Annotated in this window: 60 protein-coding genes and 1 rRNA gene (1 of these 61 running past the window's edge); 5 read left to right on the top strand and 56 right to left on the bottom strand. The window is 40.6% G+C overall.

Annotated elements, in window-relative coordinates:
• The 5 genes from folP to cysK form a co-directional block, all read right to left on the bottom strand.
• A protein-coding gene (folP, locus tag AC1TPB_RS21775) for a dihydropteroate synthase (RefSeq protein ID WP_482078423.1) crosses the window boundary here: on the bottom strand, positions 1–582 show its 5' portion. 279 nt of this gene lie to the left of the window's left edge; the window shows 582 of its 861 coding nt (coding positions 1–582); the start codon lies at positions 580–582; the stop codon falls past the left edge of the window.
• A 13-nt stretch (positions 583–595) separates the two neighbouring features.
• On the bottom strand, positions 596–1,480 hold the full coding sequence (gene pabC / locus AC1TPB_RS21770; RefSeq protein ID WP_482078422.1) for an aminodeoxychorismate lyase: 885 nt from the start codon (positions 1,478–1,480) through the stop codon (positions 596–598).
• Between the two features lie 28 nt (positions 1,481–1,508).
• Complete coding sequence (pabA, locus tag AC1TPB_RS21765; protein WP_482078421.1) at positions 1,509–2,084, bottom strand: aminodeoxychorismate/anthranilate synthase component II; 576 nt, start codon at positions 2,082–2,084, stop codon at positions 1,509–1,511.
• A gap of 415 nt (positions 2,085–2,499) precedes the next feature.
• Positions 2,500–4,068, bottom strand: coding sequence for an anthranilate synthase component I family protein (locus AC1TPB_RS21760; protein ID WP_482078420.1), 1,569 nt, complete (start codon positions 4,066–4,068; stop codon positions 2,500–2,502).
• 192 nt (positions 4,069–4,260) lie between these two features.
• The gene (gene cysK / locus AC1TPB_RS21755) at positions 4,261–5,199 is read right to left on the bottom strand and encodes a cysteine synthase A (protein ID WP_482064628.1); all 939 of its coding nucleotides are present in this window, start codon (positions 5,197–5,199) and stop codon (positions 4,261–4,263) included.
• Between the two features lie 155 nt (positions 5,200–5,354).
• Here cysK and AC1TPB_RS21750 point away from each other — a divergent pair, with 155 nt between their 5' ends.
• Positions 5,355–5,498: a hypothetical protein gene (locus tag AC1TPB_RS21750; protein WP_482078419.1), complete on the top strand. Its 144-nt coding sequence runs from the start codon at positions 5,355–5,357 to the stop codon at positions 5,496–5,498.
• Between the two features lie 40 nt (positions 5,499–5,538).
• Here the strand turns inward: AC1TPB_RS21750 and AC1TPB_RS21745 are convergent, their stop codons facing one another.
• The 11 genes from AC1TPB_RS21745 to AC1TPB_RS21695 all read right to left on the bottom strand — a co-directional run bounded on the left by AC1TPB_RS21745 (position 5,539) and on the right by AC1TPB_RS21695 (position 18,020).
• Positions 5,539–6,489 carry a peptidylprolyl isomerase gene (locus tag AC1TPB_RS21745; RefSeq protein WP_482078418.1) on the bottom strand — a complete coding sequence of 317 codons (951 nt, stop codon included), beginning with the start codon at positions 6,487–6,489 and terminating at the stop codon, positions 5,539–5,541.
• A 16-nt stretch (positions 6,490–6,505) separates the two neighbouring features.
• Positions 6,506–7,396, bottom strand: coding sequence for an Hsp33 family molecular chaperone HslO (gene hslO / locus AC1TPB_RS21740; RefSeq protein WP_482078417.1), 891 nt, complete (start codon positions 7,394–7,396; stop codon positions 6,506–6,508).
• Positions 7,397–7,398: 2 nt separating this feature from the next.
• Positions 7,399–8,169, bottom strand: a complete 771-nt coding sequence (locus AC1TPB_RS21735; protein ID WP_482078416.1) for a type III pantothenate kinase — start codon at positions 8,167–8,169, stop codon at positions 7,399–7,401.
• On the bottom strand, positions 8,166–9,050 hold the full coding sequence (nadC, locus tag AC1TPB_RS21730; RefSeq protein ID WP_482064624.1) for a carboxylating nicotinate-nucleotide diphosphorylase: 885 nt from the start codon (positions 9,048–9,050) through the stop codon (positions 8,166–8,168). The genes AC1TPB_RS21735 and nadC overlap by 4 nt, the downstream gene beginning before the upstream one ends.
• The gene (gene nadB / locus AC1TPB_RS21725; RefSeq protein WP_482078431.1) at positions 9,043–10,656 is read right to left on the bottom strand and encodes an L-aspartate oxidase; all 1,614 of its coding nucleotides are present in this window, start codon (positions 10,654–10,656) and stop codon (positions 9,043–9,045) included. Before nadB ends, nadC begins: the two co-directional genes overlap by 8 nt.
• Positions 10,657–10,892: 236 nt before the next feature.
• Positions 10,893–11,831: a quinolinate synthase NadA gene (nadA, locus tag AC1TPB_RS21720; RefSeq protein ID WP_482078415.1), complete on the bottom strand. Its 939-nt coding sequence runs from the start codon at positions 11,829–11,831 to the stop codon at positions 10,893–10,895.
• 323 nt (positions 11,832–12,154) lie between these two features.
• Positions 12,155–14,164: an ATP-dependent zinc metalloprotease FtsH gene (ftsH, locus tag AC1TPB_RS21715; protein WP_482078414.1), complete on the bottom strand. Its 2,010-nt coding sequence runs from the start codon at positions 14,162–14,164 to the stop codon at positions 12,155–12,157.
• A gap of 93 nt (positions 14,165–14,257) precedes the next feature.
• Entirely contained in the window at positions 14,258–14,794 is a 537-nt protein-coding gene (gene hpt, locus AC1TPB_RS21710; protein ID WP_482064620.1) for a hypoxanthine phosphoribosyltransferase, read from the bottom strand.
• A gap of 68 nt (positions 14,795–14,862) precedes the next feature.
• Positions 14,863–16,290, bottom strand: a complete 1,428-nt coding sequence (tilS, locus tag AC1TPB_RS21705; RefSeq protein ID WP_482078413.1) for a tRNA lysidine(34) synthetase TilS — start codon at positions 16,288–16,290, stop codon at positions 14,863–14,865.
• A 79-nt stretch (positions 16,291–16,369) separates the two neighbouring features.
• Complete coding sequence (locus tag AC1TPB_RS21700; RefSeq protein WP_482078412.1) at positions 16,370–17,308, bottom strand: protein kinase domain-containing protein; 939 nt, start codon at positions 17,306–17,308, stop codon at positions 16,370–16,372.
• Entirely contained in the window at positions 17,292–18,020 is a 729-nt protein-coding gene (locus AC1TPB_RS21695) for a vWA domain-containing protein (RefSeq protein WP_482078411.1), read from the bottom strand. The genes AC1TPB_RS21700 and AC1TPB_RS21695 overlap by 17 nt, the downstream gene beginning before the upstream one ends.
• A 445-nt stretch (positions 18,021–18,465) precedes the next feature.
• Between AC1TPB_RS21695 and AC1TPB_RS21690 the strand changes: the two genes are divergently transcribed.
• On the top strand, positions 18,466–18,594 hold the full coding sequence (locus AC1TPB_RS21690; RefSeq protein WP_482078410.1) for a hypothetical protein: 129 nt from the start codon (positions 18,466–18,468) through the stop codon (positions 18,592–18,594).
• A 38-nt stretch (positions 18,595–18,632) separates the two neighbouring features.
• On the opposite strand, the gene spoIIE is transcribed toward AC1TPB_RS21690, so the two are convergent.
• Positions 18,633–21,116: a stage II sporulation protein E gene (gene spoIIE / locus AC1TPB_RS21685; protein ID WP_482078409.1), complete on the bottom strand. Its 2,484-nt coding sequence runs from the start codon at positions 21,114–21,116 to the stop codon at positions 18,633–18,635.
• 176 nt (positions 21,117–21,292) lie between these two features.
• Here spoIIE and AC1TPB_RS21680 point away from each other — a divergent pair, with 176 nt between their 5' ends.
• Positions 21,293–21,457 (top strand): hypothetical protein, encoded by a 165-nt coding sequence (locus tag AC1TPB_RS21680; RefSeq protein WP_482078408.1) that lies wholly within the window; start codon positions 21,293–21,295, stop codon positions 21,455–21,457.
• A gap of 102 nt (positions 21,458–21,559) precedes the next feature.
• On the opposite strand, the gene AC1TPB_RS21675 is transcribed toward AC1TPB_RS21680, so the two are convergent.
• From AC1TPB_RS21675 to AC1TPB_RS21550, 26 genes are all read right to left on the bottom strand, one after another.
• Positions 21,560–22,102 (bottom strand): S1 domain-containing RNA-binding protein, encoded by a 543-nt coding sequence (locus AC1TPB_RS21675; protein WP_482078407.1) that lies wholly within the window; start codon positions 22,100–22,102, stop codon positions 21,560–21,562.
• A gap of 124 nt (positions 22,103–22,226) precedes the next feature.
• Positions 22,227–22,535, bottom strand: a complete 309-nt coding sequence (locus tag AC1TPB_RS21670) for an FtsB family cell division protein (RefSeq protein WP_482078406.1) — start codon at positions 22,533–22,535, stop codon at positions 22,227–22,229.
• 3 nt (positions 22,536–22,538) lie between these two features.
• A complete protein-coding gene (yabQ, locus tag AC1TPB_RS21665; protein ID WP_482078405.1) occupies positions 22,539–23,150 on the bottom strand; it encodes a spore cortex biosynthesis protein YabQ in 612 nt (203 codons plus the stop codon).
• Entirely contained in the window at positions 23,147–23,431 is a 285-nt protein-coding gene (yabP, locus tag AC1TPB_RS21660) for a sporulation protein YabP (RefSeq protein ID WP_482078404.1), read from the bottom strand. The genes yabQ and yabP overlap by 4 nt, the downstream gene beginning before the upstream one ends.
• 126 nt (positions 23,432–23,557) lie before the next feature.
• Positions 23,558–23,839 (bottom strand): RNA-binding S4 domain-containing protein, encoded by a 282-nt coding sequence (locus tag AC1TPB_RS21655; RefSeq protein ID WP_482078403.1) that lies wholly within the window; start codon positions 23,837–23,839, stop codon positions 23,558–23,560.
• Positions 23,840–23,842: 3 nt separating this feature from the next.
• Complete coding sequence (locus AC1TPB_RS21650; protein WP_482064609.1) at positions 23,843–24,115, bottom strand: HU family DNA-binding protein; 273 nt, start codon at positions 24,113–24,115, stop codon at positions 23,843–23,845.
• 181 nt (positions 24,116–24,296) lie between these two features.
• The gene (gene yabN, locus AC1TPB_RS21645; protein ID WP_482078402.1) at positions 24,297–25,799 is read right to left on the bottom strand and encodes a bifunctional methyltransferase/pyrophosphohydrolase YabN; all 1,503 of its coding nucleotides are present in this window, start codon (positions 25,797–25,799) and stop codon (positions 24,297–24,299) included.
• A 34-nt stretch (positions 25,800–25,833) separates the two neighbouring features.
• A complete protein-coding gene (locus AC1TPB_RS21640; protein WP_482078401.1) occupies positions 25,834–27,405 on the bottom strand; it encodes a putative polysaccharide biosynthesis protein in 1,572 nt (523 codons plus the stop codon).
• 166 nt (positions 27,406–27,571) lie between these two features.
• Complete coding sequence (gene spoVT / locus AC1TPB_RS21635; protein WP_482064606.1) at positions 27,572–28,114, bottom strand: stage V sporulation protein T; 543 nt, start codon at positions 28,112–28,114, stop codon at positions 27,572–27,574.
• A 308-nt stretch (positions 28,115–28,422) separates the two neighbouring features.
• A complete protein-coding gene (locus AC1TPB_RS21630; RefSeq protein WP_482078400.1) occupies positions 28,423–29,481 on the bottom strand; it encodes a peptidylprolyl isomerase in 1,059 nt (352 codons plus the stop codon).
• A 74-nt stretch (positions 29,482–29,555) separates the two neighbouring features.
• Complete coding sequence (gene mfd / locus AC1TPB_RS21625) at positions 29,556–33,086, bottom strand: transcription-repair coupling factor (RefSeq protein ID WP_482078399.1); 3,531 nt, start codon at positions 33,084–33,086, stop codon at positions 29,556–29,558.
• 212 nt (positions 33,087–33,298) lie between these two features.
• Positions 33,299–33,529 (bottom strand): anti-sigma-F factor Fin, encoded by a 231-nt coding sequence (gene fin, locus AC1TPB_RS21620; RefSeq protein WP_482064603.1) that lies wholly within the window; start codon positions 33,527–33,529, stop codon positions 33,299–33,301.
• 57 nt (positions 33,530–33,586) lie between these two features.
• Positions 33,587–34,147 (bottom strand): aminoacyl-tRNA hydrolase, encoded by a 561-nt coding sequence (gene pth, locus AC1TPB_RS21615; RefSeq protein ID WP_482064602.1) that lies wholly within the window; start codon positions 34,145–34,147, stop codon positions 33,587–33,589.
• Positions 34,148–34,357: 210 nt separating this feature from the next.
• Complete coding sequence (gene glmU / locus AC1TPB_RS21610; protein ID WP_482078430.1) at positions 34,358–35,749, bottom strand: bifunctional UDP-N-acetylglucosamine diphosphorylase/glucosamine-1-phosphate N-acetyltransferase GlmU; 1,392 nt, start codon at positions 35,747–35,749, stop codon at positions 34,358–34,360.
• Positions 35,750–35,869: 120 nt separating this feature from the next.
• Entirely contained in the window at positions 35,870–36,151 is a 282-nt protein-coding gene (spoVG, locus tag AC1TPB_RS21605) for a septation regulator SpoVG (RefSeq protein ID WP_482064600.1), read from the bottom strand.
• Between the two features lie 255 nt (positions 36,152–36,406).
• Positions 36,407–37,243, bottom strand: coding sequence for a pur operon repressor (purR, locus tag AC1TPB_RS21600; RefSeq protein ID WP_482064599.1), 837 nt, complete (start codon positions 37,241–37,243; stop codon positions 36,407–36,409).
• Between the two features lie 84 nt (positions 37,244–37,327).
• Positions 37,328–38,182: a 4-(cytidine 5'-diphospho)-2-C-methyl-D-erythritol kinase gene (gene ispE / locus AC1TPB_RS21595; protein WP_482078398.1), complete on the bottom strand. Its 855-nt coding sequence runs from the start codon at positions 38,180–38,182 to the stop codon at positions 37,328–37,330.
• Between the two features lie 107 nt (positions 38,183–38,289).
• Positions 38,290–38,469, bottom strand: a complete 180-nt coding sequence (locus AC1TPB_RS21590; protein WP_482064597.1) for a small, acid-soluble spore protein, alpha/beta type — start codon at positions 38,467–38,469, stop codon at positions 38,290–38,292.
• Between the two features lie 216 nt (positions 38,470–38,685).
• The gene (gene veg / locus AC1TPB_RS21585; protein WP_482064596.1) at positions 38,686–38,961 is read right to left on the bottom strand and encodes a biofilm formation stimulator Veg; all 276 of its coding nucleotides are present in this window, start codon (positions 38,959–38,961) and stop codon (positions 38,686–38,688) included.
• A 161-nt stretch (positions 38,962–39,122) separates the two neighbouring features.
• Positions 39,123–39,986 (bottom strand): sporulation peptidase YabG, encoded by an 864-nt coding sequence (gene yabG, locus AC1TPB_RS21580; protein WP_482078397.1) that lies wholly within the window; start codon positions 39,984–39,986, stop codon positions 39,123–39,125.
• A 69-nt stretch (positions 39,987–40,055) separates the two neighbouring features.
• The gene (gene rsmA / locus AC1TPB_RS21575) at positions 40,056–40,937 is read right to left on the bottom strand and encodes a 16S rRNA (adenine(1518)-N(6)/adenine(1519)-N(6))-dimethyltransferase RsmA (RefSeq protein WP_482078396.1); all 882 of its coding nucleotides are present in this window, start codon (positions 40,935–40,937) and stop codon (positions 40,056–40,058) included.
• Positions 40,938–40,942: 5 nt separating this feature from the next.
• Positions 40,943–41,491 carry a ribonuclease M5 gene (gene rnmV, locus AC1TPB_RS21570; protein WP_482078429.1) on the bottom strand — a complete coding sequence of 183 codons (549 nt, stop codon included), beginning with the start codon at positions 41,489–41,491 and terminating at the stop codon, positions 40,943–40,945.
• Positions 41,492–41,548: 57 nt separating this feature from the next.
• The gene (locus AC1TPB_RS21565; RefSeq protein ID WP_482078395.1) at positions 41,549–41,677 is read right to left on the bottom strand and encodes a hypothetical protein; all 129 of its coding nucleotides are present in this window, start codon (positions 41,675–41,677) and stop codon (positions 41,549–41,551) included.
• A gap of 261 nt (positions 41,678–41,938) precedes the next feature.
• A complete protein-coding gene (locus AC1TPB_RS21560) occupies positions 41,939–43,087 on the bottom strand; it encodes a ubiquitin-like domain-containing protein (protein ID WP_482064593.1) in 1,149 nt (382 codons plus the stop codon).
• Between the two features lie 438 nt (positions 43,088–43,525).
• Complete coding sequence (locus tag AC1TPB_RS21555; RefSeq protein WP_482078394.1) at positions 43,526–44,299, bottom strand: TatD family hydrolase; 774 nt, start codon at positions 44,297–44,299, stop codon at positions 43,526–43,528.
• 5 nt (positions 44,300–44,304) lie between these two features.
• Positions 44,305–45,612 carry an HD domain-containing protein gene (locus AC1TPB_RS21550; protein ID WP_482078393.1) on the bottom strand — a complete coding sequence of 436 codons (1,308 nt, stop codon included), beginning with the start codon at positions 45,610–45,612 and terminating at the stop codon, positions 44,305–44,307.
• Positions 45,613–45,875: 263 nt separating this feature from the next.
• Here AC1TPB_RS21550 and AC1TPB_RS21545 point away from each other — a divergent pair, with 263 nt between their 5' ends.
• Positions 45,876–46,130 carry an AbrB/MazE/SpoVT family DNA-binding domain-containing protein gene (locus AC1TPB_RS21545; protein WP_482064590.1) on the top strand — a complete coding sequence of 85 codons (255 nt, stop codon included), beginning with the start codon at positions 45,876–45,878 and terminating at the stop codon, positions 46,128–46,130.
• A gap of 38 nt (positions 46,131–46,168) precedes the next feature.
• Here AC1TPB_RS21545 and AC1TPB_RS21540 read toward each other — a convergent pair whose 3' ends face one another.
• The 11 genes from AC1TPB_RS21540 to AC1TPB_RS21490 all read right to left on the bottom strand — a co-directional run bounded on the left by AC1TPB_RS21540 (position 46,169) and on the right by AC1TPB_RS21490 (position 54,305).
• Complete coding sequence (locus AC1TPB_RS21540) at positions 46,169–46,306, bottom strand: hypothetical protein (RefSeq protein ID WP_482078392.1); 138 nt, start codon at positions 46,304–46,306, stop codon at positions 46,169–46,171.
• 346 nt (positions 46,307–46,652) lie between these two features.
• Positions 46,653–47,540, bottom strand: coding sequence for a 16S rRNA (cytidine(1402)-2'-O)-methyltransferase (gene rsmI / locus AC1TPB_RS21535; RefSeq protein ID WP_482078391.1), 888 nt, complete (start codon positions 47,538–47,540; stop codon positions 46,653–46,655).
• Positions 47,537–48,262 carry a tRNA1(Val) (adenine(37)-N6)-methyltransferase gene (locus tag AC1TPB_RS21530; protein ID WP_482078390.1) on the bottom strand — a complete coding sequence of 242 codons (726 nt, stop codon included), beginning with the start codon at positions 48,260–48,262 and terminating at the stop codon, positions 47,537–47,539. Before AC1TPB_RS21530 ends, rsmI begins: the two co-directional genes overlap by 4 nt.
• A 404-nt stretch (positions 48,263–48,666) precedes the next feature.
• Positions 48,667–49,050, bottom strand: a complete 384-nt coding sequence (locus tag AC1TPB_RS21525; protein WP_482078389.1) for an initiation-control protein YabA — start codon at positions 49,048–49,050, stop codon at positions 48,667–48,669.
• 51 nt (positions 49,051–49,101) lie between these two features.
• Positions 49,102–49,905 (bottom strand): PSP1 domain-containing protein, encoded by an 804-nt coding sequence (locus AC1TPB_RS21520; protein WP_482064586.1) that lies wholly within the window; start codon positions 49,903–49,905, stop codon positions 49,102–49,104.
• Between the two features lie 3 nt (positions 49,906–49,908).
• On the bottom strand, positions 49,909–50,889 hold the full coding sequence (gene holB, locus AC1TPB_RS21515) for a DNA polymerase III subunit delta' (RefSeq protein ID WP_482078428.1): 981 nt from the start codon (positions 50,887–50,889) through the stop codon (positions 49,909–49,911).
• 19 nt (positions 50,890–50,908) lie between these two features.
• Positions 50,909–51,352: a YaaR family protein gene (locus AC1TPB_RS21510; RefSeq protein ID WP_482064585.1), complete on the bottom strand. Its 444-nt coding sequence runs from the start codon at positions 51,350–51,352 to the stop codon at positions 50,909–50,911.
• Positions 51,353–51,368: 16 nt separating this feature from the next.
• On the bottom strand, positions 51,369–51,698 hold the full coding sequence (locus AC1TPB_RS21505) for a cyclic-di-AMP receptor (protein ID WP_482064584.1): 330 nt from the start codon (positions 51,696–51,698) through the stop codon (positions 51,369–51,371).
• A 116-nt stretch (positions 51,699–51,814) separates the two neighbouring features.
• Complete coding sequence (tmk, locus tag AC1TPB_RS21500) at positions 51,815–52,450, bottom strand: dTMP kinase (protein WP_482078388.1); 636 nt, start codon at positions 52,448–52,450, stop codon at positions 51,815–51,817.
• Between the two features lie 86 nt (positions 52,451–52,536).
• A complete protein-coding gene (locus AC1TPB_RS21495; protein WP_482078387.1) occupies positions 52,537–54,030 on the bottom strand; it encodes an aminotransferase class I/II-fold pyridoxal phosphate-dependent enzyme in 1,494 nt (497 codons plus the stop codon).
• An 89-nt stretch (positions 54,031–54,119) separates the two neighbouring features.
• Positions 54,120–54,305 carry a sigma factor G inhibitor Gin gene (locus AC1TPB_RS21490; RefSeq protein ID WP_482078386.1) on the bottom strand — a complete coding sequence of 62 codons (186 nt, stop codon included), beginning with the start codon at positions 54,303–54,305 and terminating at the stop codon, positions 54,120–54,122.
• Positions 54,306–54,507: 202 nt separating this feature from the next.
• Here AC1TPB_RS21490 and AC1TPB_RS21485 point away from each other — a divergent pair, with 202 nt between their 5' ends.
• Positions 54,508–55,047 carry a transposase gene (locus AC1TPB_RS21485; RefSeq protein ID WP_482078385.1) on the top strand — a complete coding sequence of 180 codons (540 nt, stop codon included), beginning with the start codon at positions 54,508–54,510 and terminating at the stop codon, positions 55,045–55,047.
• 125 nt (positions 55,048–55,172) lie between these two features.
• Here AC1TPB_RS21485 and AC1TPB_RS21480 read toward each other — a convergent pair whose 3' ends face one another.
• Together AC1TPB_RS21480 and rrf are read right to left on the bottom strand one after the other, a co-directional pair.
• Positions 55,173–57,374 carry an Ig-like domain-containing protein gene (locus AC1TPB_RS21480; protein ID WP_482078384.1) on the bottom strand — a complete coding sequence of 734 codons (2,202 nt, stop codon included), beginning with the start codon at positions 57,372–57,374 and terminating at the stop codon, positions 55,173–55,175.
• Positions 57,375–57,594: 220 nt separating this feature from the next.
• Positions 57,595–57,671: ribosomal RNA gene (gene rrf / locus AC1TPB_RS21475) — 5S ribosomal RNA — on the bottom strand; the annotation flags it as partial.

The following is a 57,671-nucleotide window of genomic DNA, read 5'->3' as shown; positions in this document are numbered from 1 at the left end:
CCCGATTCCTGGATCTAACCAGATCTGATCATGTGCAACGCCTGCATCAATGGCAATATGTACACTTTCCAGTAAATCGGCAATCACTTCCTCAATGCCATATTCCTCATTGGCATCAGTACGATTGTGATTCAGTATTACAGGGCAACGATATTCCGCTGCCACATAAGCCATATCAGGATCATATTTCAAGCACCAAATATCATTAATAATATGTGCTCCCGCTGCTAATGCTGCCTTTGCTGTTTCTGCCTTATACGTATCAATCGATAGTGGAACTAGCGGATACTTTTGGCGTATCGCCTCAATGACAGGTATCACTCTGGCTATCTCATCGGCTATCGTCACCGGAACAAAACCAGGCCTTGTCGATTCTCCACCAATATCGATCATGTCTACACCATCGGCAACAAGCTGATCTACATGCTGAAGTGCTCGCTCCACAGAAGTATACTTACCACCATCCGAGAAAGAATCTGGCGTTATATTCAATATTCCCATCACTAGCGTCCGCTGTCCTAATTGCAAAGGAACATGTCCACTTAGTAAATAATTTCTTGTCCAAAATACCGGTTGTACCATGATGTCTTCACCTTCAATCTTTTCGTTGTATCGTAGCGCGATAAGCTGCTGCAAGCTGTTGACAGTAATGACCCGCTACTCCTTCGCTGATCTGCTTCATATGACCTGCTGCATCCAGTAAGGAAGTAATCGGGATAAGCTCTTGAATGGAATTGGTCATCCAAATTTCTGTAGCTTCCCATAGCTCTGCAAATGTATACAATCCTTCTTCAACTGTAAATCCTTGCTGCTTTGCCAATTGCATTACGAACTCCCGCGTAATACCTGGCAAAATCCCTGTATCCAGATGGGGCGTGTAGATCTTCTCATCTTTGACGAAAAACAAATTACTAACAATACCTTCTGCAATATAACCTTTATTCGTTAACATCAAACCTTCTGCACCAGCAACCGTCACTTCACCTAACGCTAGCAACTCACGTTTAGCGATAATATTATTCATGTAATGTAGTGATTTGAAGCGATATGGACCCTCTGGCGTATTACGTACCGTCTGCAATAACTGTAATGCTTTCCCCTTATGCCACTGTTCAAACGTCGGATCTCCGATTGGTTTCACCATCACAACAACGGTTGGTTCATTATAATCTTGCGTAGGCAATCCAAGTTCACCTGTACCAGCGCTAACCGTTACTCTTACATAGCCATCTTCTAATGCATTAGCTTCTAATAGCGATTGTACGATACGCTGCAATTGTCCTAAAGTTATTGATAACTTAATACCAAGGTATTGGCTAGCAGTCTCAAGACGCTCCACATGCCGCTCTAGCAGGAAAATTTGCCCACCATAGGTACGAAAAGTCTCAAACAAACCTAGACCGTATAAATAGCCATGGTCATACACTGAGACCATAGCTTCTTTCGCATTCGTCATTTGTCCATTTATATATATTTTCATTATCTAATCTCCATAAGTGACCGAGTAACTATTTCGCTACGCTTAGCTTCAAAAAATTGCTAAGCATACGTAAGCCATGCTCAGTGATGATCGATTCTGGATGGAACTGTAGTCCTTCAATCGGATACTCCTTATGACGTAGCCCCATAATTTCTCCCGCTTCCGTCTCCGCAGTAATCTCAAGACAATCAGGCAATGACTCTCGGCGTACAATCAAGGAATGATATCTTGTTGCCGTAAATGGCGATGGTAGTCCATCGAATAAAGATTTGCCATCATGAAGAATTTGCGAAGTTTTACCGTGCATCAATTGCTCCGCACGAACAACCTCACCGCCAAAAGCTTGACCGATCGATTGATGACCAAGGCATATTCCAATAATCGGGATAATCCCTTTAAAATGCTCAATAACCTCTAAGCTAATCCCCGCTTCATTCGGAGAACAAGGACCAGGAGAGATCATAATGTGATCAGGAGTTAACGCCTCGATGCCAGCCATATCAATCTCGTCATTACGTTTAACAACAATTTCCTGACCGAGCTCACCCAAATATTGCACCAAGTTGTAAGTAAATGAATCATAATTATCAATAACCAGAATCATAGTAATCCCTCCCACAATGTATAATGACAAACTAAAATCTATCAAGCACCAGCGAACTCATGGGCAACGCCCATATTCTCGGAAGAGTTACCATCAAGTGCTCCGCAGCATTGCCAAACTCCATCGAACACATAGGCAAAGCCTATATTCGAGGCAGAATAACTCTCAATTCCTTCGAAGCACTACCCGCAAGCTCTTAAGCTACAGCGCAATACTAGATGCTCTACTTCGTGAGCATTTTTCCGACGTCAGCACCGAGAAGATGACCTTCAGCGAAAACGAGTAGCACAGCGTACGTTTTGTGTACGTGAGCACATTCAATGTTTCTGAAAGAAACATACATCGGAAGCTTATGGTTGGCTTTCGATGGAGGGCATATTCGATGCCGAATCAACTACAGCGCGTTACCGCGTGATCACGACGGAAAGGTTTCGGCGTATTGGATTGCTTTCCAGAGAGCTTTCGCCTTACTCAACGACTCAACATATTCACGCTCAGGATCAGAGTCAATCACAATCCCTGCACCTGCTTGAATATGAACCTCATCTTGCTCAATAACCATGGTCCGAATAATAATATTGAACTCCATATCGCCATTATAATCAATCCAGCCCATTGAGCCTGTATACGGTCCGCGTGTCACTGGCTCAAGCTCTTCGATAATTTCCATTGTTCGGATTTTCGGAGCGCCTGTTATCGTCCCGCCTGGGAATGTTGCTGCAATAACGTCAAAGCAATCTTTGCCGCTTGCCAGCTCACCTTCAATCTGTGATACCAAATGCATAACATGCGAATAGCGTTCGATAACCATAAGTTCTTCTACCTTGACTGTACCATAAGCAGAAACTCTACCTAGATCATTTCTTTCAAGATCAACGAGCATAATATGCTCAGCCTTTTCCTTCTCATTGTTCATTAGCTCTTCGGCGAATAATGCTTCTTCTTCCTCTGTACGACCTCTGCGACGTGTTCCTGCAATCGGGCGCGTTGCTAATTTGCCACCATGTTGCTCCACTAGCAACTCTGGTGATGCAGATACAATTTGAAAATGAGGAGTTGTAATATAACCCATATATGGAGATGGATTGAACAACCTCAACCATTCATATAATTCTGCAGCGGTTGATTGCACCGCTCTACTTTGACGTTGTGACAAATTCACTTGAAACACATCGCCCTGTGCGATATAATCTTGAATTTTCTCTACTGCCTGGATAAATTCTTGCTTAGCAAATGGAGAATAGATTCCTGTAATACTCTCCACATCAATATGTAGACTTTGTTGCTCAATATGAGCAAGCCTCCGTTCACGCTCCGCTTCATCCTGTGCACGCTGCTGCTCGCCTTCAAACCACGTTAGCCAATAATCCGCCATTCCTTCTGCATGCCCTGCAGCTGCTTCATACGTGTGAAGCAGTTCCGCTTCACCCATTTCATCAGAAATAGGTCGATGTACAACACAGTAAACGCACCGTTCCTGATGGTCCAACACCCATACCTCATTCATCCGCATGAACAAGTAATCAGGAACTTCGATATCTCGCTTAGCTAGTCGAGGTAATTTTTCGATGCTACGAATAACGTCGTATCCCCAAAAGCCAACACATCCTCCGCTGAACTTTGGACCAGTTGCAACATATGGACTTTTGTATGGCTTCATCCACTCACGAACAACCTCTAATGGTTTTCCATGAATTTCTTCCCAATTTTGCGCCTGTTCATCAGTATTGTAATAAGAAATCGTACGAGCGATTTCATCTGTTCCATATATTAAACTTTCTGGCGAAATACCTAAGTACGTATAGCGACCTACTTTACCACTTTCTAATACAAATGCATGTGGGGAAGCATCTTGCCATACTCCACCCCAAGATGGTACATAGCTTTGCTGGGACCAATCTAACTCTACACGCTTTATATAAGGTAATATCGTATACTGCTTCTCTTTATGCCATTGTAACCATGTTTCCCCTGAGGTTAGCATGCTAACTTCCTCCGTTCTAACTACTTTCGCCTAGTATACAAAAACCTACTCGAAAAATAAAGCATTTTGGATGATCATTCGCTATTCTACATATGCCGTTGGAGTTGTATTTTCGTAATATACACAAAAAAGTAGAGGACTAGCCAAGCGTCATAACGCAAGGCAGCTCCTCTACTTACTTACTACTTACTATTAATTATCAAAGTTGAAAAGTGGAGTACTTAGGTAACGCTCACCATTACTTGGAATAATTGCTACTACACGTTTGCCAGTGCCAAGCTCTTTGGCAACTTGCAATGCAGCAGAAATTGCAGCACCAGAAGAAATTCCGCATAGAATACCTTCTTCTTTCGCAGCGCGACGAGCATGATCAAATGCATCCTCATTCTCAATTGTAATAATTTGATCGTAAATCTCACGATTCAAGATGTCTGGAATAAAGTTAGCACCAAGACCTTGAATTTTGTGAGGACCTGGACTACCACCAGAAAGGATTGGAGAGCCCGCAGGTTCAACGGCTACAATTTTGATTTTAGGGAATGCACCTTTAAGTGTTTCGCCTGCACCAGAAATTGTACCACCAGTACCGATACCAGCAACGAAGGCATCCAATTTACCGTCAAGAGAATTAATCGCTTCAATAATTTCAGGACCAGTTGTTTCGCGGTGAATTTTCACGTTTGCTTGGTTTTTGAATTGTTGCGGAATAAAGTACGTCGGGTTTTCAGCAGCAAGCTCTTCAGCTTTGCGAACTGCACCATTCATACCCTCAGAGCCAGGCGTTAGTACAAGACTTGCACCATACGCACGAAGTAGGTTACGACGCTCAATGCTCATTGTTTCTGGCATTACAAAAATAGCGTTATAGCCTTTTGCAGCTGCAACAAGTGCTAGACCAATACCAGTATTACCGCTTGTTGGTTCAACGATTGTATCTCCTGGTTTAATACGACCTTCTGCTTCTGCAACTTCAATCATGCTAATTGCAATACGATCCTTTACACTTGCGCCTGGGTTTTGATACTCAAGTTTCACATATATTTCTGCACTACCTTCAGGTACCAAACGATTCAAACGCACCAGTGGTGTATCTCCGATAAGATCAGTTACGCTCTGTACAATTCTTGCCATAACAATGAACCCTCCTTATTCCGACTAGATTAGTTGGCTTTGATTATTATATTATCAATGAAAACCTTATCTTGTCAATAGGTTTTATCAAATAATGGAAACATTTTCAAACTACCTCTTCGAATTAAAATCCGATTTTTGAACTACCGATTCCAATGAGGGTTCGAAAAGAGGGCTTTCAGAACCAAGAAGATGGAACGTTACTTGAGAAAGGCGGAAGCGCAAATGTACGTGTTTGGTACATGCGAACCGTACTTTCCAAGTTCGTTTCATATTCGATGTCGAATAACCTACGTTAGCCTAATCATCGTTATCAAAGTCCGCTTTTTGAACTACCCCTTATTTTTTAATTCCGCTTGCGTACTGATTCATTAACTGCTCTTGTACATCGATCAAAGATCCAACTTTTTGTAGAGCAACTTCTACCTTAGCTTTTTGTTGTCGCTGTTCTTTCGTTAGTCCTTCAGGTATGTTCCTTCCAGCTAAATACAATATCGCATAGCCGTCCGCTGTACGAATCGGACCAACGACATCACCTACTTGCATCTTCGAGGCTTCTTCCAGCACGCTTTGATCATAAAACGGATCATTGTATTCAATTTCACCTAAGTCTCCACCCATTTCAGCAGAGTAAATATCTATAGAGTATTGTGATGCCGTCGCGGCGAAATCAGCCCCTTGCGTAAGCTCATTAAGCACATAATTGGCCTCACTATCGTTTTCAGTAAGAATCCAGCTTAGACGAAACTGCTGTTTTTGTTGAAATTGCTCTGGATGACTTTCGATATAAGCAGTAATTTCTGCTTCGCTAACCTCAATATCAGAGATCGCGATTTTGACTAGTAATTCATGGTCTTGAATACCTTCTATTACTCTTTTCTGTGAAAGCCCTAATTGCTCCTTCATCATCTGAAAATATTGTTCTTTGCTTTCATATCCGCTAGAAGCTTCACTAATCGCTGCTTCTAGCTCACTATGAGTAAGCATAATCCCTTTTTCCTGTGCAGCGAGCTCAATCGTTACATGCAGCAGTAATTGCTGCAGTGCTTGATCTCCGTATAGTTCTATCAACTCATCAATAAGCTGCTGCTTTATTATATTTTTATCTGCTACCACGGCGACAATCTCATCGTCAATTCGATTTCTATCGTCTTCGATCATTGATCCTTCAAGTTCGGCTGATTTGCCCTGCAAGTTAGGCCATAGCTGCCAAATCGCAAAGCTAGCTAGAGCGAACATGCCTACCGCTTGAATAATAACTACAAGCTTCAATACATCATATTTTTTCATATTCTACTATCCTTACTTAAGACCTTGCTTCATCTCTAAGTTCCACTAGCTTCTCTTTGTTGAAATGATACTTTTCATTACAGAAATGACATACAAGCTCTGCCTCTCCAGTATCATCAATCATACTTTGTAGTTCGTCCGCGCCGACACTTAACAACGTTGCACTTACACGCTCCTCCGAGCATTTACATTGGAAATGCAAATCCATAATTTCATGAATGACGAAATCGTCTCCAACTAACGAGCGAATAATACCTTCAGGTGTTTCACCTTGTTCAAGCAAAGTTGTAACGGGGGGCAATGCCGCGATAGCATGCTCTAATCTCGTCAAATCTTCGTCTTTAAGTCCAGGTAGCACTTGGACAATCATCCCACCTGCATGAAGCACTGAATTGTCAGCATCTACTAATACACCTACTGAAACAGCGGAAGGCGTCTGCTCGGATACAGCAAAGTAATAAGTGAAGTCTTCACCAAGCTCCCCTGAAATAATAGGTATACTTCCACTATACGGCTCTTTCATTCCTAAATCTTTGGTTACATAAATAAATCCTGTTGTACCTACAGCACCTGCCACATCCAACTTGCCGCGCTCGTTGCTTGCATGATGTGCTTGTGGATAATCAACGTAGCCTCGAATTTCGCCATAAGTGTTCGCATCAACGACAACATTGCCGATTGGACCGTCGCCCTTTACTTGAATCGTAAGACGTTCCTCGCCCTTCAGCATAGCTCCCATCATCGCAGCAACTGCACTTGTTCTTCCTAACGCTGCTGTTGCCGTTGGATAGGTCTGATGACGCGTCTGCATTTCCTGTACAATATTAGTCAACCGTGTCGCAAATACACGTAGCTTACCACCCCATGCCGTGCCGCGAACGAGAATGTCTTTCAATTGTTCTGTCATAACTATCCCTCCTGATTGCGTTCATAGATTAAACGTAATCCTTCAAGCGTTAGCATAGGATCAACGACTTCAATCGTTTCAGACTCAGCAAAAATCAATTCCGCTAATCCACCCGTTGCAATAACTTTAGGTGTTACATTAAATTCTTTTTTGATACGGTTAACAATACCGTCAACTTGTCCAACATAACCAAAAATAATACCCGCTTGCATAGAGGTTACTGAATTTCGCCCTACAACGCTTTTCGGTTTCGTCAGCTCAATACGTGGTAATTTGGCTGCTTGCTGATACAATGCCTCTGTCGAAATTCCAATTCCTGGAGCAATCGCTCCACCAATATAGCTTGCCTCTTCATCAATATAATCAAACGTCGTTGCTGTTCCGAAATCAACAACGATCAATGGAGCGCCATACTTCTCTATCGCAGCAACAGAGTTAACGATACGGTCAGCACCCACCTCGCGTGGATTTTCATAGCGAATGTTAAGTCCTGTTTTCACACCAGGTCCGACAATAAGTGGTGCCTTCTTCATATACTTAGCACATAGCTGCTCCAGCAATCCCATTAATGGCGGAACAACCGACGATATGGCAACCCCATCAATCTGTTGCAAGCTTATGCCGACATACTGAAACAAGTTATGAATCATAATTCCATACTCATCAACTGTTCCAGAACGGTTCGTACTAATACGCCAATGATGCAATAATTGTTTCCCTTTATATATACCAAGTACGATGTTTGTATTGCCGACATCTATAACTAAAATCACGCGATAGTTCCACCTTTCTTCTCATTCAAGTCTAGACTAATGTCTAAGGCTTGAAAAGAATACGTCAAACCACCAACAGATATGACATCAACACCCGATGCTGCCTTATCATATATCGTATCAAGTGTAATGTTACCAGAAGCCTCAACGATAACATGTGAAGAGCGCTCCTTAATATATACAACTGCTTCTTTCATCGCTGCAGCCGGCATATTGTCGAGCATAATAATATCCGCCCCGCAATGAATAGCTTCTTGAATTTGCTCCATCGATTCGGTCTCCACTTCAATTTTCATCGTATGCGGAATTTGCTGGCGTGCGGATGCAACAGCAGCTGTAATACTACCAGCTCCTTTAATATGATTATCTTTAATCATAACAGCATCATACAATCCAAAGCGATGGTTATAACCCCCACCTATACGTACCGCATATTTCTCAAGCATACGATGACCAGGTGTTGTTTTTCGTGTATCAACAAGTTTTGTCGGTAGTCCTTGCAACGCTTGCACAAAGCTATTCGTTTTCGTTGCGATCCCTGAAAGTCTTTGCATCAAGTTCAAAGCAAGTCGTTCTCCAGTAAGCAAGCTTCTCGTACTACCCTCAACTTCAATAATGACGGTGCCTTTATCAACAGAATCACCATCTTCAACTAACGCGTTAAATATTAATGATGTATCTACTACTTCAAATACAAGTCGAGCAATCGGAATACCTGCAATAATTCCTGGTTCTTTCATATGAATGACGGCTTTAGATATCGAGTTTACAGGTATTGTTGTCTCTGTCGTAATATCTCCACTACCTATATCCTCTGCTAACCAACTACGTATCAATTGCTTCAGTTCATAATCGTATCCGCCGTTTGTCCACTCAAACATTTGTGATCCACTCCTCAAATTGACCAGTTTCACAATTCAATACCGTATGCTTGCTCCAATGTTCATCATCACGATTCGGGAAATCCTCTCGATAATGTCCACCGCGACTTTCTTCTCTGAAAAGCGCTGACTCCGTAACGAGTAACGCACAAGTTAACATATTCGCAAATTCGAACTCTTCACGCTCCGTAAGTTCTGTATTGAAAATAGTAACTTGTCGCATTAATTCATCTAATCCCTTTTGCAGCCCTTCGCGATTACGTTTCAAACCAGCATAACGCACCATAATTTTCTGTAGCTTCAAGCGGCGTTCCACAACAGGCTGGATCGCATGGATATGGCGATCACCAATGAAGCTCGTATTCGGCACCCCTGTAAGTGATGACAATAACGCTATACGGTCGACAATACGTCTACCGAAAACAATAGCTTCGGAAAGAGAATTACTTGCCAATCTATTCGCACCATGTACGCCTGTTGATGAAACTTCGCCACAAGCAAACAAACGAGAAATATTAGTTTCTCCATTCAAGTCAGTTTCGACTCCGCCCATCATATAGTGCATGGCAGGGGCAACAGGAATCCAATCGGTCGTTAAATCTAAACCATAGTCCAAACAATATTTATAGATCGTTGGGAAACGATGCTTGATTTTCTCTTCAGTTTCATGCGTAATATCAATATATACGAAAGTAGATTTACTCTCTTCCATCTCACTTACGATGGCACGAGCAACAACATCTCGCGGAGCAAGCTCTAATTGTTCATGATATTTGTCCATAAAACGTTCGCCTTTAATATTTCGTAAATAGGCTCCCTCACCACGAACAGCTTCTGAAATTAAGAAGCGTGGCGCACCAGGGTAACATAGCGATGTGGGATGGAATTGAATAAACTCCATATCACGTATATTAGCACCTGCACGATATGCCATAGCAACACCATCTGCCGTAGCAACTTCTGGATTCGTTGTATAGCGATAGAGTTGACCCGAACCGCCAGAGCATAGAACTGTAGCTTTGCCTCGTAAAAATAATCGCTCTCCATTGCTTTTCTGGACAATCGCTCCATAGCAAATACCTTTGTCTGTTACGAGATCAATAACGAAATGATTGTCCCATACATCAATATTAGCATTGGCAATTGCCTTCTCAGAAAGAGCACGTACAATTTCAAATCCTGTAGCATCTCCATTGGCATGCAAAATACGACGCTGACTATGAGCTCCCTCTTGTGTAAGGGCATATTCTCCATTTTCCACGTCGAATTGCGTGCCGAGCTTAATTAGATTTTCTACACCTTCTGGACCTTCATGAACGAGCACATCCACAGCACTATGATCACAAAGGCCCGCACCTGCTACTATTGTGTCCTGCAAATGATATTCGGGTGAATCATCTGCTGATATAACCGCTGCAATGCCACCTTGCGCATAACGAGTATTGCTATCCAGCAATGACTTTTTCGTAATCACCACAACAGATTGCCCTTTACTAGAACGAAGCGCCGTAAACAAACCGGCAATTCCTGCTCCGATTACAATCACATCAGTATCCACTACCGGCAAGCTCTGAATATCTATATCCACTAAGTATCTTGGAATCATTGTTGTACCCTCCGAACTTCCTCTACGTGCACGTTCAGCTACTTCCAATCGAGGTTCAAAGAGCGGGCTTTCGAAAGCCGAGAAGAGGGAGCGCTACTTGAGAAAGGAGGACACTCCAGTGTACGTTATTGGTACACGAGTCCCACACTTCCCAAGTTCGCTTCCTATTCGACGTCGAGTAACCTACGAAGCATACCCATCGTTATCAAAGTCCGCTTTTTGAACTTCCTCTACGGTTACTTTACAAGTAACATGCGCTCCAATGATAAACGTGCTTGGTCAGCCACATGAGGCGGAACATAAATTTGAGGCTGCATCGTTTCCAGACATTTCACAAGCTTTTTCAAATTATTAACCTTCATGTTCGGACATACTAAATATTTTGAAGCGAAGTTGAATGTTTTACCCGGACTATCAAGACGTAATTGATAGCCAGTTCCATCTTCTGTACCTACAATAAACTCTTGGCATGGTGATTCTTTACAATATTTCAAAATGGCTGTTGTACTTCCTACAAAGTCTCCAAGCGCTACTACTTCTGGACGACATTCAGGATGTACAACAAATTGTGCATTAGGATATTTCGCTTTCATTTCTTCTACATCTTTGACGGTTAGCATATCATGCGTATTGCAATAGCCTTCCCAAATAATCATTTTTTTGTCTGTATTTTGTTGAACATAATGACCAAGGTTTTTATCTGGCACCCAGATGACTTCGTCACCTTCTACAGAATTGACAACATTCAATGCGTTGGCAGATGTACAACAAATGTCTGTTTCAGCTTTAATCTCAGCTGATGAGTTAATATATGTGACAACGGTCGCATTAGGATGCTGTGCCTTTAGCTTACGAAGACCATCAACATTAACCATATCCGCCATCGGACAACCTGCTCGTTCATCAGGAATAATGACTGTTTTGTTAGGCGCAAGAATTTTTGCACTCTCGCCCATAAAGTGAACACCGCAAAATACAATAACTTCAGCATCAGTTTGAGCAGCTTTTTGAGCTAATAGAAACGAATCCCCACGAAAATCGGCAACCTCTTGAATTTCATCACGTTGATAATAATGTGCTAATATAATTGCATTTCTTTCTTTCTTCAGCTCCATAAGACGTTCACGCAATTGACGATTCTGTTCTTGTTTGCGTTCTAGCGCTAATGTTTCCACTCTAGATCCTCTCCTCTATGCACAATGGTTTTGTTACTATTTACAATAGCAATAACGACTTTGTGAATTCATGCACTTACTCTACAAGTCGCTTCCTATACATTTTACAAAAGTAATTAAAGATAAACGATTCAAGATTTAATTTACATGTGTTAACCCGTCATGTCAATGGAGTAAGCAGCAAATGTTCATCATTCCTTAACATTTAAATAATGTAAGGCTGATTTGCTCGCTTTAAAGCTCAGTAATTTCAATTAAAACAAAAAGACTGTTCTCTTCAACAATCTTACCGTTGAAGAGAACAGTCTTGCTATTTATTATAATTAATCTTTTTTGTTATCATCATCTACCGGATTGTTCGGAATCGGGTCCTGCTCTGTTACAGACTCTTCATCTTCACGTGGTTGAATGCGAACTTTCACATCACCGATCTCATCGATAATTGGTGCTGCTTCCGATTCTACGATCGCTTCAGTTGAAGCACCGCCAGCAAACGGAGCTGGTAAGTGACCTGTTTCAAGCAATGACTTAATTTGCTCGATTTCCAACGTCTCAACATCAAGCAATGTCGTTGCAATAGCATGCATCTCTTTGCTCTTCTCGTTAAGAAGGTCTCTCGTACGGTTATAACATTCGTTAATAATCGCTTGCATTTCTTGGTCAATCTCATATGCGATCGCATCTGAGTAATTTTGTTCGTGACCAATGTCACGTCCTAAAAATACAGAACCTTGCTGCGAGCTACCGAATTGCATTGGTCCTAGTTTATCGCTCATACCATACTCCATAATCATGCTACGAACAATAGCTGTAGCTTGCTTGAAGTCACTGTATGCACCTGTACCAATTTCCCCAATGAAGATTTCCTCGGCAACACGACCTGCTAACAGACCACATACGCGATCTAGTAGCTCGTTCTTCGTTACAAGCATACGATCTTCTTTTGGCAGCATGATTACATATCCGCCAGCACGTCCACGAGGAATGATCGTAACTTTGTGAACTTGATCTGCATGCTCTAGGTAGTAGCCTGCAATCGTGTGTCCAGCTTCATGATAAGCAACAATGCGCTTCTCACGATCACTAATAACACGACTCTTCTTCTCTGTACCTACGATAACACGATCAATCGCATCATCGATATCAACCATATTTATTTCCTTCTTATTACGACGAGCAGCAAGTAATGCTGCTTCATTCAGAAGGTTTTCAAGATCAGCACCACTGAATCCAGTTGTACGTTTCGCAATAGTAGCTAAATTTACTTCACTTGTAAGTGGCTTATTACGCGCATGTACCTTCAACACGTCTTCACGACCTCTAACGTCAGGACGATCTACCGTAATTTGACGGTCAAAACGACCTGGACGAAGTAACGCTGGATCCAAGATATCAGCACGGTTCGTTGCAGCGATAATAATAATACCTTCGTTAGCACCGAAACCATCCATTTCTACTAGCATTTGGTTCAACGTTTGTTCACGCTCATCATGACCACCGCCAAGACCAGCTCCACGTTGACGACCTACTGCATCGATCTCATCGATGAAGATAATACATGGTGCATTTTTCTTCGCATTCTCGAACAAGTCACGAACACGAGAAGCACCAACACCGACGAACATTTCCACGAAGTCAGAACCTGAAATACTAAAGAATGGTACGCCAGCTTCTCCAGCAACTGCTCTTGCCAGCAATGTTTTACCTGTACCTGGAGGTCCTACAAGAAGTACCCCTTTCGGAATACGAGCACCTACCAAGTTGAACTTACGAGGATCTTTCAAGAAATCAACCACTTCGATAAGTTCTTGTTTCTCTTCATCTGCACCTGCAACATCTTGGAACGTAACTTTTTTCTTGTCTTCCGTATAAAGCTTGGCTTTGCTCTTACCAAAGTTCATCACTTTGCCGCCGCCACCTTGAGCTTGATTCATTAAGAAGAAGAACAATACGAAAATTAAGATGAACGGTATTAATGTTACTAAGAAGTTAGACCAGAAACTTGGTGTCTTCATCTTCTCATGTTTTAATGTGAATCCATATTCATTACGAAGTTCTTCAAGTTGTGGAACAGAACTAGTTGCGGCACGAGATGTAAAGCTTTGACTACTAACATCTGCTGGCACCTGTGTATACTTACCTGTTACAAAGTAGGATTGATCTTCAAACCTCAAAACTAATTCTGCCACATTCCCTGATTCGATTGCTGTAATTAGCTGATCGTATCTCAAAGGTTCGGAAGTATCACCTGTTTTACTAATGTAATTATAGATCCCTATCGTAACCAAAAAAATAATTAAATAATAACTTGAATTACGGATGAACCGTTTCATCCCCTACCTCCTCTCAGACGCTTCAATTATTTTAACATAGCATGTCTTTCGATAACAACGTATAGCTGTTATCGAGGACATGCCTGGCCAGTCCTACGAATAGATTTCTGGCTTAAGGATGCCGATAAATGGCAAATTACGATACTTTTCAGCAAAGTCTAAGCCATAACCGACAACGAACTCGTCTGGTAATGTATATCCCTTATAATGGGGCTGAAGATCTACTGTACGTCGAGCAGGTTTGTCAAACAACGTTGCAACAGTAACTGATGCCGCATTGCGATGCTCTAATACATCGATCAAATAGCTTAAAGTAAGACCACTATCGATAATATCTTCTACAATGATCACGTCACGACCTTCAACGGAAACATCAAGGTCTTTAATAATTTTGACAACGCCTGATGAAATTGTAGATTGGCCATAGCTCGAGACGGCCATAAAATCGATTTCTAGTGGGATTTTGATCTCTTTCACAAGATCAGACATGAAAATAAATGCGCCTTTTAAGATACAAATAACGAGCGGATTGCGACCTGTAAAGTCCTTCGTTAATTGTTCACCAAGCTCTTTCACCTTTTGTGAAATTTGTTCCTCACTATATAGCACTTCTTGAATGTCGTTTAACAACTGAAATCCTCCTACACTTAACTATGTTATGTTTCTAAATCAAGTTCATTCCTATTCATCGATCAAGCTTAAAATTGGTTGCCTCTGTTGCATGTGATCACAATATAAGTATTCGTTTGCTCATTGACTAAGCTATAACTTGATCTACGCACACCAGGAAGCCAGATGATTTGATTCGAATGCTGGAGCAAGATTGGATAGGTATCACGTTCAGAAATAGCGATTTTTTCATCCACGAACATATCTTGCACTTTTTTCGTTCCATTTAACCCTATAACATTCATTCGGTCACCAGTTAATCGGGAACGAATGGTAAGTGGAAACGAAATCGTATCATAATCAAATACCGCTTCATATCTAGAAGCTGGATTCGGCAGTTGTGCATCGCCTTCGTAAAGCTTACATGAGATCAACCAATTACCGTATTGTAACATACAAGGTAGCTGTTGTTGTTCAATGATAAGTGGCTTAGCTTTTGTCGACTGGAAAAGCGAATAATTATTACTATGTACAAAGCGCAATATATCGTATTCGCGGACGCATACGATCCCTTCGCCAACATCGATACGATACGTGGATGTCGCAATATTTCCTGCAGCCCATCGTATTCGCTCTATGCCCTCGAACGAAATGCTAGTTGCTTCTTGAGAAAGATAACTTAATATTAGTTTAATCAATCTTCTTTGTAAAGCGACGTGAGCGTCTAATAACACTTTGCAATTAATTATTATACTCTGATCTTGATGTTTCACATCTTCTACAAACATTTGATTGGCTTGTTGCTGCATCCAATCATCTTCAACTCCCGCTACATCAGCAAGTCGTGCTAACGATTGTGTTAGCTTCGGATTAAAGGTTTCTAAGTAAGGAATAACATCTAGTCGAATTTTATTGCGGAAATAATCTCGTTGCTCATTACTACTGTCATTAACATATCGTATTTGCTGCTCGTGACAGTAAACAATCAAGTCATCCTTCCTCATACGAAGTAGAGGACGAATGAGTTCCACGTTTTTTTCAGAACGCTTCATAGCCATACCACTTAGCCCTGAAATACCTGTTCCTCGTAAAACATGCATAAGTACCGTTTCAGCTTGATCATCACCATGGTGAGCAAGTGCAATGTAGTTGGCATTATGACGTTCACATACTTCATAGAGGAACGCATATCTTCGTTGTCGAGAGGCCGCTTGGCTATTGCCTCTGTTTTCCTGCAAATAAAGTGGCATGTCTAGTTCTGTATATTCACATATAAGTGCTAATTGCTTGGCAGCCTGTCTAACTAGCTCATATTCTGCAGCAGACTCCTCGGGTCGAAACCCATGATTAACATGAGCAACGACCAACTGGAGCGAGTCACGTAATGCGATACTATGAAGGATATGTAGCAATGCCATCGAATCTGGCCCACCTGAAACGGCCACAACAATTGTACTATTAGGTTGCCATAATTGTTGACTCTTCGCTACATTCCAAGCTTCTTCAACCAATCCCATAACATGCACCTCCTTCTAACCTATGTTCAAAAATTGCAATATTAAGTAGCAAGAAGGCTCGTTCTGTTATCAAATCTAACTATTTCAGTAATCCACCGAGATCCAATAAAGCTATGGAAGCTACCGTACATAATGAAAGTACCGATATCGTAATGAGCACCTTCAGCCAACGCGGCGTTTTATTAGACTTCACAATAGCTTTCCGTCGATGTGCTAACATTCTCCAAGCTTCTGCAGCCTCTTCACCATCACGAAAATGTCCATGAAATGCCTTAAGTAACCATCCTTCATAAGGCGCAAGCTGAGGAATCGTTTTGACAATTGCCATTAGCTCCTCAATTGACCGGTTTTGCGGTATTAACTCATTCGTAGCTTGGCTTAATTTACGTGGGGCAAACAATTGGACACAAAGGGTAGCAAATGAAAATAAATCGTAAGCTGAGTCAGCACAGCGAGTTCCGCTATTCCAATAGCCACGATCATATATTTCCGTAAACTGTTTCACACTCTTCCCTATTTTGGTTGCACCACCGTAATCAATCAACTCAACATGGCCGTATTCCGCAGCAATAATGTTTTCCACCTTCAAATCGCCAAAAATCCAGCCTGCTTGATGAAGTTGACCAAGACGACGTAGCATATTCAATGCTAGCAATGGAAACCACTCTTGCCCATTTTGCTCAATATAAGAAGGAATATCTAGCCCCTTTACATAGCGCATCGTATAGAAAGAATATTCTTTTCCGTCTGGCATAATGCAATCATCAACGTCTTTCAAGTAATTATCGTTAGCTGACACATCACGCCCGGCTAACGCTTTAAGCGCATTGATTTCAGATTGTAGATCGATCGCATTGGCACCGATTTTCAAAGCATACCAGTTCCAATCTTTAGAGACTAGAAATACTTTACCATTAGCGCCCTCGCCAAGCAATCTTTCTACAAGATATTGTTGACCTTTCCACTTGCCTACAAGAACATTTCCCTTTTTTAAGGGTAATTTAGATAGCGTCGTCACCCATTATCCCATCCATTTCTGTCCGGTCATATGGCGCTTTCGCTCTTTGCTCGGTATAAAATTCTATAACTTTCATAAGCGCGGGACCTGTTGGTGTTGTACCACTCATATGCAACTTCGGAAAAATTGATTGCATCCCTTTAAGATGCTTCGTCCATTGCAAATCAACAACACAATCCTCCTGATGCTTCGCACCTGGGAAGTGAAGCACTGCAATTTCACTTTTACCTTCTCTAGCTTGCAAGCTCAGCATAAGATCATAGATAGCTTCCTCTACAGATGCTAGCTTTGGACGCATGCTTGCACTCGCATCAATGAGTAATGCGACTTGCAACTCTGTTGTCTCTGTAAGCTCATCCATGACGCGCACGACCTCGCTGCGCTTCTCTGGCGCTAATGCCTCTATAGAGTGATTACCGAGTACATGCTGCAGCTCCTTCTGAACAGCCATTTGAATCGTTTGTACAACCGTTTTGCGTGTCATCATCTGGACAGTTTGCGCTAGCTCCTTCGTCTGGACAAGTCTACTTAATCCTCCACCTGCTCTAGCAATCTCATGAATTTCGGCCGAACCATACTCTCCCAATTCACCTTGATCCACTACTCCGATAACATTAACCGAGATTCCTTCGGATTTGGCGTGGGCCGCAGCGACAACAGGACTCATCCCAACATTAGAACAACCGTCTGTAATAAGTAATATTTGCTTCATCACTATACCTCCTCAAACTTTTCGTCCACGCTTCGTTATCTACTCGTGAAAAGCAGATCAGAAGCCTAGTCTTCGTATTTCAGACATAGATAAGACTATATAGCTCTATCTTTGCCGAAATGAGAGGAAGTTAACCCTAGCAAACTACTTATTTCTTGGATCTATTAATTATACTCTAGTTATTCACTAGAGTGCCAATTTTCAGAAATTGGCGATTTCTCATTCAGATAGTAGACAATAAAAAAGTTTTTTGAGAGATTGCTACTTAGCAAGAGCTCACAAAAAACTTTTTTGCTTGCTGTTTGAACTATCCTTACACGTTCGCTTCATAATCGCTTCACATTCGCTGCCATAGTATAGCCATCGTAAGCAAAATCCTAGCAATGTGTTCAGCACGAGTACATGAGCGGTCAATTGTCCGAAGCTTACAATAAAGGTTCAAAAAGTGGACTTTAAGAACCGAGCAGGTGGAGCGTTACTTGAGCAAGGCGGAAGCGCAAATGTACGTAGTTGGTACATGCGAACCGTACTTGCCAAGTTCGCTTCAGATGCGATGTCGAATACGCTACGTTAGCCTAATCATCGTTATCAAAGTCCACTTTTTGAACTTCCCTACGATACGATTTGTGCTCTTTCGATCTTTGCGACCCCCGGCCACTTAAACGTTGCCCATTCTGGGACATAGCGATCCAATCTTGTAACAAGAACCGTCATATCATCAACAATCTCCCCATCATGGAATCTTACGACCGTCTCTAATAAAGAGTCGGCAATTTCCTGTGGATCATTACTCTTCAATTCTCCTATGACGCGCTTCATCCATAAGTCCTTATTAACCGCATATCCCGGTGCATCATAAATACCATCGCTCATCATAATTAATACATCGCCTGGTAATAATGGCATATGAATAAAGTCGACATCAATATCTTGAATAATTCCGACGGGTAAATTATTGGCACATATCGGAATAACTTCCTGCCCTCGCTTAATAAAGCTTGGTGTAGAGCCAATTTTCAAGAACGTTGTGTCTGCTGAATAGAGGTCGATAATCGCAAGGTCAACCGTTGCATATGTTTCATCAGGAGAACGTAGCAACAATATTGTATTAACCGATTTAACAGCTAGCTGCTCATTCATTCCTGATTGTAATAGTTGCTGAAGAATAGATAGCGCAGCACTGCTTTCTTGCCTTGCCCGTTCCCCATTCCCCATTCCATCACTAATCGCTACAGCAAACTTCCCACTATCTAGCTCGACGATACTAAAGCTATCCCCCGATAACAGATCGCCACCTTTTGCTACGCCTGCTACACCAATTTCCACTTCGTATTGTTTTGCCGATGCAAACATTGCTCGCTTCAGCTCACTATGCTGTGACCATGATGATTCACTACGGACCGTAATATTTTCCCCTAATATATCACTAAGTAATGGTGCAATAATTTTTCTGCACTCCTCGAAACCACCATCAAAGCTATGCTGTACCTCGATTTCCACATTACCGAGCTCTAAGCTAATAATGTCGATGCTCTGAATGGATAAACCTAACCCTTCTAGCGCCTCTTTAATTTGCTCCTCCTGTACATGCAGCGTTTGACCTTCTCGTTTAATTTCCAGCGATAGATCCTCCATTACTTGTGAGACTCCTAATAATTGATCGGCAACAAGTCCCTTCAGCTCATGAATTTGTCGTTGCCATTTATAATTGAGATTATACAGTTCATACTGATGCTTCATCGCAGTTAGCACTTCATCTACACGACTGCAATGTGCTTTCCATGCGCGTGGGATATCTTTTTGTAATCCCCCTTGCCTTGCCTCGATACTCGTCATCATCTCATTCATCATTTTTTTTGTTGGAAATAATTTATCACCCCAGCATGATTTTTGCTTATGGCAATTATGGCAGCTCTGCATCGCAACGGCATCGATAAACTGCACCACTTTTTCTTCTTGACTTACTGCTTGTCCACTTACGTAATTCGGATAGAAGCTATTCGATAATTGTTTGAACATATCTGAAAAATGGAATACTCGTGCTGCCGTAGCATTACGAATATGTTTCGCATACTCGTAATGTGATTTATTATTTTCTAGCGAGCCAGGTATATACCGCGATATCGCATTCGTTATTCCTTTAGGTGTTAACAAAAACAGTAAAGTAGCAAATGCTGATTCCCATACCGATGTGAATATTTCACCCTGCCCACCAACGTATACCGTTAAAATAGAAGTACCAAGCAATAGTCCGAATGCAGACCCTAGCTTTCCACCTTCACGTAGTAAGCCCGCTAACAAACCTGCGAATGAAAGCACACCGATTTGTAGCACCGCGCTAAAATTAGCAAGACTGATAATTAAACCTGCGATTACCCCTACCGTCGCACCTAGTGGTGCACCGCCTACAATAGCGAAGATGAGCAGCATATAGCGAGATAGCACATGTTCTACTGAAACCCCTTCCACAACCCAACCTACGGTGCCAGTCATAGCACAAGCGAGTAGGATCATGACACAAATGATTTCTTCATGCTTCAATTTTGCTGATTTACGTGAAAAAGTAATGACTGGGATGGCGTGAATGAACACTAACGTCAAAATAAAGGCAAGGGCAGCTTCGACAATCACCATTGTGAGATTATACCAATCTAAAGAATTTCCAATAGAGGTATGGAATAGCTGTACGAGCAATACCCCTATGAAAACAACAAGCGGCACTTTAGAAATGGCAACTCGTTCATAAGCCTGTAATCCACGAAATAGTAAATATACAACGAGAATTTCTAATGCAATCCATAAAGGTGCTGGTGTAACGGCGAACAAACTGCCTAGTACCGTTATAATACCTGTCATAAGTGCCAAATCTTTACGAATAAAATAGATGACTGCAAAATAAGCTACTGCAAATGACATTAGCGAATCTAGAATGACTGCTCTACCTAACAAAAATGCGAGCCCGATCAGTAAAATATCCCACTTCCTACTAGACACTGCCTCATAACTTTTGTTTATCCACTTCACCTGTAACAATTTCTCACCAACACGAGCTTGCCCTTCGTTCAACGGGGCAAATATTGAATTACCCTTCTTCATACCGTCGCACCACCATCCGAATGTTAATGTGTCCCTCATTATAGATGGTTGTCTCAACAGATTTTGTCACTTGAAGGAAGATGGTCAAAAGTTTTTTCCGACAAAACTAACGACGCTCGCATCACTTGTCGGAAGTCATTCAACCTCAATCATAGCAACAGATGAGCATGCTGCCTATGAACAAGATCGTTGCAGTACATCGGCCTTATTGTGTCGGCAACCTCAAACAATATTTGACGAATCAACTAGAGTTACCGTTTCAGATGAAGAATGTTGACCGAAAGTTTCTGTTCTATACGTTAATACGACAAGCAAATTCGATGCCGATTACGCTTCGTTAGCATAATCATCATTATCAAAGTCCGCTTTTTGAACTTCCTCTAAAGGAAAAACAAAAAAGCAGAGCCATAGTGGCCCTGCTTGTATCAACATAGGAATCGTAACTAGTCTCGTTTTGCTCCGCGACCGCCACGTTTACCTTCAGTATTCTTTTTCAAAGATGAAATGCGCTCTTCACTATCTTTTAAGAACTTAGACATTTTATCCTCGAACGTCACTTTACCAAAGCTTGGCTTACCAAAGCCAGGTTTGCCGCCACCTTGCTTATTGAATGGACGACCGCCTCTTTCAAAGTTTCCGCCGCCGCCACCACTGCCGCCGCTGCTACTACCACCGCGATTAAATCTCTCTCCGCTTTGTCCTCCAGATGAATGTCGTTCTCGAGAAGGTGGAGCTTGCTCTCCTGCTGGACGATCAACAGCTTGTTTGATTGAAAGACCGATCTTACCATCTTTGTCCACATTAATAACTTTAACTGTAACGACATCTTCGATCTTCAAATGATCTTTAACATCCTTGACATAGTTATCAGCGATTTCGGAAATATGAACTAGCCCAGTGACTCCTCCGGATAAATCAACAAATGCTCCGAAATTAGTAATACCCGTCACTTTTCCTTCTAATTTGGCGCCCACTTCAATTGCCATAAAATAAAATGTTCCTCTCTTAAAGTAATATAAAGTCAATCTTACGTACGATCAACAGTTACGCATAAAATTGCTCATATCGTGATTATAACCGAATCGACGAATTAAGGTCAACAGACAGGCATCATGGTTGCTCACTAAATATTTGCTGTTCGCCTTCTTTTACCATTCCTTGCTCCTTTGTTGCAAGTTGAGCCATATACTCTGGATCATTGAGCAGCTTGACTTGTGTTGTTAGAGAATCAAGCTCTTGCGAGATTAAATCACGATTACTTTCGAGGGACATTAGCTTCTCTTGGATCGCATCATGTTGATTGGACTGATTCAGAAATGTGTAACCTGCCCAGGCTAAGAAAATTGCAGCAAGCACAAACAATATCTTAAATCTTCGCTTTGCCCCACTAAATGATTGTTTTGATTTTGTTTGAGCCATTTGCTACTTCCTCCTTAACCATGACTGCGACTTTTGCTTCACAACGTTCCACATTTTCGCTAGCTTAGTTGATATATTCGATTTTTCCCAATACGGGTTGAGCCACCTACCCAGCGGCTTTGTAATGGGAGAAAGTATCCATATTGTTAGTTTTATGAACGGACGTAGTAATTGTAGCACAAGTTTTCCAATTCCAATAGTGATCTTAGAACCAAGTTTCATAATAAAAAGTAGTATTGCCCATATAACAATAATGGGTTTTATTACTATAAAGTGGAAAATGTTCGTTATTAATTGTATACACCATTTCACAGCGTTAATCAACCATAGCGTTATTTTTGTTGTTGCTTTACTGAATAACCAGTAATAAACGACAACGCCGATAGCTAGTCCAACAAATACATATGCACGCACCTCGCCATTATTGCTTACATATAGCATTCGAAAGACGATCATTGCCGATGCAATCCAATATAATAGATCAAGCAATGATAATGACCAGCGCGGAAATTTAAACTCTGAGGAAACGACTCGATAACCATCGAAGATTATTCCCATCCCAACACCAGACATTAACATTGTGCCTAACGTTAACCATTGTATACTTAAGCTCATCGAAATAACTTACCGAATACGCCTTTACTCTTGCCAGCGTTTTTGCCATCAGAATAGGCGAGTGAGTATACCATACCCTCTATTGCAACTAAGCCCTGTTCTAGACTTAAATGTTTCATATGCAGATTATGCCCCGTAATTGTAAGCATTCCGAGTTCCGTATCTAGCAAAAACAGCTCACTATCGAAGCTCTCCACCTTAGTTACTCCTGTGAGCTCTAATAGCTTCCTATTCGTTAGCTTTACATCCTGCTGTTTTTGCTTTTTCGGTTGTTCCATCATAGACTCGTCCTCCACTTCTATTCATTTCTTATAGTTTATGGAGGGCATTCTAACTTTAGAACTATTAACTATACAAAAGAGAGTAGTATCGCTCACTTTCGTGAATGATACTACTCTCTATGATATCTATTCCCAATCCAGAAGATTCTCTTTTGGGCGTGCTTCTTCTTTCACCAAAGTATAAAGCTCCGTGGCTTCGTCTTTTCGCGTTGCCTCAGCAATACGATCTATGCGCACCGTTACGATCTTCTGACCATATTGGATTTGCAATTCATCGCCTACTTTAACGGCACTACTAGGCTTAGCTTCACGGCCGTTGATCCAAATCCGTCCCTGTTCTGACACATCTTTGGCAACGGTACGTCGCTTAATTAGTCTTGATACTTTGAGAAATTTATCTAAGCGCATAGACTACTTTATAGCTTCTTTCAGTTTGTTACCAGCTTTAAAAGCGGGAACAGTAGTTTCAGGGATGTTAATGTCAGCACCCGTTTGAGGGTTACGACCAACACGTCCAGAACGTTTACGAGTTTCAAAAGTACCAAAACCAATAAGTTGTACTTTATCTCCACCAGCAAGCGCTTCTGTTACTTCAGCAAGAAAACCGTTAAGTACTGTTTCTACATCACGTTTCGTTAAACCATTTTTTTCTGCAATGTTATTAATTAGATCTGTTTTGTTCATTTCTTATATTCCTCCTGAAAAATATATGTTTAATTTAAGGCTAACGCCATTTAGTGAGATTACAGCAATATGCATTTGAATCTCACGAAGATTATTAATTCAACTAAAGTTTACAAAATCCTTCTTATTCCTATTAAATTATTTACAAGATTTGCTGAATAAGCAAAGTTTATGACGACTTTTAGAATTTTACAATCCCTTTGGCTTCCTCCCACCATCGATCCATCTCTACTAAATCAGTATCGTCAAAGCTTTTATCATTTATACGAAGCTGCTCTTCAATATATTGAAATCTAGCTTTAAATTTCATATTTGTCCGGGCAAGTGATGCTTCCGGATCCGCATGAATGAATCTAGCAGCATTCACAACTGCAAATAGCAGATCACCTAATTCTTCCGCTTGCTTATCCTGCTCATCGGATGCAATAACTTCCTTCAATTCGGCAAGTTCCTCTTCGATTTTGGCAAGTACAGGACCAATCTCATCCCAATCAAAACCAACTTTAGCAGCTTTTTTCTGAATTTTATAAGCAGTTAGAATAGCAGGTAAGTCTTTCGGAATACCATCGAGCTTAGATGGCCGTTGATCAGTAATTCCATTAGCACGTTGCTCTTCAGCTTTCATCTTCTCCCAGCTGACTAGCGCTTCCTCTGAGCTTTGAGCAGAGTCTTCACCAAATACATGCGGATGACGATAAATTAATTTCTCATTCAACGTCTGAAGCACATCATAGATGGAGAAGCTGCCTAGCTCCTCCTCCATCTGACTGTGCAGCATTAATTGCAATAGTACATCACCGAACTCCTCCTGCATTCCCTCAGGATCATCGGCATCAATTGCTTCCAACGCTTCGTACAGCTCCTCAATGAAATTTTTGCGAATCGATTGATGAGTCTGTTCTTGATCCCATGGACAACCTTCTGGACTACGTAGAATCGTAACAATTTCATGCAGGCGGTCGAAGCTACGATTACGCACGGCCTCATCGGTCGTACGCGGCACATAGATGATCGATAGGTTGTGATAGCCATCTATTCGATCTAATTCATAGATAGGCACGGAGATGAGCTCCTGCTCGCCCGCTACGCCTAGTGCATGCCCAACAATAACCTCATAGTCATCTGGATACCGCTCCATCAATGCCAGCTTTACATCAGATGCCGTATACTTATCATAAACTTGCCCGATTAGTGTATGCAATTGCGGTTGCAATAACGATGGCTGCAGCTCGGCCGCATCAAGTAATGCAAATCCTTCGATAGGATCGAATCTAAGTGCTGTGAACGCTGCATCCAAAAAACTTTCACCGCCACGAATATGTAAGGCTATCCCTTCCGCTTCACAACGCGTAATAAGCTGCTGAACAGTGCTTTCCGCGACCATAGGATGTCCAGGCACCGCATAGACGATATGAGCCTCTTCGCCCGCTTCTGCAATAGCCTGAACGCTCTGCAGCAATGTTTGAACGATTTCTGCATATACCTCTGGAAAATTACTATGCGCCTCGTAGATGCTATCAAAGCTTATATAAGCGATATGCTCATCATGTAACAGCTTCATCATCGGATGATGTTCAGTTCTAACATAAAGCTGACTTGCCTCTTTAATCTGTTTCCATATCCCTAATGTAATCTGATCCTCACTACCTGAACCTAGTCCAACGACAGTAATTGATTTCATCATTTGCTACTCACTCCTTCGCTTTTCATCTGAACAATCAATCGCGATTATTCAACAATTTCAACTCCGTTTTAGTTATACCTTTACATACTAGAAGTATGAGACCGAATACAATCGACCCAACTACTACCGACAATAGTGACTCTAACGTAGAGTAAAGACGTATATTCCAGCCTAGCGGCCATAGATAACGAACAAGCTCACTGACGATGTTAATCGATAGAATCATCAGTACAAGCGCTAGCAGCGTTACAGCAAGCACTCGTAGCGCCTCTAGCCAGCTATATGCCCTGCGATGCACAACTGCATCTATATGTTTCGTTGCCCGTCGCAGTACTAATGCACCGATTATTGCGGGAATAAATAGGGCAATATTTCCAGACAATGCCGCACCCTCAATACCCCAAATTGGCACAAATATATAGTTCAACAGCGCTTTACTTCCAGCTGCAATAAGCAACAAGTATAGTGGTAGCTTTCTTACTCCTGCAGCCTGTAGTAATGGGGCTTGTACAGCTAACATACTGCTTGCTAATGTCGTCCAACTTAGAATACGGAAGGTCATCAGACTTTCCGTATTCTTATATAACATAATATTTAACGGCGTAGCGAGCAGACATAGACCAACTGCTGCCGCTGCTCCGATCATCCATGCGAGTCGATGAACGAGTAATAATCTTTCCCCATAAAGTGCTGTTTTACCTCGCTTCACCCAATTAGGAATAAAGCCTGCGGCAAATGCACCAAGCAACATCGAAACTAATTGAATAAGCGGTTGTATACGGCTGTATCGACCAAATTCCGCCATTACAAATGAAACCTGTTCACCTGCCCCCAGCATAAAGCGAGGAATACTTATTGCATCAACAACAGCTACCATCGGCACAACTATAGCCGCCAGCGCGGTCGGTAAAGCCATTCGGAATAATAATTTACCTTCTGTCGCAATAAGCTTCCGTTCTACCCGCACGATCTTGTCACCTTTTTGATATAACAAAAACCATAACAGTGCTGCGATAGCTCCGACAACTGAACCGAACATCACGCCAGCCGCAAGCTTACTATCTGACCAATTGTAGCTAAGTCCAATCCAAAGCAGTAACAGCATACACGCTACTCGAACGCATTGCTCAATCAATTGCGAGATAGAAGATGCTTTAGCATCATCTTTTCCTTGATAGTACCCTCGATATACAGCTAGTAAAGGAGTAAACAATAGCGCAAGTGCTAAAATCCGAATAGATGTTATAACCTCATCATTACCAATAAGATTAGCGAGCCAAGGCGCAGCTAACAATCCGATTATACAGCTCAATACTGCTGCCCCACTAATGACAACTAATGCTATAGACAAAGTATTATGCTGCTCTTTTTCATTTTTTTGCGCAACATAAAAGGCCAGCGCCGTTGGAATTCCGGCAATCGCTAATGCCATCATTAGCTGGTAAATAGGATATACAATATTATAAATACCAAATGCCGCATCTCCCGCTAGATTTTGCAGCGGTATCTTTTGCAATACACCAATGAGCTTCGTAGCAAATGTTGCCGATGTTAACCATAGCGCACCATAACCACTTAGCTTCAGCCACTTTGTTCTAAGACTCAATGTTTCATGTTCACCCGATTCTATTGTGGTTTGTATAGGTTGTTCAAAAAGCCCACTTTTTGAACTTGTACTTGTTATATCACATCATTATAGGTGAAAAAAGCTTCCTCTGCCAGAATTGTTATCTGGATGAGGAAGCTTGTATGTTTCACGTGAAAACTGTCGATTATTGTTCCATTTGCTTCGCTAGAAATGCCGCTGCAGTTTCGGCCATTTTCTGTTCTAGATTACCAATCTTAACGTTATCTTCCTTAGTAAGCATAACAACCGTACCGATGGGATCTCCGCCTGCAATAATCGGTGCAATGATGTAGGAGCTGTAAGTATCTGGCTGATCTTTAACAATTTCATAACTTCCACTATTTGTTTCTAGATGTGTCTTGCGATTATCCATACAATCCTCTAACGTTTGTCCAATAGATCTATCGAGCATTTCTTTTTTTGATGCTCCTGCAACAGTAATAATCGTATCTCGGTCGGAAATAAGTGTAATATGTCCAATACTTTCGAATAACGATTCCGCATACTCCTTAGCAAAGTCACCTAGTTCCCCTATAGGAGAGTATTTCTTAAGTATAACTTCACCATCACGGTCAACAAATATTTCTAATGGATCGCCTTCACGAATTCTTAATGTGCGACGAATTTCTTTCGGTATTACAACACGACCCAAATCGTCAATACGACGAACAATGCCTGTAGCTTTCATTACGCAAGACCTCTCTTTCAAACAGATCAAAATAGTTTGTATTCATTACTTCTTCTATAAGAACTCCAATAACATAAGGTGCAGCCAAAAATTGAATCTGACCATAGTATTCATCCATAACTAGCATCTTATACATAACAATGACATCATTTCTCAATAATAATGGAATTGCTTATCGCACTGTATTATGATCTATAACCGAAATCCCGGTTCCATTCCTGCACACAAAAAGCTCATCTACGTCTAATATGGACGTAGATGAGCTTTTTATACAATAACGAACGACCGCTGTCTTATTTCGCTATTTATTATTTTTCAGGTGTTTTTGTCGCAGGCGCTTGATCGCCTTCTGTTGTTTCTAGTGGAGGTAATGTCATGTTAATTTCGTAGCCTGGTAACTCGTCATTCACAAAGTTTGTTGTTACCGTATTAGATAATACGTTACGAATCATTTCTATCGTTGTATCAGCAATCGCATCATACTCTAAAACATCGCGTGCTTCTACTCTAATAATACTGTAGCCAGTCGAAGATTTAATCGGCTCGCTCACTTCATTCAACGGAAGCGTGAATGCAGCCGTCTTAATCTCTTCAGTCCAATATCCACCCATATAGTTTGTGAATACTCCGCCAGTAGCTTTTGTTCTTGCATCATCAGAATACTGGGCAGCTAATGCTTCCCAGTCTCCGCCTGCCACAAGCTTAGCTTGTACCTCTTTCGCACGAGCTAACGCTTCTTCATCCGAACGAGTTTCTGTTACTTGTTGCGTTGTTGCGTCTACCACACTATTGTTCACATCAATTTGACGACCGTTATAAAGCGTATAAATATCTTTATTTGCTTCGTATTCTTCCTTAATCATATCGTCAGTAATTTGGCTTTGAATATACTCGTTAGCAGTAGCAGCAATCATAATAAGCGAAGCCATATCATTTTCTGTTAAATTCTTTTCTTTCAGCATATCTTTGAAGTCACCATATACAGCTAGTCCTTCTTTTGTTTGCTCGAAACTCGCTAATGCTTCTTCTTTGGACTTCTCTTGTTGCTCTTCCGTAGTACGGTGAGCCAAAATTTTGTACGTAATATATTGTTCTAAAAACGCTTCACGATATTCACTTTGATCAAGAAGCGCTTCGTCCATCCCTTGTAATAAAGCAATGCCTGATTTGAACTTATTAAACTCTAGATCAGTTACCGTACCGTCTTTATACGTTGCGATAACTTCTCCACCTTCGACACCCTTGAACGTTAAGGAAGGATTAACTTCATCTTTACCGCAGGCAGCCAATAATGCTACGAACACTGCAGATATTACGATTAACTTTAGCGCTTTACTAAAGCTCTTAGCTGTAAAATTTAATAACATGTGTAAACCCCTTTCGAATGTTGGAATCTGCTATCCATTGTAGCAGATTCTATAAAGCAAAAGCCAATTTTTCATTACGTTGTTGCCTTATGAAGACTCTCTTCCACTTGCTGAGTTAAAGATTGATATTCAAATAGGAATCGCTCGGATAAATGTAACTTTTGTTCCATCGACAAACCTTTGCCACGCAATTCAATACTATATGAGCCTTCATCTTCTCTTGATTGCTTAAAGCGATTTTCCATCTTCAAACATAATTTATCAATATCTTTTCGGACCGCCTTTTTCTTAGGCATCGTATCGAATAATAAGCGGAAATCATCATTTTTATTCGTAATCTGCGTAATACCAAGTAAAGAACCAAGCACCTTCAAGCGAGCAACCGTCATTAGATTAACAACCGATTGCGGTAAGTCACCGAAACGATCGATGATCTCTTCGATTAATATATCTGATTCTTCAATGGTCGATATGACGGCAGTTTTTTTGTAAATCTCAATTTTTTGTATGCTGTCGTAAATATATTCATTCGGTAAATACGCATCTACACTAAGATCGATAACGGTCTGAACAGCTTTCTTCTCTTCAACTTCCACGCCATCCATCTGTTGTTTTCTAATCTTGATCTCTTCAGCAAGCATTTGCGAGAACATCTCAAAACCAACGGAAGCAACAAAACCATGCTGCTCGGCTCCAAGTAAGTTACCCGCTCCCCTAATCGACAAATCACGCATTGCAATTTTGAACCCTGAACCAAGCTCTGTAAATTCTTTAATCGATTGCAAACGTTTTTCAGCCACTTCGGTTAATACTTTATCTCGTTGATATGTGAAATATGCATACGCAATTCGATTAGAACGACCAACACGTCCACGTAGTTGATAGAGTTGAGACAATCCCATTTTATCAGCATCATGCACGATCAATGTATTAACGTTCGGAATATCTACACCCGTCTCAATAATACTTGTACTTACCAATACATCTGATTCACCGTCAAGAAAATCTAGAATCGTCGATTCAAGCTCCTGCTCACTCATTCGTCCATGCCCAACGCTAACACGAGCACCAGGTACAAGCTCACTTATTTCCTCAGCAATTTGTTGGATACCTTGCACACGATTATATAAGTAATACACTTGCCCGCCACGTGCTAATTCACGCTCAATCGATTCACGAACTAGCGCATGCGAATGCTCCAATACATAGGTCTGTACAGGGAAACGATTTTCAGGTGGTGTTTCAATTACAGACAAGTCACGTACCCCTAGCATAGACATATGAAGTGTGCGTGGAATAGGTGTCGCTGTTAATGTAAGCACATCAACACTTGTTTTTAGTTTTTTCAACTTTTCTTTGTGTGTTACTCCGAAGCGTTGTTCTTCATCGACAATAACGATTCCTAATGCAGAGAATATAATATCTTGGGACAGGAGACGATGTGTACCAATAACAACATCAACCGTACCATTCTTCAACCCTTTAATCGTTTCATTTTGCTCTTTGCGGGAGCGGAAACGACTCATAACCTGGACATTAATAGGATAGCCACTGAATCGCTCACGGAACGTTTCATAATGCTGCTGCGCCAATATTGTCGTAGGTACGAGTACGGCAACCTGCTTGCCCTCCATCGCTGATTTGAAGGCGGCGCGAACCGCAACCTCCGTCTTACCATAGCCAACATCACCGCATAATAGTCGGTCCATCGGTTGCGCTTTTTCCATATCTCGCTTAATTTCTTGAATCGCTCGTAGTTGATCCTTTGTTTCCTCGTACGGAAACATCGCTTCAAATTCATTTTGATATGTTGTATCTTTACTAAATGCAAAGCCAGGAGTCGCTTGTCTTTCCGCGTATAGCTTAATAAGATCATCCGCAATATCTTGCACCGATGATCTTGCCTTACTTTTCGCCTTCGTCCATTCCGAGCCGCCAAGCTTATTCACTTTAGGCTCTTTATCTTCATTACCTACATATTTCTGAATCAGATCAACTTGGTCTACAGGTACAGAAAGCTTATCACCAGCTGCATATACGATATGTAAATAGTCGCGGTGAATTCCACCAATTTCCAGTGTGCCAATCCCTACGTATTTACCGACGCCATGATTTTGATGGACAACATAATCGCCAACTTTTAATTCTGTATAGCTCTTAATACGCTCAGCATTGTCCATCTTCTTATCTACACGTCTAGCTTTACGTTGCTTCTGCGTGAACATTTCTCCTTCAGTAATGACAATTAAGTTAGATGATGGCAACTCAAAACCTTGCTGTAAGTTACCTTCTAGCAATTGTGGTGACACAATATCATAATCCAATAATACACGTTGCATCCGATCTAAGCGCTCTTTGTTGCCCGCTAGCATAATGATCGTTGCATTGTTTTTCCGCCAACGTTCCATCTCCGCCTTCAGCACATTCATCTGACCGTGGAAGCTTTGCATCGTACGCGTCGTAATATTGACGATATTTTGCGGTTGCGTATGGGGAATTTGTCTTAAAAATAGCTGAAGAAATAATGTTGGAAACGGACGATACTGTAGAATTTGTGTGCTTTCTCTAGCAAGCACAAAGCTCGGCAATGACTTACCGTTTTGCAATAAATGTAAGTTCCATTCCGACTCATCGCGTTCAAGCTGCTTCGCTGTTTCTATTAATCGACTTGGTTCATCGAGCACCAGCAATGTATCGGCTGGCACAAAGTCTAGTATGCTTTGCTGCTCCGGATATAGTAATGAAATGTACTTATAAATTTCAGAGAAGTAGATTCCTTCTCGAAGCTTGCCAATTTCGGCTCCAATCTGATCACGCAACTTGTCCTGCGTAGCACGATCAGTCATCTTATCTAGCTGAGCTTCTAATAGATTCGTTGCATGCCTTGCTGCCGTTTCCATTCTTTCTTTCGTTGCTAATATTTCTTGTGCTGGCGGAATCACGAAACTATCCATACGTTCAACGGTACGTTGATCTACTGGATCAAAGGTACGTATCGAGTCAATTTCATCTCCGAACCATTCAACACGTACGGCAAGCTTTGAAGTAAGTGGATAGAAGTCTATAATTCCACCCCGCACACTTAACTCACCTTTAGATTCCACACGATCAGCTCTCGTATAACCAAGCTCATTGAGCTTATGGAGAAAATGATCAGGATCTATTTGCTGATTTACGGAAATTTCTAATTCGGCGTGTAGAAAAGCTTCCTTGGTCGGAAGATATCTTCTAATTCCCGAAAATGGCACGACAACAATGCCACGAAAGCCTTTAGCCAAGGATAGTAGTACATCCATTCTTTGGGCTAATGTTTCGGGGCTAGATATTGCTGCCTCAGCAGCCATTAATTCATTGGCAGGGTATAGTAGCACCTTGTCACTAGACAAACAATCTTGCAAGTCTTCTGCTATTTTCTGAGCGGAAAACATATTATGCGTAACAACTAGTAAAGGTTGCTGCAAGCGATCTTCTAATGCTGCGAGAAACACTTGCCTAGAAGAGCCCGCGAGCCCTGACACCATCTGTTCTTTCATTCCTTTTTCAAAGCCTTGTACTACTGATTTTAACTCAGAGTCTTCAGCAAATAACTCTATTAGCGCTTTCAATTTGTGAGACACCTTCTTTCTAAGCTACAAGCTATGTAACTCTATCTTGCACTATAACAACTCACATATTGTGCGCAAACAAGCCATCCACTGGGTGACGCTAGCTTGTGGACGGCTGTTACGCACGTGAGGAAGTTCAAATGATTCACCTGTAATTACGATTTGTTGCTTCGCAGATTACCCGGCTGGTGAAGATGACTCTTTGACTTTGACTACTGCAAAGGATTATTAATTAGCATCAATTCCGGGTTACTGCTTAATGCTTCATTGCAGTAATCGCAAACGAGCTGCACTACAATGTCGCCATTTAAATTATACGTTATTATATCTTTACGTTCATCGTCGGTCAAGGAATTGAAGCCTAGACGCTGCTCAGATATAACCGTCTCTTCGATCTTACCAATATTGGATCTGCAATATTTGCAAATATAGGTTACAGCCATGTTATGCCTCCCGAAGGTTATTTATACCCTTCAGTATGCCCTAATTTTTATAATCTATTACCCATTATATTTGCCCATCGTATCTTCGAATGGGTGTTTCAGACTATATTCGATCGCATCACAGGCATTACTGATCATCTCTTCTAGACGACCTTGCTCTGCCTTAGCAAATTTACTTAACACATAATCCGCAATGACGATACCTGGTTCAGGGCGAGAAATACCCATACGCACGCGATTGAACTTTTGTGTATTCAAATGCGCAATAAGTGACTTAATGCCGTTATGACCGCCTGCACTGCCCTGATAGCGTAGTCTAAGCTTACCTACCTCCGTATCAAGATCATCATAGACGATAATTCCATCTTCAACGTTAAGCTTATAGAAGTCTATATAAGCTCGAACTGCTTCGCCAGATAAGTTCATATAGGTGATTGGTTTAATTAAAGCTACCTTTGTGCCAGCAATATTACCTTCGCCAACTAGTGCTTTATACTTGCTCCCATTCATAGTGATACCAAAGCGGCGAGATAGTTCATCAATAACCATAAAGCCGACATTATGACGTGTTTTTGCGTAGCTAGCGCCTGGATTTCCCAGACCTACAATCCATTTCATTATACTTCGTCTCCTTCAATTTTTCAGAGCCTTAAAACCTACCTTCTTCGTACAGAAAAATACATCGGAAGCATAGACCTTCAATTTTTCAGAGCCTTAAAACCTACCTTCTTCGTACAGAAAAATACATCGGAAGCATAGACCTTCAATTTTTCAGAGCCTCAAAACCTACCTTCTCCGTGCAGAAAAATACATCGGAAGCATAGGCTCTTAATCCTTATCCTTCTTCGCTTTCGCACGAGCGCGAATTTTATCTGCGTATTCAGGTTTGTTTTCTTGTCGTTGACGGGCAATAGCTAAGTCACCAGCCGGCACATCTCTAGTAATCGTTGAACCTGCAACGACATATGCACCTTGGCCAACATTAACTGGAGCGATTAGATTAACGTTACTGCCAATAAAAGCATGATCGCCAATAACCGTTTTTGCTTTGTTAATCCCGTCATAGTTAACGGTAATTGCGCCACAGCCAATATTAACTTCTTTCCCTACTTCAGCATCACCAACATAGCTTAGATGTGATACTTTACTGCCGTCATCAAGGATAGCGTTTTTCAGCTCTACAAAATCGCCAACTTTACACCGCTTGCCAACCTTCGTACCAGGACGCAAGTAGGCAAATGGTCCAATGCTGCTTTCATCCCCTACCTCTGCATGATCAAGTACCGAATGTTTGATGGATACTCCATTATGGATCGTACAATGAGCTAGATCAGATTGTGGTCCAAGAATACAATCTTCCCCAATCGTAGTCTTACCTTTCAACACCGTTCCAGGATAAATAATCGTATCTGCACCAATGACTACACCCGACTCGATATAAGTCGATGCTGGATCGATAATGGTTACACCGTTAACAAGATGCTGAAGATTAATCCGCGTGCGCATCTGCTGCTCTGCTTCTGCCAGTGCTACACGATCATTAACCCCGATAGCTTCTGCGATATCGGATGTGCAATAGCCCTGTACAACTTCATCAGCTTGTCTGAACAATCCGATAACATCCGTCAAATAATATTCACCTTGCGCGTTATTATTCGTTACACGACTTAGAGCCTCAAATAATTTCTTATTGTCGAAGCAATACGTTCCTGTATTAATTTCTTGAACTGCCGCTTCAGTATCCGAACAATCCTTCTGCTCTACAATACGCTCAACTATGCCTGCTTCATTACGAATAATACGACCATAGCCAGTCGGATTATCAAATAATGCCGTTAGTATTGTCGCTACTGCTCCGCTTTCTTCATGCAGCTTCAACATTTGCTTAATCGTGCTTGCTTGAACAAGTGGAGTATCTCCGCAGATTACGATCGTTGTGCCTTCTTCAGCGCCTAGTAAGCCTTCAGCTTGCTGTACGGCGTGCCCCGTACCTAATTGCTGCTCCTGCTTCACAAATTGTGCTTGGTCGCCAATGAATGTCTGAACCTGCTGGGCACCGTGACCTACTACGACAACTATTTTTTCACTATTTGCTTGAATAACTGTATCTAATACATGACCCACCATCGGCTTACCGCATACGGGATGTAATACTTTATATTGTTTGGATTTCATACGCTTGCCCTGTCCTGCCGCTAATACAATAGACATAATTTTCATGTCACTTAAGCCCCCTTCATCAATAAAACCCTCATCTGAATATATCTTATTATACAAAAAAAGAAAAGAGAGCCTAAGCTCTCTTCCCCCTTGTTAACAGACTAATAATAACTTCTCGTATTACGATACTTCTTCGATTACAACTTCATCAGCTGCAAGCTCATACTCTGCTAATACAGCAGATTGGATCTTCTCTCTTGTAGTTGAGGAGATTGGATGAGCGATATCGCGGAATTCTCCGTCTGGAGTACGCTTACTTGGCATAGCAACGAACATACCGTTGTTTCCATCGATTACACGAATATCATGAACAACGAATTCGTTATCAATCGTGATAGATGCGATAGCCTTCATACGTCCTTCAGAGTTCACGCGGCGGAGTCTTACATCAGTAATTTGCATTTGTGTTCACCACCTTTGTCTATTGGAGACTTGGTGTATAATTCCACATTTCAAAGCTAAATCCTTCTTACTTTTTGGTAATTTGATACTTTTTTTTAATATTTTTTTTAATTTACATAATATTCGTCTATATTCGACATAAATCGATGAAAACGCTTTATTTCTGACAATTTTATTTTTGTAATAGTCTCTATGCTCGGTGCAATATTTATGAAAAAAGACCGCCCTAGACGGTCTTTCAATTATGTCATTGTATCAAATCGTTGGCATAGCAAAATAGTTTCCTGGGACAACTTCCATCTGCTTTGTCTTCATATCTACTGCAATAAGATTAGCAAGCGATACATAATCCGTTAATAGTCGTTCCTCATTCTCAACTTCGCCAGATTCTACGAGTACACCAACACCAGCGACCGTAGCATTGAACTCATGAAGCAAGTCCATCATACCTTGAATCGTGCCGCCTGCTTTCATAAAATCATCGATGATAAGAACACGCGAGCGTTCTTTCAATGCACGACGTGCTAGCGACATCGTCTGAATGCGTTTCGTTGAACCGGATACATAATTAATACTTACTGCAGATCCTTCTGTTACCTTATTGTCTCTACGGACGATAACAACAGGAATATTCATACACGCAGCTGTAGCATACGCTAATGAAATCCCTTTCGTCTCCACAGTCATAATAATATCAATTTGAGATTCAGCAAATGCCGTTGCAAACATCTTACCGATATCCGCCAACAACTTCGGTTGACCAAGCATATCGGTCATATATAAGTATCCACCAGGAAGCACACGATCTGGCTGCTGCAATGTCTGACATACTTCATTAATAATAGCTAAAGATGTTGCAATTGGCATCATCGGCTTAAATTTAACCCCACCTGCTGCTCCTGCTAATGTATGCAGTTGACCGATACCTTCTTCTTCAAATACCTCTTTAATAATAGCTAGATCTTCACTAATGGAGGACTTGGCAGATTGATACCGCTCTGCAAATGCAGTTAACGAGATTAAAGTGTGAGGACGAGCAAGCAGATATTGTGTCATTTCTACAAGCCTGGAGCTACGCTTCAATTTCTTCAATGCAATCTCTCCTCTAAATCCGAATAATATAATGTCAATATTACATTTTTATTCGGGTTTAATCAAGTTTGATTTGCTTTTGGCTTATGTCAGTATACGAACAACGTAAACTTCCTTGCAGAAACCACGTAGTCCATTGTAAATTCTTGATAGCTTCGCTTCTTTGGATACTAGACCAAATACAGTTGGCCCGCTCCCAGACATTAGTACCCCATCTGCTCCGAGTCGAATCATACTTTCTTTCAATTGCTTTACTTCAGGATACAATTGAAGCGTCACCGATTCCAACACATTGCCAAGAGAATCACACATTTCTGTAAATGAACCGCTATCCAATGCATTGATCATATTTTGCACAGATGGATGTTGCTCCACCTTGTTTACTCTAAATTTTCCATATACATCAGCTGTAGATACATTGATTGGCGGCTTTGCTAGCACTACCCAGCATTGCGGCGGAATAGAGATCGGTTGTAGTCGTTCACCTCGACCAGTAGCAAGTGCTGTTCCTCCTGTAACGCAGAAAGGCACATCAGAACCAAGTTCCGCACCCAATTCACATAGCTCGTGTTCTGAAATATTAAGATTCCAGAGACGATTCAAGCCACGAAGTGTCGCTGCCGCATCACTGCTACCTCCTGCCAAGCCAGCAGCTACAGGAATTTTTTTATCCAAATGTATATATACGCCTTGCTTCACCTGATATCTTTCTTTAATCAGCTGAGCGGCTTGAAAAGCTAGATTTTTTGAATCTAGCGGAATATAACCAACTTGAGAGCTTATGATAATTTGATCACGAGCCAGTGGTTCCATTTCCAGACGATCAGCCAAATCAACCATTGTCATAATCATCTCAACTTCATGAAATCCATCTTCACGCTTATGTAACGCGTCTAATACTAGATTGATTTTGGCTGGCGCTTTTTCATATATCTTCATTATTTTTCTTCACCCGTCCATTTTAGCATAGGTACATTATAGCAAAGGAAACAAAGAAAAGCTAAACAATGCTTTTAATTGACAGCATGTTTAGCTAGTTTTTGTTGTTACTTATTTTGCTTCGCTACTGCTTCCTCTGCTAATTGAATGGCACGCTTCACCATGTTACCAGCATCTTTGGCTTTAATACCGCCCCAGCCTTCTTGCTCGACTGTATCCAAAATTCCAAGATCTTTAGCGACTTCCATCTTTAACTGTTCGGACATCACGCTGCGTCGTCTACCCATAAGCTTTACCTCCTGATTTAGCAGATGGTTAAATTATCCACTTGTGATTACGATGCATACACTCCGTAGCGTACTCGGCATCGAATATGAACTCCTTCATCGGAATGAAGTAAGCTTAGTATGTGTTGTATCCTTAATTTCATGCTGAATAAAAAAACAAGACGCAGATTTCTCTGCGTCGATTATCCGATCATATTCACTATCGCTATTGAGCCGTTATTCTTGAAGATGAGCAATACGAACTTGCCCCTCATCATTACAAACTGTAACTTCTACCGATTCCGTTAAGATATCCGCATAGCTATAGGATACACGTTTGAAAGCATGCTGTTGTTCATCTAACTTAACGATGAATACGGAAGGGTAGGTTTCTTCTAACGTGCCAGTACGTTCAATCGTCTTACGACGACCTCCATTTGCTCTAAGAGTGATTCTTGAACCAACATGAGCCTCTAAGCTGCGTTTAATATCCAATAGCGTATTTTTTGCCATTGTGACACCACCTCTTTCCTTGTCCATTATAACGAACAATTTGGAGTTTGTCAAATAAACAAAATATTATATCAGCAGAATTAAGTTCTTGTCAACGGTTATTTTATCCATTTTTATCAGATATTATCTAAGCTTCGTTATTATGCTCATCATCTCCGAAACTATACAAATTGTTTTGGCTTTGGATAACCAACACGATATCGACCAATAGTCTCTATTCCACCGACACCATCTATCCCGCTAATTGTACCCGCAACGAGATCTTTCAGATTAACAATTTCCTTAATCGGAGTATAGCTCGCTTTAATCGCGATATAAACCGGATCAAGGGCATGTATAAGTATTCTGCCTGGTGAACTTGCAAAGTTAGCTCCCGTATTAAGCAATGCCTCATAATGTGATTGACATGCTCCAGCAACGACAACTAGACTATCCCGATTGCGCTCATAATTTCTTGCTACTCTAACTGCATTAACAAAATGCTGCGAATTTTTATAACTGCTTAAACTATTAAGGTCCATACCCTCGCGATGCTTCAATACGCCATCATGCCCAGTAATTACGACAATGTCTGGTTGAATCTCCGGAAGCAGACGTACAAGAGCATCTGCCATCTTAGATTCATTAATAAAATATCCTTCTGCCGGAACCTTCATAGCTTCGTATAGTTGCATACTTTTTTTCAAATAGTTAGCATCTCCATCAAGATGAAGTACTTTACCAGGCCATTCAAAATACATCTCATCTTCAATTTCCCGGTAGCTATACATCATATCTCTATAAAGATCTGGTCGTTCAATTGTAGTATGCATATGACGTAATGTTTCGTTCACTTTATGCCGTACCGTCTGTGCGACTACTGTGGTCGCAGGATCATGAATGGACCTAAGATCAACTTTGGGCGAATCCGCCAGAAGTCTGAAATCTAATCCTTTTAATATTACATTTTCATTTTGAACCATCTCTATGCGAAATAACACATCTCCGCCATAAGATTGACGAACAACAAGATCACCTTGCTTCATAGGTAAATCACCTCTTGGTCTATCGTATGGATAGCCAAGGCGAATGGTGAGTAATTCAGAGCAGAATTTCTAGTTAAACCAATCCACAGCTAATAACGCAATGCTTAGCGTTGCGAATTCTTCAAGACTAAGCGTTTCCCCTCTACGAATCGGATCGATATGAATAGATTCTAACAACGCCGTTAACTCAGGACGCTTCTCTTTACCAGTAACCATCATTAGATTATTAATTAATGTTTTACGACGCTGTACAAATGCGCTCTGAACAACGCGGAAGAAAAAGGCTTCATCCTCAACCTTAACTGCAGGTTCATCTCTTACCGTCAGCTTTATAACCGCTGAGTCTACATTAGGCTGCGGTATGAATGCCGTGTTAGGAACGATACAGACAATTTCCGTCGTGCAATAATATTGTACCGCTACACTCAAGCTTCCGTACTCCTTACCACCTGGCTTTGCTGACATACGCTGTGCTACTTCTTTCTGAATCATGACAACAATGTTTTCAAGTGGTAACTTCTCTTCTAGCAGCTTCATCAAAATTGGCGTCGTTACATAGTATGGCAAGTTTGCAACAACACTTACTTTCTTATAATCCGAAAATTGATCGGTAAATAATTGACGTAAATTAATGTCAAGGACATCACCCTGCACGATATTGACATGTTCTTGATCTTCAAAAACTTCTGCTAGTATTGGAATTAATCGTCTATCGATTTCAATAGCTGTCACTTTGCCCGCTTGTTGCGCTAATGGTTGTGTCAACGCACCAATACCAGGACCGATCTCTAAAGCACCTTTATCTTTACTCAAGTCTGCAGCATTTACAATTTGATCAAGAATATGACCATCAATCAAAAAGTTTTGTCCTAAACTTTTTTTGAATGAAAACTTATGCTTTGCAATAATTTCTTTTGTACGTTGTGGGGTTGAAACCTCTAATTCGTTCATGAATTCTATTCCTCCAACTGATATCCTAATTGATCGAGCGCAGCTTGAAACTCCTGCTTCGTAATGTTAAAGCTTGTGCAGCGCTTATAGAACTGCTTACCATTGGCATAGCCAATCCCTAGCAATTTACCTAATTCTAATCTCCGCGAAGCAGCCTGAGGATGGACGAGCAAGCCTGCTGCCATCAAATCCTCCATCGTCACTTCCCCTGTCATGGCGGTCGTCTCTGTACGCAACTCCGATAGAGCCTGACGAATCGCCTCTGGAGAGGCATTCTCAATGCCGATATCACCTTTATAACAAGCCTTTTCCTGCGGTAAAAACGCATGCTTACAACCCGGCGCATGGTTAGCTACAATTTTTCGTATTCTTTCGCCCGCATGATCAGGATCTGTAAAAATAATAATACCTCTACGTTCATTGGCAAGTCGAATACGTGCTAGTACATCTTTTCCGATCGCGGAGCCATTTGTTTCGATCGTATCTGCATCGACTGCACGCTTAATCGCCGTTGTATCGTCCTTACCTTCGACGACTATTACTTCTTTAATCAACACTAATCCCCCCCTTTAGAGGTAGTTCAAAAAGTGGACTTTGATAACGATGTGATGCTAACGTAGCATACTCGGCATCGAATATGAAGCGAACTTGGAAAATACGGTTCGCGTGTACCAAACACGTACACTTGCGCTTCCGCTTTTCTCAAGTAACGCTCCATCTTCTCGGTTCTGAAAGCCCACTTTTTGAACCTCTATTTTAAGTTAGTTCAAAACATTTAATAAAGTTAGTTCAAAACATCGAATATGAAACGAATTTAATCTCACTAAGGATGTTTCTTTCAGAAACCTTGTAGAGACTCGTTTACTAATAACGTACACGGTCGCTTACTCATTTCTTTAGTATAACCGATATTACTTCTACATAAAAACAAAAAAGGGAGGCTATGAGCCTCCCTCTTATGATCGGATATTCAACTAAACCATGCGATACAGAAAATAAAATTAACTAGCAGAAGGTTTGTTAGGTCCGATTACGTAGACCTTAACACCTTTCTTCTTACCAAATTTCGTAGCGACTTTTAGACTTTCAAAGTAAACGTCAATCTTGTTTCCTTTAATCGCTCCGCCTTTATCTTCTGCACGTCTTAAGCCTACGCCTTCGATGTATACCCACCATCCCATAGGAACGACAGATGTATCCACTGCAATCGTACGGCCTTCCTCCACAGTAGTGCCAGAAGCAGTAATGCCATAGCCTTCATCTCCTGCACTTTTACCTGTCGATTCAGCGCCCGCCGTATATGCAGTCAGCGTAACATTCGTTAAAACTTTTTTCGCATTGAAAGTGTAGTCACCCTTCGTTACTTTTTCAACAGCTGGACTGCTGTTTGATAACGTTGTGACTGTTGACTTAGGTTTCGCTGCACCCACAGCGACTACCTGGTCTACCGTATTTGTCTTCACAGTTTCACTTAGAACCGAATGAGATACGAACACACCATCTTCATATCTTTCTTCTAACTGTTCAACCACAACACCTGCTTGGCCAGATTGCACTACCTTTTCTGTGCCCTTATTCAAATTAGTGTCTTCCTTTTTCACGATAGAGAATGGTACCGTCTTTTCGTTAGACGTGATTTTTGTTTCTACACGAACAACCATGATGGTTGCGTTCTCCCCGATACTCGAAGCAAGGGGAGGATCTATTTCATCTTGACTGCCAATCGATATATCGAGATCCTCGATCGCTGCCTGCACCGTTTTCTCCGTCGTGTATACTTTTGACGTATTTCCGTCGGCTATAACCGTAATTGGCATAGCATGATCAATTTCAACGACATCACCATCTTTAATCGGTGCATTGAGTGATGCTGAAATTTTATCATGTGGTCCTACAGTAATAGCTTGTTCATCCAGTAGGCGTTGCAGGACCCATTGTTTTGTTTTTACAATGGTTTCTTGTCCATTCACTACTACGGAGACGTTTTTTTCCGTCGCCCCGTATAACAACACCAAAAACATGAAAGTCATAGCGAGTGAGATTATTATACTTAACATAATCAAACGCAAGTTTCCATGCTGCCATCGCATTGCGAAAGTCATGCTGGATGATCGTTTGCCATGGGTGTCCTTAGCTGGAATATTGCCCATTTCATCGGTCCTCCTTCATAGCCCCGCCGCCAAGTGTTACGCATGTTACAACTGACGTGACTATAACTTATATGACGTGCTTTGCACGCTTCCAGTTCTTCTGATTCCTCCCACATCTCTATCTCTATGTCGTCTATCTCTTAATTATGCAAAATCGATAGATAGCAACTTTGAAATTATGATAATAAGTGTTATCAAATAACAAAGTGAGACAACTTATGATGCGATTGAAACGTTAATAGCGAAAATTGGAAATCCAATACAGAATCTAAAAGTTCTGAGATGAATCATACCTTGTTCAGAGACTACTTGTAAAGACGCGATAAAATGCGATTTCACGTAAATTTGAGGGTTATTTCGGAATATTATATTGATTTCGGCTACAAAGGTTAGTTTTAATCCATGAAATGTCCGTTTTCCTGCTGATTTCAACCGATTCTACTTAATTCTAAAACAATTCTTTCCATTTTGAGTCGTTATAGCTGCCAATTCCTCTACAGAAATCCCCTTAATTTGAGAGGCAGTCTCCGCAATAAGAGACACAAAAGCGGTTTCATTACGTTTCCCTCGATGCGGATGAGGAGCAAGATATGGGCAATCTGTTTCAATTAATAATCGATCAAGTGGAACATTTGCAAGCACCTCTTTTGGGACTCTAGCATTTTTGAATGTGACCGGTCCTCCGAATGATATATAGAAATTCATATCTAGACATTGCTTTGCACTTTCCCAACTTCCTGAATAACAATGCATAATTCCTCCTACTTCTGAGGCATCTTCTTCTTTCAATATTCGAATCACATCTTCATGGGCATCACGATTATGGATAATGATCGGTTTATTAACTTTTTTGGCTAATCTAATCTGCTTCCGAAACACCTCATGCTGTACCTCTTTAGGAGATGTATCCCAATGATAATCAAGACCAATTTCACCAATCGCTACCACCTTAGGATGTTGACATAATTCCTCAATCCATTCAAGATCTCCCGCTTGCATATGTATACTTTCTACAGGATGCCAGCCAACCGCAGCATAGATAAAATCGTACTCTTCTGCTAAAGCAATTGTCGTTGGAATTGTTTTGCGATCAAAACCAACATTTACTATAAGCTCAACGCCAGCTTCTCTTGCTCTAGCAATCATCTCCGCGCGATCTTCATCGAATTGAGGCGAATCTAGATGAGCGTGTGTGTCGAATAATACAGGCATGTTGTTCAATACTCCTCTTTAGTTAGATTGAAAATTTGTAGGATGTTATCATTTAATTGGTCAATATGTCTAATTAGTAATTCTTCTGGATAATAAAGATGAACTTTACCTTCATGTAATCCGCTAATTGATGCAACAATATCAGATTTAGACGCAATTTCAGACAAACTTCCATTTTGATTCAGTAGCATAATTGGCGCTTTTTCCTTACTTCCATTTCCATTTTGCTCTGGCCGATATATATCATATGGTCGATCATATGGATAGTCAATTTCCAGATCATATTCTGGATGCAATCCAATGGAAATAAATACATTTTTTAGTTCTTCCAGCCACTCTTCACTTAATTTCTCAATCGTTATATACTTGTACAGTTTTCGGTTGAGAAAGCGTTCGCACAGCCCCGATAAAATCGAATCTTTTTCGTTCATCCAGCATGAAAAAGTATACTGCATTAGTGACTCATCTAGTCGTAAATATGTCTCTAAATTTAGTGTTTCTTCTATTAAAGAGAGAATTGCTGAATCCATCCATTTGAATGTATACTTTTTCTCAAATAATTGTTTGGCACGCTTGAAAATTTGTCGCAAAATTATTTCTGAACTGCGAGTGACCGGATGGAAATAAACTTGCCAATACATCTGGTATCTCGACATCAAATAATGCTCAACCGCATGCATGCCACTTTCCTTTACAACTATACTTCCCTCATGCGGACGTAATACTCTTAAAATTCTCTCTAAGTCAAAGTTTCCGTAATTCGTTCCGGTAAAATATGCATCTCTTAGTAAGTAATCCATGCGATCTGCATCCAATTGACTTGAGATCAAACTAACAACGATAGATTGGGGATATGTCTTCTTAATAACTTGAGCTACCTTCTGTGGCAGCAGCTCTGAACTACCTCTTAACACTTTATTAATTTCCGTATCGCCTAGTAATATTGCTATCGTCCACTCTTCATGATCTGTCTCAAATATTTCTTCAATAGAATGAGAGAATGGAGCATGACCAACGTCGTGAAGCAACGCTGCACATAAAGCAATTAAGCGCTCTTCTTTCGGCCAGTCAGGATAATTATATCGTTCAAATTGCGAAATTATTTTTCTTGTAATTTCATACACACCTAAAGAATGTGAAAATCGGCTATGTTCAGCTCCATGAAAAGTTAAATATGTCGTGCCAAGCTGCCTAATTCTTCTCAATCGTTGAAACTCTGAAGTATTAATTAAATTCCAAATGAGTTCATCTTGTACATACACATAATTATGTATCGGATCCTTAAATACTTTCTCTTCACTTAGCATTGACATCTCTAATTACCTCCTTTTGTTCATTTTTTAGACACATGTCGTTTTTCTTGTCGAATAATGTCGTTTAATAGTTTCCAAATTGTCGAAAATGTTGTATTCTATTACAAAGTAAATTACCATCTTTATAATGTAAAGTCTATTGTATAAGCTCTTCCACACAAAAATAATATTGACTGGTATGGTAATTGTTGGTATTATTAATGTAAATAACACGAACATTGTCGAACGATGGCATTGTTAACTTTCGAGAGGATGGAATTATTATGATGAAATCAACAGGTATTGTACGTAAAGTAGATGAATTAGGTCGTGTCGTTATTCCAATCGAATTAAGACGTACATTAGGTATCGGAGAGAAAGATGCTCTTGAAATCTATGTAGACGGTGAACGTATTATGTTGAAAAAATACGAGCCTGCATGTATCTTCTGTGGTAACGCAGAAAACGTTTCTTACTTCAAAGGAAAAATTATTTGCCATAGCTGTTTATCAGAAATGCCTGAACCTGTGACAAAATAAGAAAAATGATGTATAATGTATTTATTGATATGTTAATTCTAACCTTTTAAATACTCCTTGATGCCTTCCTGGACGCTTTCTGTCAGGAAGGTCTTTTTTTTGTCTCGATTAAAGTAAGCGACCGTGTACGTCATACGCACACAAGTCTCTAGCTTGTTTTGAACTTCATCTTCCAATCAAGGTTCAAAAAGTGGGCTTTCGAAAGCCGAGCAGACAGAGCACTACTCAAAAATCAAGTAAGCAACCGTGTACGTTATACGTACACAAGTCTCTAGCTTGTTTTGAACTTCATCTTCCAATCGAGGTTCAAAAAGTGGGCTTTCAGAATCGAGCAGGTGAAACGCTACTTGAGAAAGGCGGAAGCGCATGTGTACGTTATTGGTACACGCGATCCTACAATGTTTCTGTAAGAAACATACATCGGAAGCTTACGCCGTACTTTCCAAGTTCGTTTCAGATGCGATGTCGAATATGCTACGTTAGCATCACTTCGTTATCAAAGCCCGCTTTTTGAACTTCATCTCATCTATTGATTTCGTTGTAGATGTCACGTTTGGACACACCACGATCTCCCGCTACTTGCTTCATTGCATCCTTCCTAGACATCGTTGCTTCATAATGCTCTACATGCTCTTCAAGAGTCAATCTCTGCCACCATTCATTAGCTGCGGCTTCTAGCTGCTTGATTCCTTCTTGATCCAAACCTTCAATAAGGATACAAAATTCCCCCATTGGTTGATGTTCTTCAAACCAGTCTATACATTCCGTCAACGTTCCTCGCAAAGCTTCCTCATGACGCTTCGTTAACTCCCTTACGATGGCAACTTTACGATTACCCCAAACTTCTAATAATATAGCTAAGGTTTTGCGAATTCGATGTGGAGATTCATAAAGAATCAGTGTCTCTGTATAAGATGAATATTTATCAAGGAGTTGTATAATCGTTTTTTTATCACGGGGTAAAAAACCAATAAATGAAAATCGATCCGTTGGCAAGCCTGACATAATAAGTGCAGATAAGGCTGCATTTGCTCCTGGTATCGGAATAACTGAAATATCGCTAGTGATTGCATCTCTTACAATATCTACTCCTGGATCAGATATCGCCGGCATCCCTGCGTCACTTACAAGTGCAATATTATTTCCTTCTAATAGAAGCTTAATCAACTCAGGTCCACTAGCTTCCTTATTATGTTCATGATAGCTAACACATTTTGTTTTGATTTCAAAATGCGTTAATAGCTTTCTCGTTTGTCTTGTATCCTCTGCAGCAATAAGATCAACTTCCTGTAATGTACGAATCGCTCTCATCGTCATGTCTTCAAGATTACCAATCGGGGTAGCAACTAAATACAGCTTACCCACTTGTTGCTCCTGTGAAGCCCCTATAAAGCTCTTCTGAATGTTCATATCACTTGTTCTCCCGCTTCATTATATACAATTTGTGGTGGTAGTACTCTAATATCAGGCTTCCCATCACGCGTTGCTTCAATTAATACCATATTAGCTTCCGAATCGATATGAGAATGTACAAACTGAATAACTTTAGGTTCAATTTTCCATTTGCGTAATGCCTCCGTGATATCGACTAGACGCGATGGTCGATGAACCATAAATAACTTTCCACCTGGACGAAGTAATTTACATGAAGCTTTAGCTATATCTTCGACATTACAATGAATTTCATGGCGAGCAATCGCATAATGTTCATTAATATTCATATCACCAGCAGCAGACTTCATATAGGGAGGATTAACCGTTATAACATCGTATATACCATTTTCCGCTGCCTGGGCATATTCCTTCAAATCAGCTTCAATAATTGTAATACGCTCCTCTAGCCCATTCATCGCTACATTACGTCTTGCGATCTCCGCTACACGCGGTTGGATCTCTATCGCATCGATATGAGCCTCCGTCTTATCGGTACTCAGTAGCGCTATAACACCATTACCTGAACAGAAGTCAGCTGCTCTACCGTTCTTCGGAAAGCGAGCAAACCGAGCGAGTAAGACCGCATCTAATGAAAAGCTGAACACTTCTCTACTTTGAATAATTTTCAACTGTGATTCCGTTAATAAATCATCAATTCGTTCGCCTTCAAATAGCTCTACTGGATTGTGTGTGACCAAGCAATTCTCTCTCCTTACATTACTGTATTTATATAAAAGTCCGCTTTTTATACGGTGTCTTCCTAGAAAGACTCATCTTTAGTGGTGGCTGTCAGGCCATGTTTGTTTTGAACTTCATCGTCCAATCGAGGTTCAAAAAGTGGGCTTTCAGAACCGAGCAGGTGAAACGCTACTTGAGAAAGGCGGAAGCGCAAGTGTACGTGTTTGGTACACGCGATCCTACAATGTTTCTGTAAGAAACATACATCGGAAGCTTACGCTATACTTTCCAAGTTCGTTTCAGATGCGACGCCGAATATGCTACTTTAGCGTACTCATCGTTATCAAAGTCCGCTTTTTGAACTTTCATCTAAAAAAAGCCGCCCTTATTAGATCTGGGGCGGCCCTTATATCTCAATGTGTTCTCACTTATTCAAGAAAGACAGACAGAACAGACAATCCCCTTCGGTACGAAGATGTCCATAGTATACATTACAAATATGGAAGCCTTCATGATATAAGTTTGCCAAATTATCATGACCTTCGCCTGGTTCAGCAGATTGCTCTAAAGAATCCGCTGTTTGCTTCGTATGCTGATTTGTTTTCTCGTGGACAGAAGAACTTGTATCCACTTCTCGCTCAGAATCATGCTCCCGCTTCAATACTTGTCTAAGTTGCTCATTTTCAATAGATAGACGTTGATTATCTTCTATTAACGCTACTACTTGCTGTTTCAGCAAAGCAAGATCGACATGTAATTGTCCTGTTCGCTCTTCTATTTCAGTCATTTGAATAAATATATCCTTCATCTCTAAGTATCCACCCCAGAGTCACATGCTAAGCTACTATTGGCATTATGCCTATTTCACTACTACTTCATCTAAAGAAAGTTCTTTTGCCTTACCTGGTATATCAAATAACTGTACAAATACTGTTTTTGTCGAAGCATTAATTCCGGTCACTTTGCCCTCACCCATAGAAGTAACAACCATTTTACCGATTGTAGGCATCTCTTCACGAACACTTTCATAATTATCATGCTCGTATTTCAAGCAACACATTAATCTTCCACAAAGTCCTGATATTTTGGTTGGATTTAACGATAAATTTTGATCCTTAGCCATTTTTATAGAAACAGGCTCAAAATCTCCCAACCAAGATGAACAACATAATACTCTACCACAAGGACCAATTCCACCTAGCATTTTCGCTTCATCTCGTACACCGATTTGACGTAGCTCAATCCGAGTGCGGAATACACTTGCTAAATCTTTCACAAGTTCACGAAAATCGACTCTTCCTTCAGCAGTAAAGTAAAAAATAATTTTATTGCGATCAAAAGTAAATTCAACGTCCACTAGCTTCATACGCAATTGATGGTGTTGAATTTTCTCAATACATGTTGTAAAGGCTCCTGTTGCAGCATTGCGATTCTCATCAACAACTTGTGCATCAGAGTCATTTGCAATACGAATGACGCGCTTAAGAGGTAGTACAACATCCTCTTCTCCTACTTGCTTTTGACCAATAACTACTTTACCGTATTCAATTCCTCTGGCTGTCTCAACAATAACGTGTTGATCCTTTTCTACGGGATGCTCTACAGGGTCAAAGTAGTATATTTTGCCCGCTTTCTTAAAGCGAACACCTATAACATTATACAAGGATTAGCCCTCCTGTAATTTAACCAAAAGTTGTTCAAAAGAAAGTTGGGGCGTTACATTTGCTCTCATACGCTTGTCCGCTTCCAGTACATATTCCATACATGTAACCCAGTTAGCGAATGAGCGTGAAAACGCATGCTCGCTGATCCACTCCAATTGATCAATGAAAACAATGTTCTCATTTCTCCCAGCTTGGAATTGTGTCATATCTTTATACCATAACAATAGTAACTGTAGCACAAGCGATATTTGCTCCGCATATTCAGTTTTGAATAGCTTTTGCCCGGCGGTCACCATTGCTGTAGTATATTTTATTATACTTTCCTTTCCTAATTGTATCACTAGGCTTCTAATTTCTGCAAACCCATTCTTTTCAAGAATTTCTCGAGCCCCATCGATACCAGACGAAAGATGAACAGCCGTCCTAGCTAATGTTGGTGAGATGCCTTCTGCTACAAGTAATTGCAACATAATCTCTGGTGCAAGCGGGGTAAATGGAACGCGCATCGTTCTTGATCTAATGGTTGGCAGTAAAGCCTGTTCATTGTGACTAATTAGTATGGCAACGACAGGTGATACAGGATCTTCAAGAAACTTCAATAAGCTATTAGCCGCTTGAACGGTCATTTTTTCAGCTTGCTCTACGATATAGATCATTTGCCCAGCCGATGTTGTACGATATGACATATCTCGCTGTAATTGACGGATTTGATCGATTTTTATACTTTGCCCTTCAGGAGCGATGTACCTGATATCTTGTTGATTACCATTTTCGAATTTCCGACATTGTTGGCACTCTCCACAAGCTGTACCGTCTATTGGGTGCAAGCAAAATATCGCTTTTGCGAAAGCATTGGCTGTAGCTAACTTCCCTGTTCCTGAGGGTCCTTCAAATAGATAGGCATGCGATATACGATTGTCTCTAAGTGCATTTTTCAATATTCGCTGTGCTCTCCATTGTTGCTCTGTCGTATCCTCAGTCATCATCTTAATGCTCCTTACATCAAAACACGTAGTTAATAAGTATGCCTCGAATTTCACCTAGTGTATGAAGTAGCTGTATACGGCCTTCTTCCGTTGCTAACAATTCTTCGGCCAATAATACTAGCTTTTCATCCACTTCTTCTAATAGCTTATAGCGCTTTACACGGCCTCGACGATCAAAGCCTCGTACTTCTTTCAAGCCAATGCCTTTTCTGAGTGTATCCTCTAAAAACTGTTTGACCATTTGGCGATAAATTTTCAATTCGCGAACAGTCATATGTCGTGACAGACGATCACCTTGTTCTTGAATACCTTTTATCATTTGTTGCATTTCACTAACAGTATGCTGTCTATTTTTCTGCATTAACATCTCAGAAAACTGATTAGACTGGACTTGCTTATTAACACCTTCATTAGCTGTGCGACTTTGCCCAAGTGGTCTAAAGCTTTGGTCTACCCTCATTCATGCTCACTTCCATTCAAAAATGTTCAAATCTTTCTACTGGAACTACAAATACCGTTGCCCCGCCCACCTGTACCTCTACAGGGAATGGAATATAAGAATCGGTCGACCCACCCATTGGTGTAACTGGCGTAACCAATTGATCTCTTACTTTACAACTATTGTTAATGACTTGGAAAACCTCATGTACACGCTCGTCCTCGACACCGATCAAAAAGGTTGTATTACCAGCTCGTAAAAAACCACCCGTACTTGCAAGCTTTGTAGCGCGGAAGCCCTCTTGAACTAACGCAATCGATAAACGATTACTGTCTTTATCCTGAATTACTGCAATGACCAATTTCATAAGAATTCCCCCTATTATATGATAGAATTTGAAATCTTGGTTGTGCGATTGAACGCAATTCACATTATTTACGAATAAGACATCACGTGTATATGTTACATTTTGACGCTACCTAATCATTTTCCTTCTATAAATGCGCTAACAATATTAAAAATGTTATGATAAACATCTTGTTGGCTCTCATTCGCGTCCACTTTAATCATACGATCACTGTAGCGTTCACATAAAGTCAAATATCCTGCCCTAACCTTATCATGAAAGCTATTGCTTTCCAAATCAAGTCGATTAATTTCACGTCCTGCCGCCGCTGCAATTCTAGCTAGCCCTACTTCTGGCGTTACATCCATGTAGATCGTTAATTGTGGCATTAGATGCTCAATAGCAAATTGATTAATAGACCATATTTCATCAATTCCTAGTCCGCGTGCTACACCTTGATAGGCTAAACTACTATCAATAAATCGATCACATATAACAATATATCCTTCTTCAAGAGCAGGTATGACTTTTTCTACAAGATGTTGGCGTCTAGCTGCAGCATATAGTAAAGCTTCAGTGCGAGCATCCATTGCAGTATGTTCTAGGTCGAGAATAACTTCTCTAATTTTTTCTGCAATCGGAATGCCACCTGGTTCTCTCGTTACGATCACTTTATGTCCTTGCTCTATTAACGCTGTAGTTAGCAATGTAATAACGGAGGACTTACCTGCACCCTCGCCGCCTTCAAATGAAATAAATAGTCCCTTATTCAACGTACAAGCCCCTATTCTACCAATAGCATTCTCATTCTAAATATACTTATTATTGTATCAGACTAACCATCTATATTATACGTTTCCTATATAAATACTTTAATCATTCCTTCAGATATTGTAGTTGAACCTTGAAATCTTGCCCCTGAATGAATCAATTGCAGCAAATAATCAATATGAACAGCTTGAACAACCTCTTCTTCAAATAAAATAGGAATGCCTGGTGGGTATGGAATGACCATTTCCGCACTATGTCTTCCTTTTGCCTCAATTAGTGCGATCGTTTCTACCTTCCTGTTGCTAGGAAACCGTTGCAGTTTAACGGGATTGCTAATCGTTACTTCGGTCGCATTTATAATAGTAGAAACAGAATGACACGACGCGACCATAACTGAAATCTGCTGATGAATTTCTAATAACGCCCGTTGCACCATTTCATACTGTTGTTCTGTAGCATTCATATGCCATACTAGTACTACATATTTTTCATTAGCCATTTCAGCCCAGACCATTTTCGCTTCCAGCATTTTTTGTAGTTGATGACCCGTCACCTTATTAGACTGATCAAACAATAGCATTCGATATGGATCCTGCTTATACTCTAATGACTTACTATCTAACTGTTCAACACGTAAACATAATTGCTTACTATGAAGCCACTCTGTTAATCGATTCACAATCGTATACGTTTGAAGAAACCATTCATAGCCATAACACTCCAAAGTCGCTCTTGCTGCATCTAACGATGCCATAATAACATAAGATGGACTCGAACTTTGAATGATGCTTAATTGATGCTGTAACCTCATCTTCAATATATACTGCCCTTGTGTATGCAATACTGCCCCCATTGTGAAGGCGGGTAACGTCTTGTGCATAGACTGTACAACGGCATCAGCTCCTGCCTCGAGCGCCGAATGTGGCGCATAGGGTGCTATTCCATAATGAGCGCCATGTGCTTCGTCAACTAGTAGTGGCATATGGTAGTCATGGATAAGTGTTACATATTCTGTTAAGTCCGCACTAATTCCATAATAATTAGGGTTCGTGAGAAACACAGCTTTCGCTTGTGGGTATTGTACTAATGCTTGCTGCACAGTATTAATACTTGGTATAACAGGTAAATTTGTCGTAGCCTCATTGGCTGGATTAAGAAATATAACGTTAGCTCCTGCTAATTTGCAGCCATTAATTATTGATTTATGGACATTGCGTTGCACTATTATATAATCATTCGTGTCGCAAAGAGATAGTATCAACGCTAAATTACCTGCCGTACTTCCACCTACTAGAAAAAAGCTTTGCTCGGCACCGTATAGCTTTGCTGTAGCAGCTTGCGCGTCCTTAATAATGGTCTCGGGATCATGCAAATCATCGGTATGGGATAATTCCGTTACATCAATCGCTCCAAGCTTAGCCATATATCGCATGAGTTCTTCATAATCTGTATGTCGTAGTTGCTCTGTTAGTTGATCATATACTTCGCCATGACGATGACCAGGTACATGTAGAGACAACGGCTTTTGCTGTGAAAACTGTATGAGATGTTCCAATAATGGCGCATGCCAATGCTTTTGCATATATGTTTCAACTCCTTACGATAGCTTGCATTAACTGTATCATATCTCTGTATACTAGCAAACAAAAAACGACCACCCATTGGTAGTCGTTACGCGTTTTTCTTAAAAAATATATGCTTCATTTTAGTTATGAAAAAAGGATACTTTTCATCTATCACATCTGTAGTTACCATTTCATGTTCGCAGCTCGAACAAATAAAGCTGGAAACGATACGAATACCTTCTGCTCGTTGTAAACCGCATATCGTACAGTTGTGTTCTGTTATTGTGTTCATAGTATAGCCACCTTGTCATTCTATCTTTTTTCTAATAGCTGTTTGAACTTATACTAATAGTATGTCTTATATTCTATGAAAATATACATCGCTATTTTCAATATATCGCTTAACCCTACCTAATATAAATATCTCTTATAAACATAGATTGGAAAATAACCGATATATATAGTATAACCATGTTTGAAGAAGGGATATATGTATGAAGCAATCGTTAACTGATCACCCTACAGCAACCGTTTACCAGTATAAACATGTTCTGAAAATTTGTATACGTCCTGAAATGCTCCTCAGTTATATACTATGTGTACTATTACTTTTAGGGTTTCAAATGCTTTATTATAATATGTATGGGTTATTTGCATGGTTAATCGGGTTTGCTGCTGTTCAAATACTACACATTATTATTATTTTAATAACGTTTATACAAGTTAATGAAGCTGCCGATCGCCAATGGAAATGGACGATTATTCCGCCGTGGACTGGATTTATGCCTGCTAATGATATTAGCTTCACAGTATTCCGTAAAGTTCATAATCATTTATTTTGGCTCGGTATTATTATTATCGGGATATTGTATCCTTGGCTTCATCCATCTATTATGAGTAGTCTAATGACTTGGCATATTTGGTTGCTCATGCCGCGACTACTGCTTAACATTCGATTACGTAAGCTCAATAAAAAGAAACAAACAGGTATTCTCCGTATACAAAACAAAGAAGTGAACTACTTTCAACCTTAATCTTCACCCATTATCATGATAAGTATTTCTACGTAGGGAGCTCAAAACCATTCAAATCATGCGGCATATTTTCTTAGTAACAACAAAACATCCTTAGCCGAAGGCTAAGGATGTTTTGTTGTTTGCTATTTTACGATAACACGTATCGTTATGCTTTTCCCTCCAAAGGTTGCTTTAATGGTAGCAGAGCCTTTAGCGATCGCTGTTATTTTACCATTTTTAACAGTGGCAACACTAGCCTTTGACGATGTCCATAAAGCAGCTTCTGTCGCTTCTACCGGGTTTCCAGTAGTGTAGTTGGCCGTAAGCTTAACCGTGAACGTTCCACCTGGAGCTAGCTTAGCCGATCTGTCTGAAAGAGTTAATGATTTTAGCTTTGGTGTAACATTAATTGGAACACTGATTGTTAGCCCTTGATAAGATCCTGACACTACACCTGTTCCTACCTTTAATGCTTTAATCGTTGAACCTTTAACTGATGCAAGTGTTGCTGGCGATACCGTCCAGTTTATTTTAGAGCTAAGCAGTATCGATCTACCGTCCTTATAATAACCTCTTACTTTAATTGTTTTTGACTTGTTTGGATTAAGCTCCAAAGATTCAGGCTCAGCAACAAGTTTTACAATTTCCTCATTAATCCGTACTTTCACAGATGTTGATTTATTCAGATAGGTAGCTGTTAATGTAACGAGCGATGCTTCTAATCCTTTAATGGTATTTGTTTTCATTATGAGATTATCAGATGAAACTTTCCACTTCACTCTTTCGGTAACATTCTCCTCCTCTCCACCTTCATTAATAACAATGACAGATGGATAAGCAGAATCTTTTCCAATAATAATATTTAATTCTTTAGTATCAATAATTAGCTTAAGTGGTTTTGTGTGTACAATTAGCTTCACATCAACTTCATAGTTGCCTATCTTAGCTGTAAGAATAGTTTCTCCTAAAGCCTTAGCACTCCACTTTCCATCTTCAATGACAGCTATTTTCTGATCCTTAGAAGACCATTCCACAAGCTTAGATACATCAACTGTTGAGCCATCAAATAGCTTTCCTGCGACAGCTGGCAGCTCTTCACTACTATTAATAAAGCCATCAAGCGTTTCACTTTCTAAACTGAGCTCCCTAACGCTTGGATAAACTGTAACATTAATACTGCGGCTTACCCCTTTATAGGATGCCGTAATTTTTGTTGTTCCAATCGCTTTTGGCGTTACAAGACCATCTGACACCGTAGCAACGACCGCATTAGATGTAGTCCAATCAGCTAATTTAGTAGCATTATATGAAACATTGAAATTATTCAATACTTCAGCTTCAATTTGTAAAGGTTTGTCCTGCAAAAGCATATGGTATTCTGTATCTGGTGATAATCTAATCGATTGGTATGCAGTACGCACAATAACATCGATTGATGTCTTTACTCCCTTGTATGAGACACTGATCGTTGTCTGACCAGGACTTATAGGTTTTACAATGCCCTTCTCAACGGAAGCAATCTCGGGATTAGCGCTTGTCCATTCTGCAACATCCGTAACAACCTCAGACAGCCCTCCACCTTTAGGTTGAGCAGTAGCTTGCAGTTCTTTATCATCCGTACCAATCTCAAGCTCAATTAACTTTTCAGGAGAGATTGAAATTGATTTATATGGTGAAGTTACAACGATATTAATTGAATCTGTTTTTCCTTTTAATTTCGCAGTAATAGTAACTGTACCCGTTGCTAGCAGTGTAATTGTACCTTCTTCCACTTTAGCAATTGAAGAATTGGAGGAGGTCCATGTCGCCTCTGAAGTAATATCCTCCACGACGGAATCTTTGGAACCATCAAGTGTGTATACTAGTTCTTCGCCAATCTCAATTTCGGTTTTTGCGGGAGCAGCCACGTTGTTTTCCATTAGCGTTATACTATCGTAAATATAGTCTGAAGTTGCTTTAATCGAAATTTTATAATCCTTATATGTAGCACTTATTGTAGCAGTTCCTTTACCAACAGCGGTAAGAACGCCTTTTTCAACTTTTACATAGGCCGTATTTGAAGACTTCCATGTCACGGCTGATGTAACATCCTTCTTCGATGTTGATTCTGACATCTCAGCTAGTACATCTAAATTCACCTTGTCATCTTCTACAAATAATTCAAGAGCTGAAGTATTACTATTGTAATCGGAAGAATCATAATCGAATTCAATTCCTATTACCTTATCCTCTGCCGCATATGCAATTCCTGTCATAGAAGTTGTTATAAGCGTGATCACGAGTGCAATAGCTAACCATCTATGCCCCTGTCCTAATAATATGTTCCAACGATCAAGCACTTTCACAATATCCTATCCTTTCTGACTTATAATAATAGTCTATACCTTATTAACGGCTTAAAGGGCGAGAAAATGAATAACATTAAGCCAAACTACTTCATTTTCTTTTGAACTTGCCTCTATCTGTCATTGTTTAGACAATGTTCTTCACTCTACAGCGATCCCTCGTAATCACCCGTTAGAAAACAACAAAAAAGCCTACTGCATATGCAGTAGACTCATCCGTGCTTGGCGACGTCCTACTCTCCCAGGACCCTGCGGTCCAAGTACCATCGGCGCTGAAAGGCTTAACGGTCGTGTTCG

The sequence above is a fragment of the Paenibacillus sp. Y951 genome, assembly GCF_056786395.1.
The sequence above is the reverse complement of the archived record's forward strand: the minus strand, read 5'-3'. Positions and strand labels throughout refer to the sequence as shown.

Coding starts and splice junctions, on each gene's coding strand:
- AC1TPB_RS21675 (WP_482078407.1), bottom strand. CDS start 22,102: ATGGCAATTGAAGTGGGCGCCAAATTAGAAGGAAAAGTGACGGGTATT.
- yabN (WP_482078402.1), bottom strand. CDS start 25,799: ATGATGAAATCAATTACTGTCGTTGGACTAGGTTCAGGTAGTGAGGAT.
- spoIIE (WP_482078409.1), bottom strand. CDS start 21,116: ATGAAGAAGGGTAATTCAATATTTGCCCCGTTGAACGAAGGGCAAGCT.
- spoVT (WP_482064606.1), bottom strand. CDS start 28,114: ATGAAAGCTACAGGCATTGTTCGTCGTATTGACGATTTGGGTCGTGTT.
- spoVG (WP_482064600.1), bottom strand. CDS start 36,151: ATGCAAATTACTGATGTAAGACTCCGCCGCGTGAACTCTGAAGGACGT.
- AC1TPB_RS21590 (WP_482064597.1), bottom strand. CDS start 38,469: ATGGGTAGACGACGCAGCGTGATGTCCGAACAGTTAAAGATGGAAGTC.
- rsmA (WP_482078396.1), bottom strand. CDS start 40,937: ATGAACGAATTAGAGGTTTCAACCCCACAACGTACAAAAGAAATTATT.
- nadC (WP_482064624.1), bottom strand. CDS start 9,050: ATGTTTGAGTGGACAAACGGCGGATACGATTATGAACTGAAGCAATTG.
- AC1TPB_RS21760 (WP_482078420.1), bottom strand. CDS start 4,068: ATGCTAACCTCAGGGGAAACATGGTTACAATGGCATAAAGAGAAGCAG.
- glmU (WP_482078430.1), bottom strand. CDS start 35,749: ATGAAAATTATGTCTATTGTATTAGCGGCAGGACAGGGCAAGCGTATG.
- tilS (WP_482078413.1), bottom strand. CDS start 16,290: ATGGGATTGGTTGAAGAAGCTTGGAATGTAGCGAAGAGTCAACAATTA.
- AC1TPB_RS21745 (WP_482078418.1), bottom strand. CDS start 6,489: ATGAAAAAATATGATGTATTGAAGCTTGTAGTTATTATTCAAGCGGTA.
- AC1TPB_RS21555 (WP_482078394.1), bottom strand. CDS start 44,299: ATGCCTGTATTATTCGACACACACGCTCATCTAGATTCGCCTCAATTC.
- AC1TPB_RS21680 (WP_482078408.1), top strand. CDS start 21,293: ATGAACAAGATCGTTGCAGTACATCGGCCTTATTGTGTCGGCAACCTC.
- pabA (WP_482078421.1), bottom strand. CDS start 2,084: ATGATTCTGGTTATTGATAATTATGATTCATTTACTTACAACTTGGTG.
- rsmI (WP_482078391.1), bottom strand. CDS start 47,540: ATGAACATTCAGAAGAGCTTTATAGGGGCTTCACAGGAGCAACAAGTG.
- AC1TPB_RS21485 (WP_482078385.1), top strand. CDS start 54,508: ATGAAGCAATCGTTAACTGATCACCCTACAGCAACCGTTTACCAGTAT.
- yabP (WP_482078404.1), bottom strand. CDS start 23,431: ATGATGGAACAACCGAAAAAGCAAAAACAGCAGGATGTAAAGCTAACG.
- hslO (WP_482078417.1), bottom strand. CDS start 7,396: ATGACAGAACAATTGAAAGACATTCTCGTTCGCGGCACGGCATGGGGT.
- AC1TPB_RS21495 (WP_482078387.1), bottom strand. CDS start 54,030: ATGCAAAAGCATTGGCATGCGCCATTATTGGAACATCTCATACAGTTT.
- ftsH (WP_482078414.1), bottom strand. CDS start 14,164: ATGAAACGGTTCATCCGTAATTCAAGTTATTATTTAATTATTTTTTTG.
- AC1TPB_RS21650 (WP_482064609.1), bottom strand. CDS start 24,115: ATGAACAAAACAGATCTAATTAATAACATTGCAGAAAAAAATGGTTTA.
- AC1TPB_RS21505 (WP_482064584.1), bottom strand. CDS start 51,698: ATGAAATTGGTCATTGCAGTAATTCAGGATAAAGACAGTAATCGTTTA.
- AC1TPB_RS21560 (WP_482064593.1), bottom strand. CDS start 43,087: ATGGGCAATATTCCAGCTAAGGACACCCATGGCAAACGATCATCCAGC.
- veg (WP_482064596.1), bottom strand. CDS start 38,961: ATGGCAAAAAATACGCTATTGGATATTAAACGCAGCTTAGAGGCTCAT.
- ispE (WP_482078398.1), bottom strand. CDS start 38,182: ATGAAGATATATGAAAAAGCGCCAGCCAAAATCAATCTAGTATTAGAC.
- AC1TPB_RS21670 (WP_482078406.1), bottom strand. CDS start 22,535: ATGGCTCAAACAAAATCAAAACAATCATTTAGTGGGGCAAAGCGAAGA.
- yabQ (WP_482078405.1), bottom strand. CDS start 23,150: ATGAGCTTAAGTATACAATGGTTAACGTTAGGCACAATGTTAATGTCT.
- AC1TPB_RS21545 (WP_482064590.1), top strand. CDS start 45,876: ATGATGAAATCAACAGGTATTGTACGTAAAGTAGATGAATTAGGTCGT.
- fin (WP_482064603.1), bottom strand. CDS start 33,529: ATGGCTGTAACCTATATTTGCAAATATTGCAGATCCAATATTGGTAAG.
- AC1TPB_RS21655 (WP_482078403.1), bottom strand. CDS start 23,839: ATGCGCTTAGATAAATTTCTCAAAGTATCAAGACTAATTAAGCGACGT.
- cysK (WP_482064628.1), bottom strand. CDS start 5,199: ATGGCAAGAATTGTACAGAGCGTAACTGATCTTATCGGAGATACACCA.
- nadB (WP_482078431.1), bottom strand. CDS start 10,656: ATGATTCCAAGATACTTAGTGGATATAGATATTCAGAGCTTGCCGGTA.
- AC1TPB_RS21550 (WP_482078393.1), bottom strand. CDS start 45,612: ATGTCAATGCTAAGTGAAGAGAAAGTATTTAAGGATCCGATACATAAT.
- pabC (WP_482078422.1), bottom strand. CDS start 1,480: ATGAAAATATATATAAATGGACAAATGACGAATGCGAAAGAAGCTATG.
- AC1TPB_RS21490 (WP_482078386.1), bottom strand. CDS start 54,305: ATGAACACAATAACAGAACACAACTGTACGATATGCGGTTTACAACGA.
- holB (WP_482078428.1), bottom strand. CDS start 50,889: ATGACTGAGGATACGACAGAGCAACAATGGAGAGCACAGCGAATATTG.
- AC1TPB_RS21750 (WP_482078419.1), top strand. CDS start 5,355: ATGAGGGTTCGAAAAGAGGGCTTTCAGAACCAAGAAGATGGAACGTTA.
- AC1TPB_RS21630 (WP_482078400.1), bottom strand. CDS start 29,481: ATGTTATTAAATTTTACAGCTAAGAGCTTTAGTAAAGCGCTAAAGTTA.
- pth (WP_482064602.1), bottom strand. CDS start 34,147: ATGAAATGGATTGTAGGTCTGGGAAATCCAGGCGCTAGCTACGCAAAA.
- AC1TPB_RS21510 (WP_482064585.1), bottom strand. CDS start 51,352: ATGAGGGTAGACCAAAGCTTTAGACCACTTGGGCAAAGTCGCACAGCT.
- AC1TPB_RS21695 (WP_482078411.1), bottom strand. CDS start 18,020: ATGAAGCAAATATTACTTATTACAGACGGTTGTTCTAATGTTGGGATG.
- AC1TPB_RS21525 (WP_482078389.1), bottom strand. CDS start 49,050: ATGAAGGATATATTTATTCAAATGACTGAAATAGAAGAGCGAACAGGA.
- yabG (WP_482078397.1), bottom strand. CDS start 39,986: ATGAAGCAAGGTGATCTTGTTGTTCGTCAATCTTATGGCGGAGATGTG.